At 74.9% G+C, this 40,632-nt stretch carries 41 protein-coding genes, 2 tRNA genes, 1 other RNA gene and 1 pseudogene (1 of these 45 only partly in view); 22 read left to right on the top strand and 23 right to left on the bottom strand.

Going from position 1 to position 40,632, the window contains the following annotated elements; translation table 11 throughout:
- Positions 1-42 precede the first annotated feature (42 nt).
- On the bottom strand, positions 43-504 hold the full coding sequence (locus IEX99_RS07355; protein WP_188899355.1) for an IS630 transposase-related protein: 462 nt from the start codon (positions 502-504) through the stop codon (positions 43-45).
- Between the two features lie 387 nt (positions 505-891).
- Between IEX99_RS07355 and IEX99_RS07350 the strand changes: the two genes are divergently transcribed.
- Complete coding sequence (locus tag IEX99_RS07350; RefSeq protein WP_188899354.1) at positions 892-1,167, top strand: MarR family winged helix-turn-helix transcriptional regulator; 276 nt, start codon at positions 892-894, stop codon at positions 1,165-1,167.
- 24 nt (positions 1,168-1,191) lie between these two features.
- Here the strand turns inward: IEX99_RS07350 and IEX99_RS07345 are convergent, their stop codons facing one another.
- Entirely contained in the window at positions 1,192-1,449 is a 258-nt protein-coding gene (locus IEX99_RS07345) for a hypothetical protein (protein ID WP_188899353.1), read from the bottom strand.
- A 282-nt stretch (positions 1,450-1,731) separates the two neighbouring features.
- Here IEX99_RS07345 and IEX99_RS07340 point away from each other — a divergent pair, with 282 nt between their 5' ends.
- From IEX99_RS07340 to sugE, 11 genes are all read left to right on the top strand, one after another.
- Entirely contained in the window at positions 1,732-2,259 is a 528-nt protein-coding gene (locus IEX99_RS07340) for a DUF192 domain-containing protein (protein ID WP_188899352.1), read from the top strand.
- A gap of 92 nt (positions 2,260-2,351) precedes the next feature.
- Positions 2,352-2,425 (top strand) — tRNA-Pro (locus tag IEX99_RS07335).
- A 486-nt stretch (positions 2,426-2,911) separates the two neighbouring features.
- Positions 2,912-3,481, top strand: coding sequence for an elongation factor P (efp, locus tag IEX99_RS07330; protein WP_188899351.1), 570 nt, complete (start codon positions 2,912-2,914; stop codon positions 3,479-3,481).
- Positions 3,482-3,749: 268 nt separating this feature from the next.
- Positions 3,750-4,637 (top strand): inositol monophosphatase family protein, encoded by an 888-nt coding sequence (locus IEX99_RS07325; protein WP_188899350.1) that lies wholly within the window; start codon positions 3,750-3,752, stop codon positions 4,635-4,637.
- A gap of 64 nt (positions 4,638-4,701) precedes the next feature.
- Complete coding sequence (locus IEX99_RS07320; RefSeq protein ID WP_188899349.1) at positions 4,702-5,577, top strand: hypothetical protein; 876 nt, start codon at positions 4,702-4,704, stop codon at positions 5,575-5,577.
- The gene (locus IEX99_RS07315; RefSeq protein WP_188899348.1) at positions 5,574-6,716 is read left to right on the top strand and encodes an FUSC family protein; all 1,143 of its coding nucleotides are present in this window, start codon (positions 5,574-5,576) and stop codon (positions 6,714-6,716) included. The genes IEX99_RS07320 and IEX99_RS07315 overlap by 4 nt, the downstream gene beginning before the upstream one ends.
- Before the next feature lie 146 nt (positions 6,717-6,862).
- Entirely contained in the window at positions 6,863-8,734 is a 1,872-nt protein-coding gene (locus IEX99_RS07310) for a peptidoglycan -binding protein (RefSeq protein WP_229677857.1), read from the top strand.
- Positions 8,731-9,414 (top strand): uracil phosphoribosyltransferase, encoded by a 684-nt coding sequence (upp, locus tag IEX99_RS07305; RefSeq protein WP_188899347.1) that lies wholly within the window; start codon positions 8,731-8,733, stop codon positions 9,412-9,414. Before IEX99_RS07310 ends, upp begins: the two co-directional genes overlap by 4 nt.
- A gap of 70 nt (positions 9,415-9,484) precedes the next feature.
- Positions 9,485-10,021 (top strand): winged helix-turn-helix transcriptional regulator, encoded by a 537-nt coding sequence (locus tag IEX99_RS07300; protein ID WP_188899346.1) that lies wholly within the window; start codon positions 9,485-9,487, stop codon positions 10,019-10,021.
- The gene (locus IEX99_RS07295; RefSeq protein ID WP_229677856.1) at positions 10,008-11,447 is read left to right on the top strand and encodes an MATE family efflux transporter; all 1,440 of its coding nucleotides are present in this window, start codon (positions 10,008-10,010) and stop codon (positions 11,445-11,447) included. The genes IEX99_RS07300 and IEX99_RS07295 overlap by 14 nt, the downstream gene beginning before the upstream one ends.
- Before the next feature lie 165 nt (positions 11,448-11,612).
- Positions 11,613-11,933, top strand: coding sequence for a quaternary ammonium compound efflux SMR transporter SugE (gene sugE, locus IEX99_RS07290; RefSeq protein WP_188899345.1), 321 nt, complete (start codon positions 11,613-11,615; stop codon positions 11,931-11,933).
- 23 nt (positions 11,934-11,956) lie between these two features.
- Here sugE and IEX99_RS07285 read toward each other — a convergent pair whose 3' ends face one another.
- A complete protein-coding gene (locus IEX99_RS07285; protein ID WP_188899344.1) occupies positions 11,957-12,289 on the bottom strand; it encodes a DUF1491 family protein in 333 nt (110 codons plus the stop codon).
- A 151-nt stretch (positions 12,290-12,440) separates the two neighbouring features.
- Here IEX99_RS07285 and IEX99_RS07280 point away from each other — a divergent pair, with 151 nt between their 5' ends.
- Positions 12,441-12,635 (top strand): hypothetical protein, encoded by a 195-nt coding sequence (locus IEX99_RS07280; protein ID WP_188899343.1) that lies wholly within the window; start codon positions 12,441-12,443, stop codon positions 12,633-12,635.
- A gap of 816 nt (positions 12,636-13,451) precedes the next feature.
- Here the strand turns inward: IEX99_RS07280 and IEX99_RS07275 are convergent.
- The 11 genes from IEX99_RS07275 to IEX99_RS07225 form a co-directional block, all read right to left on the bottom strand.
- On the bottom strand, positions 13,452-16,130 hold the full coding sequence (locus IEX99_RS07275; RefSeq protein WP_188899342.1) for a VCBS domain-containing protein: 2,679 nt from the start codon (positions 16,128-16,130) through the stop codon (positions 13,452-13,454).
- Positions 16,131-16,410: 280 nt separating this feature from the next.
- The gene (gene ruvB, locus IEX99_RS07270) at positions 16,411-17,472 is read right to left on the bottom strand and encodes a Holliday junction branch migration DNA helicase RuvB (RefSeq protein WP_188899341.1); all 1,062 of its coding nucleotides are present in this window, start codon (positions 17,470-17,472) and stop codon (positions 16,411-16,413) included.
- Complete coding sequence (gene ruvA, locus IEX99_RS07265) at positions 17,469-18,095, bottom strand: Holliday junction branch migration protein RuvA (RefSeq protein ID WP_188899340.1); 627 nt, start codon at positions 18,093-18,095, stop codon at positions 17,469-17,471. Before ruvA ends, ruvB begins: the two co-directional genes overlap by 4 nt.
- Positions 18,092-18,625: a crossover junction endodeoxyribonuclease RuvC gene (ruvC, locus tag IEX99_RS07260; RefSeq protein ID WP_188899339.1), complete on the bottom strand. Its 534-nt coding sequence runs from the start codon at positions 18,623-18,625 to the stop codon at positions 18,092-18,094. Before ruvC ends, ruvA begins: the two co-directional genes overlap by 4 nt.
- A 14-nt stretch (positions 18,626-18,639) precedes the next feature.
- The gene (locus IEX99_RS07255; RefSeq protein ID WP_188899338.1) at positions 18,640-19,398 is read right to left on the bottom strand and encodes a YebC/PmpR family DNA-binding transcriptional regulator; all 759 of its coding nucleotides are present in this window, start codon (positions 19,396-19,398) and stop codon (positions 18,640-18,642) included.
- A 149-nt stretch (positions 19,399-19,547) separates the two neighbouring features.
- Positions 19,548-19,940, bottom strand: a complete 393-nt coding sequence (locus IEX99_RS07250; protein ID WP_188899337.1) for a hypothetical protein — start codon at positions 19,938-19,940, stop codon at positions 19,548-19,550.
- Positions 19,941-21,225: 1,285 nt separating this feature from the next.
- On the bottom strand, positions 21,226-22,047 hold the full coding sequence (locus IEX99_RS07245; protein WP_188899336.1) for a TIGR00282 family metallophosphoesterase: 822 nt from the start codon (positions 22,045-22,047) through the stop codon (positions 21,226-21,228).
- Positions 22,044-22,649 carry a 5-formyltetrahydrofolate cyclo-ligase gene (locus IEX99_RS07240; RefSeq protein ID WP_188899335.1) on the bottom strand — a complete coding sequence of 202 codons (606 nt, stop codon included), beginning with the start codon at positions 22,647-22,649 and terminating at the stop codon, positions 22,044-22,046. Before IEX99_RS07240 ends, IEX99_RS07245 begins: the two co-directional genes overlap by 4 nt.
- 64 nt (positions 22,650-22,713) lie before the next feature.
- Positions 22,714-22,870: non-coding RNA, 6S RNA (gene ssrS, locus IEX99_RS07235), on the bottom strand.
- A 9-nt stretch (positions 22,871-22,879) separates the two neighbouring features.
- Entirely contained in the window at positions 22,880-23,212 is a 333-nt protein-coding gene (locus IEX99_RS07230) for a cell division protein ZapA (RefSeq protein WP_308421474.1), read from the bottom strand.
- Complete coding sequence (locus IEX99_RS07225) at positions 23,209-23,547, bottom strand: hypothetical protein (RefSeq protein WP_188899333.1); 339 nt, start codon at positions 23,545-23,547, stop codon at positions 23,209-23,211. The genes IEX99_RS07230 and IEX99_RS07225 overlap by 4 nt, the downstream gene beginning before the upstream one ends.
- Before the next feature lie 140 nt (positions 23,548-23,687).
- Between IEX99_RS07225 and IEX99_RS07220 the strand changes: the two genes are divergently transcribed.
- From IEX99_RS07220 to thiE, 3 genes are all read left to right on the top strand, one after another.
- Positions 23,688-24,173 (top strand): hypothetical protein, encoded by a 486-nt coding sequence (locus IEX99_RS07220; RefSeq protein ID WP_188899332.1) that lies wholly within the window; start codon positions 23,688-23,690, stop codon positions 24,171-24,173.
- A gap of 188 nt (positions 24,174-24,361) precedes the next feature.
- The gene (locus IEX99_RS07215) at positions 24,362-25,288 is read left to right on the top strand and encodes a class I fructose-bisphosphate aldolase (RefSeq protein ID WP_188899331.1); all 927 of its coding nucleotides are present in this window, start codon (positions 24,362-24,364) and stop codon (positions 25,286-25,288) included.
- 62 nt (positions 25,289-25,350) lie between these two features.
- A complete protein-coding gene (gene thiE / locus IEX99_RS07210) occupies positions 25,351-26,007 on the top strand; it encodes a thiamine phosphate synthase (protein ID WP_188899330.1) in 657 nt (218 codons plus the stop codon).
- 495 nt (positions 26,008-26,502) lie between these two features.
- On the opposite strand, the pseudogene IEX99_RS22810 reads toward thiE, so the two are convergent.
- The 9 genes and pseudogenes from IEX99_RS22810 to IEX99_RS07165 all read right to left on the bottom strand — a co-directional run.
- Positions 26,503-26,697 (bottom strand): annotated as a pseudogene (locus IEX99_RS22810) (dihydrodipicolinate synthase family protein); the annotation flags it as partial.
- Positions 26,698-27,129: 432 nt separating this feature from the next.
- Positions 27,130-27,206, bottom strand: a tRNA-Arg gene (locus tag IEX99_RS07200).
- A 57-nt stretch (positions 27,207-27,263) separates the two neighbouring features.
- A complete protein-coding gene (glpD, locus tag IEX99_RS07195) occupies positions 27,264-28,799 on the bottom strand; it encodes a glycerol-3-phosphate dehydrogenase (protein ID WP_188899329.1) in 1,536 nt (511 codons plus the stop codon).
- A gap of 3 nt (positions 28,800-28,802) precedes the next feature.
- Positions 28,803-29,600, bottom strand: coding sequence for a phosphonate ABC transporter, permease protein PhnE (gene phnE, locus IEX99_RS07190; protein ID WP_188899328.1), 798 nt, complete (start codon positions 29,598-29,600; stop codon positions 28,803-28,805).
- Positions 29,601-29,668: 68 nt separating this feature from the next.
- Positions 29,669-30,475, bottom strand: a complete 807-nt coding sequence (gene phnE / locus IEX99_RS07185; protein ID WP_188899327.1) for a phosphonate ABC transporter, permease protein PhnE — start codon at positions 30,473-30,475, stop codon at positions 29,669-29,671.
- Positions 30,472-31,251: a phosphonate ABC transporter ATP-binding protein gene (phnC, locus tag IEX99_RS07180; RefSeq protein WP_188899326.1), complete on the bottom strand. Its 780-nt coding sequence runs from the start codon at positions 31,249-31,251 to the stop codon at positions 30,472-30,474. The genes phnE (IEX99_RS07185) and phnC overlap by 4 nt, the downstream gene beginning before the upstream one ends.
- A gap of 5 nt (positions 31,252-31,256) precedes the next feature.
- On the bottom strand, positions 31,257-32,321 hold the full coding sequence (phnD, locus tag IEX99_RS07175; protein ID WP_188899325.1) for a phosphate/phosphite/phosphonate ABC transporter substrate-binding protein: 1,065 nt from the start codon (positions 32,319-32,321) through the stop codon (positions 31,257-31,259).
- Positions 32,318-33,169, bottom strand: a complete 852-nt coding sequence (locus IEX99_RS07170) for an HAD-IIB family hydrolase (RefSeq protein WP_229677855.1) — start codon at positions 33,167-33,169, stop codon at positions 32,318-32,320. The genes phnD and IEX99_RS07170 overlap by 4 nt, the downstream gene beginning before the upstream one ends.
- A 51-nt stretch (positions 33,170-33,220) precedes the next feature.
- The gene (locus IEX99_RS07165) at positions 33,221-34,030 is read right to left on the bottom strand and encodes a DeoR/GlpR family DNA-binding transcription regulator (protein WP_188899324.1); all 810 of its coding nucleotides are present in this window, start codon (positions 34,028-34,030) and stop codon (positions 33,221-33,223) included.
- Positions 34,031-34,112: 82 nt separating this feature from the next.
- Here IEX99_RS07165 and IEX99_RS07160 point away from each other — a divergent pair, with 82 nt between their 5' ends.
- The 6 genes from IEX99_RS07160 to IEX99_RS07135 form a co-directional block, all read left to right on the top strand.
- Complete coding sequence (locus IEX99_RS07160; RefSeq protein ID WP_188899323.1) at positions 34,113-34,658, top strand: GNAT family N-acetyltransferase; 546 nt, start codon at positions 34,113-34,115, stop codon at positions 34,656-34,658.
- 11 nt (positions 34,659-34,669) lie between these two features.
- Positions 34,670-35,938 carry an MFS transporter gene (locus tag IEX99_RS07155; RefSeq protein WP_188899322.1) on the top strand — a complete coding sequence of 423 codons (1,269 nt, stop codon included), beginning with the start codon at positions 34,670-34,672 and terminating at the stop codon, positions 35,936-35,938.
- Positions 35,939-35,940: 2 nt separating this feature from the next.
- On the top strand, positions 35,941-37,656 hold the full coding sequence (locus tag IEX99_RS07150; RefSeq protein ID WP_188899321.1) for a cation:proton antiporter domain-containing protein: 1,716 nt from the start codon (positions 35,941-35,943) through the stop codon (positions 37,654-37,656).
- Positions 37,657-37,743: 87 nt separating this feature from the next.
- Complete coding sequence (fahA, locus tag IEX99_RS07145) at positions 37,744-39,090, top strand: fumarylacetoacetase (RefSeq protein ID WP_188899320.1); 1,347 nt, start codon at positions 37,744-37,746, stop codon at positions 39,088-39,090.
- A gap of 24 nt (positions 39,091-39,114) precedes the next feature.
- Positions 39,115-39,903, top strand: a complete 789-nt coding sequence (locus IEX99_RS07140) for a cyclase family protein (RefSeq protein WP_188899319.1) — start codon at positions 39,115-39,117, stop codon at positions 39,901-39,903.
- Positions 39,904-39,910: 7 nt separating this feature from the next.
- Positions 39,911-40,632: the 5' portion of a tripartite tricarboxylate transporter substrate binding protein gene (locus IEX99_RS07135; RefSeq protein WP_188899318.1), read on the top strand. Its footprint extends 244 nt past the window's final position; the window shows 722 of its 966 coding nt (coding positions 1-722); the start codon lies at positions 39,911-39,913; the stop codon falls past the right edge of the window.

Genomic DNA, 40,632 nt, shown 5'->3' with positions numbered 1-40,632 from the left:
CTCCACCAGGGGCTTCGCTACGCGCCCCGGGCTCTGACCCTCCTACACCACCACACGGGACGCCACCCGAGCCGGTCGGGATCGACCTGATCCATGACCTCCGCCCGCCAGGTTGCCCGTGCGGCGGCGACATCGGGCCGTTCCTGCTCGCTCGCGTGCAGGTTTTTTCTTGCGCCGCAGGCCAGCACGCCGCAGCGCCCGGCACAGCACGGCCGGGCTGAACCGCCGTCCCACCCGCTCGGCCAGCATCGCGGCGTACTCGGCCAGCGTGGCGTCCGGCCGCTCGGCCACCAGGGCGGTCAGCTCCTCCGGCCCCGCACCACCAAGCGCGGCGCGCCCGCCGCGGCGGCGCAGCGGGGCGCGGCGGCCCGCGCCGGCCTGCCGCAGCCAGCCGTTCACCGTGCCAACCGCCACCCCAAACCGCTCGGCCAGCACGCGCTGGCTGCCCTCGCGCCGCTCATGCGCCGCCAGCACGCGCTCCCGCAGATCGACCGACAACGCCATGGCTTCGGACCCTCCAAAGCCAGCCCAACGCGGACCCGAACCGGCCGTTCAACTCACCAAGCAATCCGCTCTAGACCCTCCGGACCAGATCCGCATCTGAAGCGAGTCATTGCCATCAGAACCAACTTATGGTTGTATTTGAGGTGCCCCCTGCTGCGCCAGAGCGAGTCCGCCCCCCCGATGTCCCCCTCGTCCGATCCGTCCCGAAGGATTCCGATCGGCGGCCGCCAGACCGGCCTGCCGCTCCTGTGGAACGCTCCCGCCGCCGACCGCCGGCGGCGTCTGCCAGGACCCAAGGGAAGGTCCCGTGCCTCCCGGACCGGCGGCGCCGCGCCGCCGGGAGCGGGTGCGACCCTCGATCCCCTGCGGCTGCTGGTGCGGGCCCTCGTGCCGGGAGTCGGTCGCGACCTGACGCTGCGCCAGCTCGCCGTTCTGCTTGTCGTCCATGACGGAGAGGAGCCGCGCACCTGCTGCGCCCTGGCCGACATGCTGGCGATCCCGCGGCCGGCTATGACCCGGGCGCTCGACCGCCTGACGGCGCTCGACCTCGTGCGCCGCGTGAGCGACCCGGCGTGCCGGCGCAATGTTCTGGTGAGCCCGACGCCGGGGGGCTGGGCCTTCCTCGGCATGCTCCGCGACCGCCTGGTCGGGGACCCGGCCTGAGCGCCGCGCTTCGCGAGCCCGCCCTCAGCCGAACATCCCGGAGAGGGCGAGCCGCAGGCGGCTCCACATGCTCGGCAGGGCCTCCGCCCGCGTCGAAGCGAGCACATCTGGCCCCATCAGCGCAACCGCGCAGAGCGCCGCGGTGGTGGCGATGAGGGCCGTGGCGAACAGGGCGCGCGCCGCCTTTTCGCCGAACAGGAGCAGGCGCAGGGTGGCGTCGGTGCGGTGCCGTGCTTGCGCCTCCGAGCGGTTTTTCGCGACCGTCCAATCCTTGTGCCGCATCTTCGACCTCGTCCCGAACCGTCCCGACCGCTGCGCGTGAATGCCCGCGCGCCTCCGGCCATGGCGAGCGGGCCGCGCGGCATCGGGCCGCATCCCTTTCGCCCCGCACAAGAATGAGATCGTCGAAACGTTTTGCGCGTGAATACACAAGAACGAGAGCGGGCGGGCCGGTAGCGTCTCGCGCGCCGAGGCACGACCGTGCGGCGCCTGGCGCGACCGGGGCCTTCGCTCGCCTGCCGGCGGGCGGGACGGCGCCATGCCCCCGCGCTATAGATCGGACCCATGCCGCCGATCCGCCTCCGCCGCCGAGACCTCCTTGCCCTTGTCCATGGCCTGTTCCTTGCGGGTTTCGGCCCGCTTCCGCCGGTGCCGCGGGCCGCCCGCGCCCAGCCCGGCATCAGCGAGCCGCAGCCGCGCCTGCCACAGGAGACGCTGGTGATCGTCAGCCGCGACGGCGCGCGGCGTCACGCCTTCCGCGTGGAGATGGCGGTGGAACCCTATCAGCAGATGGTGGGGCTGATGTTCCGCGACCACGTCGCGCCCGACGAAGGCATGCTGTTCGATTGGGGCACCCCGCGCGAATCGAGCATGTGGATGCGCAACACTCTGATCCCGCTCGACATGCTGTTCATCGCCGCGGACGGGCGCATCCACCGCATCGCCGAGCGGACGGTGCCGCACAGCCTCGCGCCGATCCCGAGCGGCGGGCCGGTGCGGGCGACCCTGGAGCTTGCCGGCGGCACCGCCGAGCGGCTCGGCATTCGGGTCGGCGACCGGGTGCTGCACCGCATCTTCGGCACGGCGCCCTGACGCTCCTCTTCGTCAGGTCTGGCCGCGCCTGGCCGGGTCGGACGGCGAGGGTTGCCGGTGTCCCCTCCTGCCCATAGTTTGCGCTGCGCGTGCGGGGCGTGGCGCAGCCTGGTAGCGCGCCTGTTTTGGGTACAGGAGGCCGTGGGTTCGAATCCCGCCGCCCCGATCCCCGAGGCCATTGCCGGATCGCCGGAAGGGACATCCCGAGGCGATCGCCACCTTCCTCCCCATGGAAGCGCCGACCTGCCTCGCGACCCCTGGTCCGCAGCGCGCCCGGCATCGTCTCCGCGACGGGCCGCCGCACCGCCGAGGCCGGCCGGGCGGCGCACGATGCATTCGACGAGGGAGGGCCGGGCGATTCCGTCATCGCCCGGTCGTGCGCCGGCATCGCGTCGAGGCAATGCCGCGCCTTCCAGTCGGCGCCGTCCCTGCCAAGCCATGCCGGGTGGGCTGCACCGCCTCGGCGATCCAGGGCGGTCCGGCGCCGAGGAAGGCCGATGAAAGCGGCCCTCAGCCGCGAGGCCGGCGCCCGTTGCCCTGTTGCTCCCGCCCGTGTAGTTCCCCGCCCGACGCCGGCTCCCACCGCCCGCCCAGGCATGCGCGGGCGGTTCGGCATTGCTCCTTTCCACCACCCGATCCGGACGCGACTCCCATGGCGAAGATGCAGGCCAACCAGATGCGCCCTGGCATGGTCATCGAGTTCGAAGGCCAGCGCTACACCATCCTCAAGCAGAACATCATGATCCCCGGCAAGGGCGCGGCCGTGATCCAGGTGGAGATGCGCAACATCAAGACCGGCGCGAAGAAGGACCAGCGCTGGCGCACCTCCGACACCGTCGAGCGGCTGACGACCGAGGACAAGGAGTACGTCTACTCCTACACCGACGGGGACAACCTCGTCCTGATGGACCCCGAGACCTACGAGCAGATCTCCGTGCCGAAGGAGATCCTCGGCGACCGCCTGCCCTTCCTGCAGGAGAACATGACCGTCAGCCTCCGCCTGATCGAGGGCGAGCCGGTCTCGATGGAACTGCCCGAGACGGTGACGCTGACGGTGACCGAGGCCGATCCGGTGGTGAAGGGGCAGACCGCCGCCTCCTCCTACAAGCCCGCCGTGCTCGAGAACGGGGTGCGGACCATGGTGCCGCCCTTCATCACGGCCGGGGAGCGGATCGTGGTGCGGACCACGGACGGTTCCTACGTGGAGCGGGCGAAGGGCTGACGCGTGGCGCCGGACCGGCCGGGCGAGGCCCGGCGGGGAGGCGCGCGGCGGGGTGGATGGACGGGCGGAGGGGGCGCCTCGGACGCCTCGGGTGCCCCTCCGCCCCTCCATCCGTCCGGCCGCCGTCCGGTCCGCGATGCGCGCGGCGGGCCGGGGGTGGCGAGGACGTGGCGTCGTCGTGCGGCGCCGGCGGCGCCGACGAACCGGTGTTCCCTCGCGCGTTCAGGCCCGAGTCATGCCCCCGCCCTCTCCCCGCATGTCGCCTGCGATGCAGGTGCTCACCACCGCCGTCCGCAAGGCCGGGCGACGGCTGCTGCGCGACTTCGGGGAGGTCGAGCAGCTCCAGGTGAGCGTGAAGGGGCCGTCGGACTTCGTCTCGCAGGCGGACCTGCGGGCGGAGGAGACGCTCCGGGCGGAGCTCTCGCGGGCGCGGCCGGACTTCGCCTTCCTCATGGAGGAGAGCGGGGAGGGGGGCGAGGCGGAGTGGCGTTGGCGGTGGGTCGTCGACCCGCTCGACGGCACCACGAACTTCCTGCACGGCATCCCGCATTGGGCGGTGAGCGTGGGGGTCGAGCGGCGGGTCGGCGCCCGGGGCGGCGCGGCGTCGGAGATCGTGGCGGGGGTGGTGTACAGCCCGGTGGCGGACGAGATGTTCTGGGCCGAGCAGGGGAAGGGGGCGTTCCTCAACGAGCGCAGGCTGCGGGTGTCGGCGCGGCGGGACATCCGGGAGGCGGTGTTCGCGACGGGGATCCCGTTCGCGGGGGCACCCCGCAAGGCGGAGTTCAGCCACACCCTGGCGCGGCTGATGCCGCAGGTGGCGGGCATCCGCCGGTTCGGGTCGGCGGCGCTCGACCTCGCGTGGGTGGCGGCAGGGCGCTACGACGGGTACTGGGAGCTGAACCTCAAGCCGTGGGACATCGCGGCGGGGATCGTGCTGGTGCGCGAGGCGGGGGGATTCGTGACCGACCCGGAGGGCGGGGATCCCTACGCGAACGGGAACGTGGTGGCGGGGAACCCGGCGCTGCAGCCGCGGCTGCGCGAGGCGGTGGCCGAGGGGATCGCGGCGGCCGCGGGGCGCGGCGGGACGGTGCCGGCGGCGGCCTCGGCTGGCGTCCGGGAGGGCGCGGCGGAGGGGGACGGACGCCCGAGGCCATGAGCGGCGGGCCGCGCCGCCAGTGATCCGGGGCGCGCATGGACGCGAGGCCGCAGGCTGGCCTAGGGTGGACCGCGTGATCCGGCGGCGGGAATCGGGGCTTCGCCTGGCGCCGCGCCCCGGCGGCGCGGCGATGGCGGGGTGCGGACGCGGCGGCGCGGCGCGGGCGGCCGCGCTGCGGCTGGCGGCGGCCGTGGCGATGGCGGCCGCGGCGGGGAGCCTGGCGGCGTCAGGTGCGGCGATGCCGGGCGGAGACGGCGACGCCGGGGCGCCGGCGGCGGAGTTCGGGCCCGATGGCCTGCCGCTGCCGGGGAGGCCGCCGGCGGCGCCGCCCATGCCCTCGCCGCTGATCGAGCTGCTGCGCGCCCCGCCGACCGCTGGCGGGACGATGGAGGAGGAGCAGGGGACGCTGCGGACGGCGGCCCTGCTGCCGGAGCCGCCACCGGCGCCGCCGCCTCCGGTGGCGCTGGAGGCGCCGGTGGCGGCGCGGCGCGGCGGTGCGGCAGAGGCCTCCGCCGCCGATCCGCTCGCCGGGGTGGAGAGCGGGCCCGGAGGCGGGTATCGCCTGCGGGTCACGGCCGGGGCACCGGACGGTGCCGACGCCGCGGCGGCGCTCGATCCCGAGACGGCGCGGGCGGCCGAGTCGATCGGGCGGCGGCTCGCAGCGGCGGCGAAGGAGGGTGGCGGCCGGGTGACGGTGCTCGCCCAGGTGGCCGCGCCGCCGGGGATGGAGGTCTCGGCGCAGCGGCGGCTTGCGCTGGCGCGGGCGCTGGCGGTCAAGGGGGCGCTGGTGGCGGGCGGCGTGGACCCGACCCGGATCGACCTGCGGCCGCTCGGGCGCACGGAGGAGGGGGTGGATGCGGTGGACATCCTGCCGCCCGCGGACGGGCCGCCGGGAGGCCCGCGGCGCGACGCGGCGGGCGCAGGGGCGGTGACGCGATGACCTCGCCGGCCCGCTACCTCTGGCAGATGGCCGCCTTCCTCGGGCCGGTCGCGCTGCTCGCGGCGGTGCTGAGCCCCGAGCTCGCGCACGCCTTCGCCACCAACCCGATCCTCAACACCGTCATCGTCCTGGTGCTGCTGTTCGGGATCTTCTGGACCGTGCGGCAGGTGCTGGCGCTGCGGCGCGAGGTGGCGTGGCTCGAGGCCTACATCCAGCCGCTGCCGGGGGCGCCGGAGCTGGCGCCGCCGCGGCTGCTCGCGCCGATGGCGCACATGCTGGCGGCGCGGCGGAGCGACCGGCTGACGCTCTCGGCACTGGCGACGCGGACCATGCTGGACGGGATCCGGTCGCGGCTCGACGAACAGCGCGAGGTGTCGCGCTACATGACCGGGCTGCTGATCTTCCTTGGGCTGCTCGGGACCTTCTGGGGGCTGCTGCTGACGATCGGGTCGGTGGCGGAGGTGATCCAGGGGATGTCGGTCGGGTCGGGGGACCTGAACCAGCTCTTCAACCAGCTCAAGTCGGGGCTGGCGCAGCCGCTGCGCGGCATGGGGACGGCGTTCTCGGCCTCCATGCTCGGACTCGCCGGGGCGCTGGTGCTCGGGTTCCTCGACCTGACGGCGGGGCAGGCGCAGAACCGCTTCTACAACGAGCTGGAGGAGTGGCTCGCGGGGGTGACGCGGCTGTCCTCGGGCGTGCTCGGCGCGGAGGGCGAGGGCGGCTCGGTGCCCGCCTACGTGCAGGCGCTGCTGGAGCAGACGGCGGAGAACCTCGAGGGCCTGCAGCGCATCCTGGCGCGGGGGGAGGAGGCGCGCGGGGCGACCTCGCACGCGCTGACGACGCTGACCGAGCGACTCTCCGTGCTGACCGACCAGATGCGGGCGAACCAGCAGATCATGGTGCGGCTGGCGGAGGCGCAGACCGGGCTGGCGCCGACGCTGCAGCGGCTCGCGGAGGCGCAGGCGCAGGGCGCGATGGACGAGGCGACGCGCGGGCACATCCGCAACCTCGAGCTCTACATGGCGCGGCTGCTCGAGGAGGTGTCGCAGGGGCGCATCCAGGCGACCGAGGAGCTGCGCAGCGAGATCAAGCTGGTGGCGCGGACCATCGCGGCGCTGGCGGAGGAGCAGCCGCGGTGAGCGCCGCGGCGGCGCGCGCGGGAGGGGCCTGCCCTCCGGTGCCCTTCCGCCGGGCGCAAACCCGGCCCCGGGTCGGGTTGACCGGCCGCGGGAGGCGGGGATTGCGGGGCGGCGGCGCCCCCCCGCCCGTCCCGGCCTAGCCCGCCATGGCCGAGATCGGCGGCGGCCGGCGCGCCCGCGGCGGACTCAACGCCTGGCCCGGCTACGTGGATGCGCTGTCCACGCTGCTGCTGGTCGTCATCTTCGTGCTGATGGTCTTCGTGCTGGCGCAGGGGTTCCTCTCCGTCGCGCTGTCCTCGCGCGACCAGGCGCTCGACCGGCTGCACCGGCAGGTGGCGGAGCTCGGCGAGATGCTCGCGCTCGAGCGCGGGCAGACGGAGGAGCTGCGCAGCAGCCTCGGCCGCACCACCGAGGAGCTGCGCGCGGCGGCGGCGGCGCGCGAGGCGCTGGCCCGCCAGCTCGCCGGGCTGCGCGAGGAGCGCGACCGGCTCGGCGCGGAGCGCGACTCGGCGCGCGCCGAGCGGGACCGGCTGGCGGCGCGGCTCGCCGACCTCGACCTCGCCGCGCGCGGGGCGTCGGAGCGGGTGGCGACGCTGGAGCAGCGCCTCGCCGAGGCGCTCGCGCGGGCCGAGGCGGCGGGCGGCGACGCCGCGCGCACGGTGCGCGACCTGAACGAGGCGCGCCGCGGCCTGGCGCTGGAGCGCGAGGCGCGCGAGGCGACGGAACGCGAGCGCGCGGTGCTCGGGGAGCAGCTCGCGGCGACGCGCGCGCAGCTCGCCGAGGCGCGGGCGGCGCTGGAGGCGACGCGGCGCGACCTCGCGGCGATGCGGCGCGAGGCCGAGGCGCTGGACCGCCAGGTGCGCGTCGAGCGCGAGACGGTCGAGGCGCGGCTGTCCGACATCGCCCGGCTGAGCCAGCAGGTGCAGGCGCTCGCCGCCCTGCGCGACGAGCTGGAGCGCCAGGCGCAGGAGGCGATGGCGCGCGCCGAGGAGGAGGCGCGCCGCCGCCGCGCGGCGGAGGCCCTGGCGATGCGGGCCGGCGAGCAGGCGAGCGAAGCGGAGCGGCGCCGTCGCGAGGCCGAGGCCGCCGCAGCGCGGGCGGGCAGCCTCGCCGCGGAAGCGGAGCGGCTGCGGCGCCTGGCCGCGGGCGAGGCGGCGGAGGCCACGGCCCGGGCGGAGGAGGCCGAGCGCCGGCGCCTCGCCGCGGAGATGAGGCAGGCCGAGGCGTTGCGCCTCGCCTCGGCGGAGGAGGAGCGCCGGCGCTCGGCCGAGACGCGGGCCGAGGAGGCGGCGCGCCGCGCGGCCGAGGCGGCCGCGCGCGCCGAGGCCGACGCCCGCGCGCGCGAGGCGGCGCAGGCGCGGGCGGCCGAGCAGACGCGACTCGCCGACAGCGCGCGGGCGCAGCTCGCGCTGCTGAACCGCCAGATCGAGGCGCTGCGTGCGGAGCTGGCGCGCGTCAACGCCGCGCTCGCGGCGTCGGAGGCGGCGGAGGCCGAGAAGGACGTGCAGATCGCCAATCTCGGCGCGCGGCTGAACGCGGCGCTGGCAGCGCGGGTCGAGGAGCTGCAGCAGTACCGGTCCGACTTCTTCGGGCGGCTGCGCCGCATCCTCGGCGACCGGCCGGAGGTGCGGGTGGTGGGCGACCGCTTCGTCTTCCAGTCCGAGGTGCTGTTTCCGCCCGGCTCGGCCGATCTGAGCGCGGCGGGCGAGCGCAGCGTGCGCGACCTCGCGCGCGTGCTGCTCGACATCGCGCGGCAGATCCCGCCGGACATCGCGTGGATCCTGCGCGTGGACGGGCACGCCGACCGCACGCCGATCCGCACCGCGCGGTTCGCGAGCAACTGGGAGCTTTCCGCGGCGCGGGCGATCGCCGTGGCGCAGCTGCTGATCCAAGAAGGGCTGCCGCCCAACCGGGTGGCGGCGACGGCGTTCGGCGACACCCAGCCGCTCGATCCGGGCGACACGCCGGAGGCCTATGCGCGCAACCGCCGCATCGAGCTCCGGCTAACCGACCGATGAGCGGCGGGGCGGGGGCGGCGGGGGGGCCGCCGAATCTGCGCGTGGTGCGGCACGCGCTGCTGAGCGACCGGCTGGCGCGGCTGCGCGACGCGGCGACGCCGAGCGGCGCCTTCCGCCGGCTGCTCGGCGAGGTCGGCGCGATCCTCGCGGTGGAGGCGACGCGCGCGCTGGACGAGGCGGAGACGGCGGTGGCGACGCCGCTCGCCACCATGCGGCACCGCGTGCTCGCCGCGCCGGAGCCCTGCCTGGTGCCGGTGCTGCGGGCCGGGCTCGGGCTGCTGGAGGGGGTGCGGCGGCTGATGCCGGAGGCGCCGGTGGGGCACATCGGCCTGTTGCGCGACGAGGCGACGCTGCGGCCGAGGGAGTACCTGGTGCGGCTGCCGCGCGATCTGGGGCGCCGGGGGGCGCTGCTGCTGGACCCGATGCTGGCGACCGGGGGCAGCGCCGTCGCGGCGGTGGCGCGGCTGAAGGAGGCGGGGGCGCCCTGGGTGCGGATGCTCTGCGTGGTGGCGGCGCCGGAGGGGGTGGCGCGGCTCGGCGCGGCGCATCCGGAGGTGGAAGTGTTCGCGGCGGCGCTGGACGAGCGGCTCGACGCGCGGGGATTCATCGTGCCGGGGCTTGGGGACGCGGGGGACCGCTGCTTCGGAACGGGGGCGGAGGGTAGGCGGCAAGGGGCGTGACCGGGTTCTGGCTTGCGATCCGCAAGCTTCTTTGCTTGCATGATGCAAGTCATGGGGCGGAGGGCCTGCCGTGGTCCGGACCGACTTCACCCGCATGCGCTGCCCGGTGGCCCGGTCCATGGCCGTGCTCGGCGAGCGATGGGCGATCCTCGTGCTGCGCGAGGCCTTCTACGGGGCGCGGCGCTTCGAGGAGTTCGAGCGGCATCTCGGCGTCGCGCCGAACATCCTGAGCGCGCGGCTGCGCAGCCTGGTGGAGCACGGACTGCTTGAGCGCGTGCCGCTGGGCGCGGGGGCGGCGGGCGAAGCGGCGGGACGGGGGCGGCACGAGTACCGGTTGACGGAGAAGGGGCGCGACTTCTTCCCGGCCTATCTCGCCCTCAAGCGCTGGAGCGACCGGTGGATGGCCGACCCTGCGGGACCGGCGGCGGTGCTGGTGGAGCGCGCGAGCGGGGCGGAGGTGGTGGCGCCGGTGGCGCGCCGCGCCGACGGGGCGCCGCTCGGGCCGGAGGATGTTCGGGTGCTGCCGGGGCCGGGGGCCTCGCCGGCGATGCGGCGCCGCTTCCTGCTCGCCGCCGGGATCGGGGAGGGGGAGGATGACGGCCGCTGACGGCGGCGGGGCAGGGGGGGCCGGGGCGGCGCTGGCGGCCGCGGCCGAGGCGCCGCCGGCGCCGATGCCGCTGCGCGCGATCCTGCGCCGGATCCTGGCGCTGGCCGCGCCGACGAGCGCGAACGCGGCGCTGCAGGCGGCGGCGCAGGTGGCGGAGACCTGGCTCGCGGCGCGGCAGGGGACGGCGGCGCTCGCGGGGTGGGCGGTGGCGCTGCCCTTCGCGCTGCTGATGCAGCAGATGTCGGTGGGCGCGATGGGCGGCGGCGTGGTGTCGGCGATCGCGCGCTCGCTCGGGGCGGGGCGGCGGGACGAGGCCTCGGCGCTGGTGCTGCATGCGCTGCTGATCGCGCTCGGGGCAGGGATGGTGTTCGCGGTGGCGCTCGGCGGGTTCCCGCGGGCGGTGCTCGGCGCCGTGGCCGGGGCGGAGGCGGCCGAGGCGGGGGCGGCCTATGTCGTCTGGCTGTTCGCGACGGGGGCGGTGCCGGCGTGGGTGGCGAACACGCTGGCCTCGGTGTTGCGCGGCGGGGGGCGGCATGCGCTGGCGGCGCGGGTGCTGGGAGTGGTGTGGGTGGCGCTGCCGCCGCTCTCCTGGGTGCTGATGGAGCCGCTCGGGATGGGGCTCGCGGGGGCGGGGGCGGCGTTCGCGGCGCTGTTCTGGGCGGCGTCGGCGGTGATGGCGGTGGTGGTGCTGCGCGGCGGGGCGGGCTTCGTGCCATCACTGCGCGTGCGGCCGCGGGCGGCGTTGTTCCGGCGGATCCTGGCGGTCGGTCTGGTGGCCTCGATGCTGGCGGCGGTGGCGAACCTGACGACGGTGCTGGTGACGGCGCAGGTGGCGGTGCACGGGGCGGCGGCGGTGGCGGCCTACGGGATCGCGGCGCGGCTGGAGTTCCTGATGATCCCGCTTGCCTTCGGGATCGGTTCGGCGCTGACGGCGCTGGTGGGGGGCGCGGTCGGGGCGGGGGACTGGGCGACGGCGCGGCGGATCGCCTGGACGGGCGGACTGGTGGCGCTGGCGGTGGCGGGGGCGGTGGGGGTCGCGGTGGGGGCGATGCCGCGGGGTTTCGCGGGGTTCTTCACGAGCGACCCGGCCGTGGTGGAGGTGGCGACGCGGGCGCTCGCGGTTATCGGGCCGGCCTACGGCGGGTTCGGGATGGGGATGGCGCTGTATTTTGCCTCGCTCGGGGCGGCGCGGGTGCGGTGGCTGGCAGTGGCCGGCCTGTCGCGGCTGGCGCTGGCGGTGGGCGGAGGGTGGGCGCTGGCCTACGGGGCAGGGATGGGGCTGGAGGGGCACTTCCTCGGCGTGGCGCTCGGGATCACGGCGTACGGGCTGGTGATCGCGGCGTCGGTGCGGCCGGGGGTGTGGCCGGGGCGGGGCCAGGCGGTGGTCGCGGCGGAGGCCGGGCGCCCGTCGCCGCGGCGACGGTGAGGCCGGGCGCTGCCGGCGTCGACGGCCAGGGGATGAGCCGCCGCGACGCCGCCGCCTTGCGGTGGCGTCCGCCGAGCCTACCTGCGCGGTGGGGCGAGGACGGCCTCGCTCGTTTCGGCGACATCGGTGGGGACGGCCCTGCCATGGACCTTGCGGAGGTCTGTGATGGCCTGGGTCGTTCTGGTTCTCGCGGGACTGCTGGAGATCGGCTGGGCGGTCGGGCTGAAATGGACGGTCGGGTTCACGCGCCCGATCCCGACCGTGTTCACCCTGGCCTGCATGGCGGGCAGCGTCGGCCTGCTGGGCCTCGCGCTGAAGGCGCTGCCGCTGGGGACCGCCTACGCGGTGTGGACCGGCATCGGAACGCTCGGGACGGCCGTCCTCGGCATCGCGCTGTTCGGGGAGGCGGCGAGCGCGGCGCGGCTGGCCTGCATCGGCCTGATCGTCGCGGGCATCGTCGGCCTCAAGCTCGTGACGCCGTCCTGAGGCGACCGGGGAGGGAAGCGCGCCTAGAGGAGGCGACCCTCGAAGGGGGGCTTGAGGTCGGGGGCGTCGAATTCGAGGACCCAGAGGTCGGGGTCGCGCCTGACCTGGCGCTCGACGTAGGCGTCGGCGGCGGCCTGGTCCACGGGGCCGTTGCCGGTGGCGCGGAGCCAGGCGGGCCGGCCCTCGGCGTCGCGGATCTGGCTGAGGACGACGAGGCCCTCGCGGCCGCGGAGGACGCAGAGGACGCCGCCGCTGTCGGGGTCGCCCTTGCGCAGCACGGCGGCGGAGCGCCCGGCCATGTCGGACAGGCGCAGCGCCATCGAGACCCAGATGCCGGCTTTCACGCGTGCGTCCATGAGGGCGCATGGTGGCGGCTGCGCGCCGGAGCGCAAGCCGGGCCGCGCGGCGCTCTTGCGGAGCGGCTGCCGGGGCGTCACACAGCGCGCGATTCCTGGGGGCCGGGCGATGATGGGCGGCAAGAACGGCGGCGGGACCGATCCGCGGCGGATGAGCGAGGGCCAGCGCGCCTACGAGGCGCGCCGGGCGGCGAAGGCGGGGATGAGCCTCGAGAAGTGGCTCGCCGAGAAGGAGAAGCGGACGCGGGAGGAGATCGCGGCCGCCACGAGGGCGGAGGCGGTGAAGCCGGCGAAGAAGCCGGGGTTCTTCGCGCGGCTGCTGGAGCGGGCGCAGAAGCCGTTGTGACGATGGTCCGCCGGAAGGCGACCGTCTGCAGGGCGCCGCCTGGACGGACCGGCAGATGAGATTCCCAAGCGGCTGCGGACGTGATTGCGTGATCCGTGGACGTCTGGCGGACGAGGAGTGGTCCTTCTTCGAACTCTTCGCGGTGTCGGCCAGTCCGCTCGGCGGCAGGCCGGCCCGCGACCTCCGGCGGGTGCTGGAGGCCATCTTATGGATCGCGCGGCACTGGCGCGCCGTGGCGCGATCTGCCGGCCGAACCTGGGAACCGGAAGCTGGTGTTCCGCCAGTTCCGGCGCTGGACCGCCGCCGGTCGGTGGGAGGTGAGGCAGGAGGCCTTGGCCGATGGCGGCGGCGAGGCCGACCTGCTGCAGAGGATCGGCAGCACTATCGCCGGGGCGCGCCACTGCGCCGCCGGCGGGTTCAGGGCACTTCGCGCGATGGCCTCACGAGCAAGCTCCATATCCTGGCCAGCGCGCCGGTCTCGGTCTGCCCATCACCCTGCACGTGAGCTCCGCGCAGGAGGCCGACTGCTCGAACCATGACGCGCTGATGCAGGCGCGTGCCAGCGACCCCGCATCCTGATCCGCCAGAACCCGCGCGAGCGCAGCGCGGTACCGGAGATTCCGACCGAGCGGAACCGCCACCTCCGGCACAGCGTCAGCCGCTCCCGCCTCGCGCTGCGCAGCCGCCCCGAGCGCCTCATCAACCGCCTGAGGAACAGCCGCCGCATCGCCACGCGCTGCGACCAGACCGCCGACAGTTCCCCGGTTTCGTCACCCTTGTCTCCATCCGACTGTGGATCAGGTTTGCCCACACGACCTAGATGATGGAGACCGCGGTCAGGGTCGCGGTGAAGCCCTTCAGGATCAGCTGATCGCCCGCCTCCCAGGCGCTCGAGGTGAGGAAGGTGGAGTTCACCCCCTCGAACAGCCCGGTGCTGATGCTGAGCTGGCCCAGCGCCACGTCGAGATCGAGCTGATCGGCGATGTTCGGACCGTTGAAGGGGTTGAAGTCGGTGATGACGTCGGTGCCGTAACCCCTAGCGAAGACGAAGACGTCGTTGCCGCTGCCGCCGGTCAGCCGGTCGTTGCCGAGGCCGCCGTCGAGCCGGTCGTTGCCGCCGCTGCCGAACAGCCAGTCGCTCTGCAGCCCGCCGGCCAGGCTGACGCTGCCGCTGAGCGTGTCGGCGCCCGAGTTCCCGTCAATCCACGACGCCTGGTAGGGAACCTGGCCGGCGAGGCTGATGCTCTCGTTGCCGGAGGAGGTGGCGAGGATCACCACGCTCACCGTGCCGGTCGCGCTCGCCCCCCCGGCATCCTGGACCGTGTACTGGAAGCTGGCGGTGCCGGCCGTGCCCGGCGTGGTGATGTTGACGGTGCCGTTGACCGAGTCGAGGGTGACGCCGATCCCGCCCGTCGCGCCGCCGACGCCGGTGAGGGTCAGGCCGTTCGGCGTCTCAAGGTCGCTGTCGTTGGCGAGGAAGACCGCGAAGGGGAGCTTCGCGGTGGCGGAGCCGGTCAGGCCGGTGGAGAGGATGATCTTGTCGCTGCCGGCGGTCGGCGCGGTGTTGCTGACCGGCTCGTCCGCGCCGTGGATGGTGATGGTGACGGCCTGCGCGGTGCCGTCGGCGGAGTGGAAGGTGAAGCTGTCGCTCGCCGTCTGCCCGCTGTTCAGCCCCTGCACGGCGGCGTTGGCGACGCGGTAGGTCCACTGCCCGTCCGCCGTTATGCTGAACTGGCCGTAGGTGCCCGACGCGTTGCTCACCGCCTGGAAGAAGGCCTCGTTGTAGTCGGCGTCGCTCACCGTCAGGGTGCCGCTCGCCACCAGGTAGCCGTCGCCGTCGACGTTGCTGTCCTCGGTCACCGCGCCGGTCGTGGTGCCGCCGATCACCGCCGCGTCGTTGGCGCCCTCGATGGTGATGGTGATCGTCGCGGTGTCCGACCCGCCCGCCTCGCCGCCGCCCGCCAGCCGGTCGGTCGCCTCGACCGTGTAGGTCAGGGTCAGGGTCGTGCCGGCGTTGAGGAAGTCGAACTTCCCGCTGCCGTCGAAGCTCCAGCCGACCGTCGAGCCGGCCGGGCCGTCCGCCGCGATGCCGCTCGTCTGCGCCAGGGTGAACAGCGCCTTGAGCCCCGCCGCGTCGAGCCCCTTGGCCGCGAGCAGGCCGCCGAGCGTGTCGCCGCCGGCGAGCGCGAGCGTGCTCGTCGCCGCGACGCCGCTCACCGCGAGGTCCACCGTGTCGCTGGTGTCCGGGTCCTTCACCACCAGGCTGCCCGCGGCCGCGAGCGGCGAGTCGTCCTCGCCCACCGTGGCGGCGGCGACGGTCGCGCTCAGCTCCGGCGCGTCGTTGACGCCGGCGATGGTGATGCTGACCGGCACTTGCAGCGTGCTGCCGTGCCCGTCGGCGATGGTGACGGTGAAGCTCTCGGTGCGGGTCTCGCCGGCGGCGAGGTACTGCACCAGCGCGTTGTCCACCGCGTAGCTCCAGCCGACCGCGCCGCCCGTGCCCTGGTCGGGCTCGGTCAGGGTGCCGAGGGTGAGCGTGCCGAGGTTGCCCGTCCCCGCGACGCCCGCCGTGTGCGTGTCGTGCCAGTCCTTGTCGGCGAAGGCGATGCTGCCCGAGGCGGTCAGCGTCGCCGCCGCGTCCTCGGTCACCGCCCCCGTCGCCGTCGTCGCCCCCGCCTCCAGCACCACCGGGTCGTTGCTGCCGGCGATCGTCACCGTGACCGTGTGCTCCCCGGTCGCGCCGTGCTCGTCGGTGCCCCGCACCGTGTAGGCGAGCGTCAGCGTCTCGCCGACGCCGAGGAAGTCGAACGCCTCCGTCCCCGAGTCGAAGCTCCAGGCGACCGTCTCCTCCTGCGCCGAGGCATCGGTCAGCACCGTCGCCGGCGCGACGGAGAAGAAGCCGCGCAGATCGTCCGTGTCGAGCCCGCCGGCGAAGCCGCTCACCGCCAGCCCGCTCACCTCCACCGCGACGCTGTCGCTCTTGTCGAGGTCGCGCACCGTCAGCGTCCCGCTGCCGCTGAGGCCGTTGTCCCCCTCGGTCAGCGCCAGCGCGTCCGCATCGCCGGCGCGCACCAGCACCTCCGGCGCGTCGTTGGCGCCGGAGAAGCTGATCCAGACCCGCGCCGTGCTGAGCACGCCGTCGGCCATGCGGATGGTGTAGTCGAACCAGTCGGCGTTCTCCCACACCTCGCCCTCGCCGAGCGCCTGCACCGCGTCGGCCAGCGCGCTGCCCGCGGGATCGTAGCTGATGGTGCCGTCGCTGGCATCGTAGGTGACGAGAGCGCCGTTGGCCGTGACGAGCGTGAAAAGCTGCGTCCGCGGATCGCTGCCGTCGCTCAGCCCGTAGAAGGTCTTGGCGTTGCCGCCGAGATCGTTGGCCAGCAGGTCGCTGACCAGGATCTCGCCGCTGCCGTCCTCGGCCAGCGTGACCGCGTCGTCCCTCGCCTGCGGGGTCTGCAGGACCGTCTTGAGCTTGAACCTGGTCGCGTTCGCCATGGAACCTCCGCCTGGCTGGCCGCGCCCGCCGCTGCCGCGGCACCGTCGCCACGTCGCGAGGCGGCCGAGCCTCGAAACGCTTTTGCACCGTACCGTTCCGTGTTTGGAGAAGCGCGCGAACTGTAGCGAAAATTTTACCGTTAAATTTTCTACTTTTGATTTCAATCTCCTCAGAGTGGCGCGGCGGCGGCGCGGGCATCGCGCGTCAGACCAATCAACGGTTGCCGATGACCCCGTCCCTTTCGCGTCGTCCCGCTCGCCGCGGCGCCCTCGGCGCCGCCTACTTCCCCGCTGCGTCGGGTGTCGCCAGCAGATCCATCTGCACCGCCGTCGCCCCCGCCGGCGGCGTCAACCCGAGGTGCCGCCACCCCGGCTCCCCGAGCACCCGCCCCCGCGGCGTGCGCAGCACGAGCCCCTCCTGGATCAGGTAGGGCTCCACCACCTCCTCCAGCGTGTCCCGGCTCTCCGCGAGCGAGGCCGCGAGCGTCTCCACCCCGACCGGTCCGCCGCCGTGGTGCTCGGCGATGCGCCGCAGGTAGCGCCGGTCCAGCGCGTCGAGCCCGAGGTGGTCCACCTCCATCCGCAGCAGCGCCGAATCCGCCAGCGCCCGGTCCGCCGCCACTCCCGCCACCAGCGCGAAGTCCCGCACCCGCCGCAGCAGCCGCCCCGCCACCCGCGGCGTCCCGCGCGAGCGCCGCGCGATCTCCATCGCCCCGTCCTCGGAAAGCGCGAAGCCGAGCTTCTGCGCCCCGCGCCGGACGATCGCGTAGAGCTCCTCCACCGCGTAGAACTGCAGCCGGAGCGGGATGCCGAACCGGTCGCGCAGCGGCTGCGTCAGGAGCCCCGAGCGCGTCGTCGCCCCGATCAGCGTGAAGGGCGGCAGGTCGATGCGCACCGTCCGCGCCGCCGGCCCCTCGCCGATGATGAGGTCGAGCTTGAAGTCCTCCATCGCCGGGTAGAGGGTCTCCTCGATCGCCGGCATCAGGCGGTGGATCTCGTCGATGAACAGCACGTCGCGCGGCTGCAGGTTGGTCAGGATCGCCGCGAGATCCCCCGCCCGCTGCAGGATCGGCCCGCTCGTTGCGCGGAACCCCACCCCCAGCTCCCTCGCCACGATCTGCGCCAGCGTCGTCTTGCCGAGCCCCGGCGGCCCCGAGAACAGCGCGTGGTCCATCGCCTCGCCGCGCGCCTTCGCCGCCTCGATGAACACCTTGAGGTTCTCGCGCAGCGCCCGCTGCCCGATGAAGTCGTCGAGGCTCTGCGGCCGCAGCGCCCCCTCGCCCTGGTCCTCCTCCAGCCTCTCGCCGCTGGTCACGCGCGCCTCGGGATCGCGTTCGCTCATCGGCTCGACAGCTCCTTCAGGCTGTCGCGGATCACGCTGGCGAGCGGCGCGTCGTCACCGAGCCGCCCGACCACCCGCGCCACCGCCGCCGCCGCCTCCGGCCGCTTCCAGCCGAGGTTGAGCAGCGCCGAGACGGCGTCGGCGGCCACCCCGGCGCCCGGCCCGCCGTCGCCCGGCACGGCGACGGCGCCCTGCCCGTCGTCCGGCCGCATCCGGCCGGTGGCCCATTTCTGCATCGCGGGCTCGTCCACGATGCGGTTCGCCGTGGTCGCCCCGATCCCCTTGATGTCGCCGATCCGCTTGCGGTCCTTCGCCGCGATGGCGCGCGCGAGGTCCGGCACGCCGAGGCCGGAGAGCACGATGAGGGCCTTCTGCGGCCCGACCGTCTTCACCTCGATGAGGTTGCGGAACGCCTCGCGCTCCTCCTCGGTGGCGAAGCCGTAGAGGACGATGGCGTCCTGCCGCACATGCGTCTCGACCAGCACCTGCACGGTCCCGTTCGCCGACTGCAGCCGCCCCAGCGTCTTCTGCGAGCAGGACACCAGGTACCCCACCCCGCCCACGTCGAGGATGCATCCCCCCTCGACCACGCCGTCGAGCTTCCCCGTGAGCTTGCCGATCATGCCCGGACGAGGCCCTTCGCCCAGGCGAGGCGCGTTGCCCGGTGGTGCGCGTGGCAGATCGAGACGGCGAGCGCGTCCGCCGCGTCGGCGCGCGACAGCCGCGCGTTCGGCAGCAGCCGCCGCACCATCATCTGCACCTGCTCCTTGGTCGCGGCGCCGGTGCCGACCACGCTCTGCTTCACCAGCATCGCGCCGTACTCGCGCACCGGGATGCCGACCAGCGCCGGCGCCAGCATCACCACGCCGCGCGCCTGGCCGAGCTTGAGCGCCGATCCGGGGTTGCGGTTCACGTAGGTCTCCTCGACCGCCGCCTCGTCCGGCCGCCACTCCTCGAGCAGCGCGGTCAGGCCGCGATGGAGCTGCATCAGCCGCTCCGCCAGCGGCAGCCTGTCGTCGGTGGACACCACCCCGTCGCCGAGATGGCGCAGCCGGTTCCCCGCCGCCTCGATCACCCCCCAGCCGGTATGGCGCAGCCCGGGATCGAGCCCGATGACCCGAACGACGGCACCGGCGGCCCCCGCGCCGCTCACCCGCCCCCGCGCGCCTAGGCCGCCGAGGAGAGCCGCTGCATCACGGCCTCCGGCACCTCGTAGTTCGCATGGACCTGCTGCACGTCGTCGTGCTCCTCCAGCGCGTCGAGCAGCTTGATCACCGCCGCGGCCTGCTCCTCGCCGAGCGAGACGGTGGTGGTCGGCCTCCATTCCAGCCGGGCGCTCCCCGCCGGCCCGAACCGCGCTTCCAGCGAGTCGCGGACGGCGAAGAGGTCCTCGGGCGATGTTCTTACTTCGTGCTCATCGGGACCGCTGTCAACATCGGCCGCCCCGGCCTCGATCGCCGCCTCCAGCATGGCGTCGGCGGAGGCCATGGAGGCCGGATAGCGGATCACGCCGAGCCGCTCGAACTGGAACGCGACCGAGTTGGTCTCGCCGAGCGCGCCGCCGTTCTTGGCGAAGATCGCGCGCAGGTCGCCCGCGGTGCGGTTGCGGTTGTCGGTCAGCGCCTCGACGATGACGGCGACGCCGCCGGGCCCGTAGCCCTCGTAGCGGACCTCCTGGTAGTCCTCGCCGGGGCCGCCCTGGCTGCCGCCGCGCCGGATCGCGCGCTCGACCGTGTCGCGCGGCATGTTCGCCGCGCGCGCCGCGTGCACGGCGGCGCGCAGGCGCGGGTTCGCCGCCGGGTCCGGCAGGCCCTGCCTGGCCGCCACGGTGATCTCGCGGATGAGCTTGGCGAAGGCGCGCGCGCGCTTGGCGTCCTGCGCGCCCTTGCGGTGCATGATGTTCTTGAATTGCGAATGGCCGGCCATCGCCGCCCTGTCCTCCGAAAACCCGCGACGGAAGGGATATGGGTTTGCCTCGGCTTATAACGGCGCCCCCTGCCCCGCGCCAACGAGGCCGCGGGCGCCGCAGCCGGCGTCCGCGCCGCGGCAACGGGGCGGGCCGCCGGCGCACCGGCTCAGGCGGCCGAGGCGCGGTCGCGCTGCACCCGGTAGGGGCTCGGGTCGAGCATCCGGGCGCCCTCCGGATTGGTCCCGGAGAACTCGTAGAGCGGCCCTTCCCAGGCGCCGAAGTCGATCGGCTGGGATCCGTCGGGCCAATAGGTGTAACGCTGGGTGTCGCGGGCGGCGATCACGCGCGCCCCGCTCCACAGCGCGAGCTCGCCGCAGAAGCGCCTGCCGTCCCCCCAGGTGCCGCGGTTGGCCTCGTAGGTGTCGGCCGGGGCGCAGGCGAAGAGCACGATCAGCTCCACCAGCCCCTTCCAGGACGCGGTGAGGCCGACGTTGAACAGGTTGAGCCCCTCGCGGCCGAGCTGCAGGCCGAAGCCGCCATGCGCGGCCGGCACGCACATGCCGCTGCCAAGGTCCCAGTTGGCCTCGAAGCCGTGGCAGAGGACGTGCAGGCGGGCAAGCCTGCGCCTCTCGCGCGCGCCGGGCCACGGTGTCCACGATGTGGCGGACTCCGGTGCCGGTGTTCACCTGCATCACGAACGAGTACCAGGCCGGCGTGGCGCCGGTCAGCCGCCGGTCGTGGATGATCATGGAGGCCATGGGCCGTCCCCCGATGTCCTGCCTGAGGTTGGAACGTTCCCGCATTCCCGGTGCGCGGACAACGGCAATCGGCGCGCCCGGCCCGCCTCCGCCCGCCGGCCGGCCCCGGCACGCCGCACCCTCCCCCCGCAGCCGCCGCACCGGCGCGGCCTGACGCTGCGCGCCATTGCTGCGCGAGCCCGGTCCAGGCGACCGCGCCGCGACGCCGCCCGGCGCTCCGCGCCGTCCCACCGCCCTGCGGCGCCGCCGGGCGCAGCCAGGCGTGCGCTCGGCCTCGCACGCGCGGATCCCGGCGTCGGAGCGGCCCGGAGCAGGCGCCCCGCATACTCCGCCACAGCGTCGGCGGTGCGCGCCATCCCCGCCTCCGCCTGGCGCCAGACCTGCTGCCAGGACAGCCACGCACCGCCCGCCATCACGCGCGGCGGCAGCACCACGGTCGCGGGCAGCGGCAGATGCCGTGTCCCATGCCGACCGCGGCCCCCGCGACCAAAGATCAACCCCGCCTCACCAGCGACTCGCCCCGAACGATGATGCGCGCAATGGCCGGCGGGCCGCGCCCGCCGCCAGGTGGACCGTTCCGGCTTCCTCGAAGGTCCCCAGAGCCGTTTTCTCTCGGCTGCTCGCCGCAACGGCTCTCGCTCGTTGTTTATCGAGCCGATCCACGATCCCGGCTGTTTCCGACCGTCCGCGATCGGCGCTACCGCGGGCCGTCCCGACGATTTTCCCGGGGAGTCCGCGCCGCCTCGCCGGGCATGGCCGCGGCCCCCGCACCCCTGGCCGGCGTCCGGCCGCGGCCGGGCACGCCGAGGAACCGCCGCGCTCCGCTCACCTCGCGCCGCTCCGCGGCGCGCGCCAGCGCGTCGCAGGAGGCCCCGGCGAAGCTCAGCCCGCAGGCGGCACCGCCAAGGACGGAACGCCCGAGCACATCGCCCGCCGTGGCATCCTGCGGCATGGACGCCTCCCGCATCCGCTTGGCCCGGCGGACGCGCGGCCCGCCGGCGCCGCCGCCGATCCGTCCTATCCCGAAGCCAGATTGACGCCGACCCCCCGCCCGGCGCGGTGACGTTCGTGTGAGGGTGCGGCGGATCACCACTCCGGCATCGCCGGCGCGAGCCGCCCGCCCACCCGCACCGGCGCGATCCGCCGCGCGAGCCCGGTCGCGTCGTCGGTCTCGACGAACACGCCGCACACCGTCGCCTCGCCCTCCGCCGGCGCCAGCCGCTCGCCCGGCAGCCTGCGCCAGAAGCGAAGCGTCGCCGCGACCTTGTGCATGCCGATGACGCTGTCGTAGTCGCCGCACATGCCGGCGTCGGTGGCGAAGGCGGTCCCGCCCGGCAGCACCTGGTGGTCGGCGCTCGGCACATGGGTGTGGGTGCCGACGACGAGGCTCGCCTGCCCGTCGAAGCTGTGCGCCATCGCCGCCTTCTCGCTCGACGCCTCGGCGTGGATGTCGATCACCACCGCCTGCACGGTGCCGTGCGCGCCCAGTCGGTGCTTCGCGAGCTCCGCCTGCACGGCGCGGAACGGGTCGTCGAGCGGCTCCATGAACAGCCGCCCCATCGCCTGCATCACCAGCGCGCGGCGCCCGCCCCGCACCTCCACGACCGCCGCCCCGCGCCCCGGCGTCCCGGGCGGGTAGTTCAGCGGCCGCAGCAGCCGCGGCTCCGTCTCGATGTAGGGGATGATCTCCTTGCGGTCCCAGGCGTGGTTGCCGAGGGTCAGCACGTCCACCCCCGCCGCGAACAGGGCCCGCGCCATGTCCGGCCCGAGCCCGAAGCCGTGGCTCGCGTTCTCCGCGTTCACCACCGCGAGGTCCACCTGCAGCCGCTCGCGCAGTACCGGCAGCGCCTCGGCCACCGCCTCGCGGCCGCTGCGCCCGACGATGTCGCCGAGGAACAGGATCCTCAACCCGGTCCGTCCCCGCCGCAGACCACCACGCCCTCCTCCGTCGCCACGCGCGCGAGCCGCGCATCCTCCGGCCCCGCAGGCACCTTCGCCACCTCCTGGGCCGCATAGGCGCAGCCGAGCGCCACCGCCCCGGGCAGCGCCGCGAGCGTCCGGTCGTAATACCCGCCCCCGTAGCCGAGCCGCCGCCCTGCCCGGTCGAAGGCGAGCAGCGGCACCAGCAGGAAGTCCGGCCGCACGACCTCCCCCGCCTCCGGCTCCCGCGTGCCGAGCGGCCCGCGACCGAGCGGTTCCCCCCATCGCCAGCGCCGGAACAACAGCGGCAGCCCGCGCCGCGGCGTCACCGGCAGCGCGAGCGCATGCCCGCGCGCCTCGAGCGCCTTCAGCAGCAGCCTGACATCGATCTCCGGCCCCATCGGCCAGAAGCCGGCGACCAGCGCCCCCCGCGGCGGCGGCGCCTCCTCCAGCACCAATGCGGCGAAGCGCTCGGCGAACCGCGGATTGGCTGCCGCCGCCTGCGCCGCGGCGAGCCGCCGCGCCAGCGCCTCGCGCCGCGCCCGTGCCTTCCGCTCGGCGAGCGGCACGTCGCACCCGGCCCCGGACATCCTCGCCTCGGACTGGACGAACGCCCCGCCCGGCGCTTCGGCGCCGGGCGGCGGATCGGAACGGTGCGGAGCCGCCGTGGCCGTTGGCGTCTCAACCCTCCCAAGGCCTGTTTGCACAGGTGGGCGCCAGATACCCGGACCACGGCCCGGGCAGAGCCAGCTCCCAGGAGGTCGCTTACTGGCCCCGGGGATGAATTGCCTGACGCGCCGGGCAGCCCCGCCCGCGGAAGCTAGGGAGCCTCGAGCGCCGCCGCAATGCCCTCGATGCGCTCGGCCAGCCGGTTCAGCCACTCCGCGAGCCGCGGGTCCGCCGCCGTCCTCTCGGCCGTCGCGGCCACGGGCCGTCCCGCCTTCAGCGCCTCCAGCTCCTCGCGCAGGTCGGAGGTCTCGTCGGCCAGTTGCAGCGCGGCGAGCAGCAGCATCCGCGCTTCGCCGAACTGCATCCCCATCGCCCGCAGAGCGCCGACCCGCCGGTCCACTTCGGAGGCCATGCGCTGCAGGTGCTCCTCCTGCCCGTCCTGGCAGGCGACCGGATGGCTGTACCCGCCGACACGGATCGTCACCTGTCCCACGCCTGGCCCCCTTCACGCTCCGTAGCCGCGCCGGCGGCGTCTTCGGCCTCCTCGCCGAGCGCCGCGCGCAGCTTGAGGATCGTCGCATCGAGCCGCTCGGCCAGGGCGGCGAGCTCCGCCCGGCCCGCCCCGGCAGCGACCGCCGCCCCGCCGCCCTGGGCCGGCGCGGCCGCCCCGCCTGTCGCCTCGGCCCGCGCCGCCGCGATCGCGCCCCGCGCCGCCGCCGCGGCACGCCCCAGGCGCTCCACCGCCGCCTCCAGCCGCGCCGCCGCCGCGGCGACGGGATCCTTCGCGCTCTCGCTCATCTGCCCCCAGTCGGTCGGCACCGCCGCCCATCCGCCGCCTCCCGCACGTGGCGGGCGCAACGAAGGCATCGCGCCCGCCCATCCGCACCCGCGCCAGGGCAAGCCGGCAGGCCGGGCACGGCGCTGGACGGCGCGGCCGCCGCCGTGCTGGAAGCCTTTGCATGCAGGGAGCGGCGGGTCAACCAGCCGGGCCCGGCGGCGCGGGCGGCGGCACCCTGCCGCCCACTTCCCCCCTGCCGCCCGCGGTCGTCGTGCACGCCGCCGCGCAGGCCGAGGCCGCGCTCGCGGCGGCGGGCCCGCGCGGCGTGCTCCTGCTCTCCGCCCGCGGCGCCGGCGCGTTCATGGGCCCGGCGGTGTTCCTGCGCATGGTCGCACGCGCCGCCGCCCTGCATCCCGGCGTGCCGCACTGCGCCGCGCTCGACTGCGCCGACGCGCCCGGCTTCGCCCTCGCCGCGCTGCGCGCCGGCGTCCCGCTGGTGCTGCTCGACCGTGCCTCTCCCGCCTGGCCCGCCGTCGCCGCCGCCGCGGCCGAGGCCGGCGCCGTGCTGCTCGCGAAGCGCCCGCCGGCGCTCGACCTCGGCCCGGTCGACCTGCGCCGTCCCGGCGGGCTCGCGCTGCTCGCCCGCTGGCTCGCCGCGGCGCGCTGATCGGCGCGGGAACGCGGCCGTCGCCGCGCGGCCGCGCCAAGCTCGCGCGAAGGTTCACGCGAGGCCCGCCGCTGCACGGTGACAGCCGGGCTGGGCTCGGCTAAACGCCGGCGCCGGAACGCTCGTGATCGAATCCGCCTCGCGCCGCGGCGCCGCCGGGCGAGGGCAGCCAGCAAGGGATCCGCGCCATGCAGCTCACGCCGAAGGTCAAGGAGATCCTCTCCTGGTACGAGAGCGACAACCCCGGCACCAAGGCCAACCTCGCCCGCATCCTGATGCAGGGGAAGCTCGGCGGCACCGGCCGCATGGTGATCCTGCCGGTGGACCAGGGCTTCGAGCACGGCCCGGCGCGCAGCTTCGCGCCCAACCCCGCGGCCTATGACCCGCACTACCACTTCCAGCTCGCGATCGAGGCCGGCCTCAACGCCTACGCCGCCCCGCTCGGCATGATCGAGGCCGGCGCCGCGACCTACGCCGGCTGCGTCCCGACCATCCTGAAGGTCAACAGCGCCAACTCGCTCTCCACCAGCAAGGACCAGGCGGTGACGGGCAGCGTCGCCGACGCGCTCCGCCTCGGCTGCTCGGCGATCGGCTTCACCATCTACCCGGGCTCCGAGGACCAGTACGCCATGATGGAGGAGCTGCGCGAGCTGGCCGAGGAGGCGAAGGCCGCCGGCCTCGCCGTCGTCGTCTGGAGCTACCCGCGCGGCGGCTTCCTCGACAAGACGGCCGAGACGGCGCTCGACATCTGCGCCTACGCCGCGCACATGGCGGCGCTGCTGGGCGCGCACATCATCAAGGTGAAGCCGCCGACCGCCGCGATCTCGCTCGAGGCGGCGAAGAAGACCTACGAGAAGCACCCGGTCGAGGTGAACGACCCCGTCGCGCGCATTCGCCACGTCGTCCAGGCCTGCTTCAACGGCCGCCGCCTCGTCGTCTTCTCCGGCGGCGAGGCGAAGGAGACCGGCGGCATCCTCGAGGAGGTGAAGGCGATCCACGCCGGCGGCGGCAACGGCTCGATCATCGGCCGCAACACCTTCCAGCGCCCGAAGGCGGAGGCGCTGAAGCTGCTCGACGACATCATCGCGATCTACCGCTCGCCGCCGGCCCGCTGAGCGCCTCCCCGCCCTCCCCCGCGCCCGCGGGGGAGGGCGGAGGCGGAGACGAAATCGTGCGCATGACGACCAGCGACGAGGCCCGCTGCCGCCTCTACCTGATCACCCCGCCCGCCTTCGAGCCCGACGCGCTCGCCGGCGAGCTCGCCCGCGCGCTCGACGCCGGCGACGTCGCCGCGCTGCAGATCCGCCTCAAGGGCGCCTCCGACGACGCGATCCGCCGCGCCACCGACGCGCTGCGCCCGATCGCGCAGGAGCGCGGCGTCGCCGTGATCATGAACGACCGCGCCGACCTCGCCGTCGAGCTCGGCTGCGACGGCGCGCATCTCGGCCAGGAGGACGGCGACCACGCCGCCGCGCGCAGGCTGCTCGGCCCCGACCGCACGCTCGGCATCACCTGCCACGCCTCGCGCGACCTCGCGATGCGCGCCGGCGAGATCGGCGCCGACTACGTCGCCTTCGGCGCCTTCTTCCCGACCGGCACGAAGGAAATCGTGCACCTCGCCGACCCGGAGATCCTCGCCTGGTGGTCGGAGCTGTTCGAGCTGCCCTGCGTCGCGATCGGCGGCATCACCCCGGCGAACTGCGCGCCCCTCGTGCGCGCCGGCGCCGACTTCCTCGCCGTCGTCGGCGCGGTCTGGAACCACCCGGAGGGCCCGGCCGCCGGCGTCCGGGCGATGGACGCCGCGATCGCGCGCGCGCTGCGCGAGGAGGCGTAGGGTTCGGATCCGGCAGCCGGTGTTCAGCCGAACATGCAGCTGCGCGCCTGTTCCGGAAGGCCCGTCGCCGCCTGGCCGCGGACCTCGGCTCCCATCGGAATCACGGATCCACCGGCACGGCCCTGCGGCACCCGGACGGTTCGGTTCCGTCGGCGCTGGGGCCGCTCTGCGAAACAGCCTCGCCGCTGATGCCGTGGTCCCTGCTTCACGGCGGCGCGAAAGTCGGGCCCGAGCTCCTCTCACGCCGCTCCGCGTCCGATCTTGCGCTCGATCCGGGCAGCGAGCCCGTCGCTCGCGGGCGTCATCGGCAGCTGCACCTGGCGTAGCCCGCAGCTTGGCACGCCGGAGCCAGTGCTTGATCGGCGCCGGGCTCGGCTCGGCGAACAGCAAGCGGCAGGTCACAGACCGGGCGCCAGGCCGCCAGCGCGCCCGCCGCATCGCCCGCCCGCACCAAGTCCCCCGCCGTCCAGACCCTCGCGTCCTGGCATGCGCGGAGACGACGATACCGCCCTCGGCGCTCTGGGTGAGCGTGGAGTGGAAGAAGGCGTCCTTACCCGTGAGCGCGGCGAAGCCCGCCGGCTTGCGGCGCAGCAGCTCGAAGGATTGCACCATGCCGGCCGAGCAGCGCTTCACGCCCAAGACGTTCGGCCGCGCGGCGAGTTCGAGCATCGCCGCGTTGCCGAGATTCACCCCCCGTCCGTTAGGGGAGGCGGTATCGGCGATGCTGGCCGAGATGCCGATCGCCGTGGTGCTGGCCACTGCCGAGGTGGGGGGCGACGCGCGGAGGCCGAGCAGCTGGCAAACCTGGCGCTGCCCTACGTGGGAACGGAGATGGCCGAGCCGTTGCGGGCCGCCGGCGCGCCCGAGCCCGTGTTGCCGGCCCCGGCGGCGTGGCCGGCGGAGGTGAACTGGCCCGGCCTCTACGGGCCGGACGGGAAGAGCCAGATCGCGGGGCGATGTGCGCGACGGCTGATCTGGCGGAGAGGGGCGAGGGATAGCGCCGTCCGGCCGGTGGCAGAGGCGACCGATCCGGCCTAGTTGCTACCTATCTGCTACCGAGGCTCTTTTCGGCTTGGGCGGGGTTGCCGCTAACTTCTTGAAGCCGCTAACTTCTTGAAATTCTGGCGGACCCGGCGCGATTCGAACGCACGACCTTTGCCTTCGGAGGGCAACGCTCTATCCAGCTGAGCTACGGGTCCGTCGCCCACTTACTAGCCGGCCAGCCGATCGGACGGAAGCCCCACCGGCGGCGGTTTCTACACGCCTGCCGGCTCCGCCTTCCCCGCCACAGCCGCCTGGGACGCCTCGCCGAACCAAGCTGCCACCGCCGCCCGTGCCGCCGGCGCGAGGTGGAGACCGAGCTTGCTCCGCCGCCACAGCACGTCCTCGGCGCGGCGCGCCCATTCCTCGCGGCGCAGCCAGTCGAGCTCGCGCTCGGTCAGGCCGGCGCCGAAATCCCGGCCCAGCGCTGCCATCCCCGACGCCCCGGCGAGCAGCGCGTCCATCTCCGTCCCGTAGGCGCGGCAGAGCCGGCGCAGCGTCTCCGGTGGCAACCAGGGGTAGCGCCGCACCTGCGCAGCCTCGAATCCGGACAGCCCTGCGGCACCCAGGTCGCCGCCCGGCAGCGGCGCCGTCGCCGTCCATGGACGCGCCGCGGAAAAGCCGAGCGGCGGGGCGAGCTTCGCCAGCGCCTCCTCCGACAGGCGGCGGTAGGTGGTGAGCTTGCCGCCATAGACGTTCAGCAGGGGCGGCCCGTTCTCGCCGCCCCGGTCCAGCGACAGCACATAGTCGCGCGTCACCGCCGAAGGGTCGCGCGCCCCGTCGTCGTAGAGCGGCCGCACGCCGGCGTAGCTCCAGACCACCTCCGCCGGGTCTATCTGGCGGCGGAACTGGCGCGAAACCGCGGCGCAGAGATAGGCGGCCTCCTCCGCCGAGCAGGCCGCCGCGCCGGGATCGCCCTCGTGCGGCACGTCCGTGGTGCCGACCAGGGAGAAGCGCCCCTCGTAGGGGATCACGAAGACCACGCGGCCGTCGTCGTTCTGCAGGATGTAGGCCTGCTCGCCCTCGTAGAGCGCGGGCAGCACGATGTGGCTGCCGCGCACCAGGCGCAGCGTGCAGCGGGCGGGCGCGCCCGCCGCCTCGAGCACGCGCAGCGCCCAGGGGCCGCCGGCGTTGGCGATGGCGCGGGCGCGGACGGTGCGCTCCGCGCCGTCCGCGGCGCGCAGTCGGCAGGTCCAGGCGCCCGCTTCGGGCGTCGCGCCGAGGAACGCGGTGCGGACCGCGATCTCGGCCCCGCGCCGGGCGGCGTCCTTCGCGTTCAGCACCACCAGGCGCGCGTCGTCGACCCAGCAGTCGGAATAGGCGAAGGCGGCGGTGATCTCGGGCTTCAGAGGCGCGCCGTAGGGGTGGGTGCGGGTGGCGATCGCCTCCGCGCCCGGCAGGCTGACGCGCCGCGCGAGGTGGTCGTAGAGGAACAGCCCAGCGCGGATCATCCAGCGCGGGCGCATCTCCGGCCGGTGCGGCAGCACGAAGCGCATCGGCCGGGCGACGTGCGGCGCGATGCGAAGCATCACCTCGCGTTCCGCCAGGGCCTCGCGCACCAGCCGGAACTCCCAGTGCTCCAGGTAGCGCAGCCCGCCGTGGATCAGCTTGGAGGAGGCGGAAGAGGTGGCGCCGCCGAGGTCGCCCTTCTCCACCAGGAGGACGGAGAGGCCTCGGCCCGCCGCGTCGCGCGCGATGCCGCAGCCGTTGATGCCGCCGCCGACGACGAGGAGGTCGAAGGCGTCGCGCATGGGTCAGATCAGGCGCGCCCGGATGCGGTTGACGAGGACCTCGGCGACGAGGACGACGGCGAGGATCGCGAGCAGCACGGTGGCCACGCGGTCCCACTGGAAGAAATCAATGGCGTCGTTCAGCACCACTCCGATGCCGCCCGCGCCGACCAGGCCGAGGACGGCGCTCTCGCGCACGTTGATGTCCCAGCGGAACAGGGCGATGCCCCAGAAGGCGGGCTGCACTTGCGGCCAGACCGCCTTGAGCATGGTGGCGCCCCAGCCGGCGCCGGCGGCGCGCAGCGCCTCGACCGGGCCGGGCGAGGCCTCCTCCAGCGCCTCGGCGAGCAGCTTGCCGACGAAGCCGATCGAGCGGAAGGCGATGGCGAAGACGCCCGCGGCGGCGCCGGGGCCGAAGACGGCGACGAAGATCAGCGCCCAGACCAGCGAGTTCACCGAGCGCGAGGCGACGAGGACGAGCTGCGCCAGCCAGTTGAGCGGCCCGATCCGGCAGACGTTGCGCGCCGCGAGCAGCGCCACCGGCACCGCGAGGCCGAAGGCGAGGATGGTGCCGAGGGTCGCGATGTGCAGCGTCTCGACCAGGGCGGTGTGGACCGCGGGGTAGTAGTGGGCGAGGTCCGGCGGCCACATGCGGACCAGCAGGTCGGCCATCTGCGCCGGTGCGTCGGCGAGGAACTCCGGGATGATGTCGATGCTGCGCACCGCCCAGGCGACGGCAGCGACGACGCCGAGCCAGACCAGCCAGCGCGCGAGGCGCTGGCGCGGCGTGAAGCGCGACCACTCGCGGGCGAGCGGACGCATCGGGTCCGCGGCGGCGCGGGCAGGCCGGGCGGCTTCCGTCGGGGTGGCGGCGGTCGTCGTCGCGCCGGTCATCGCAGCGCCGCCCGCACCCGGCCGGAGACCAGCTCGGCCAGGAAGATCATGGCGATGATGGCGATCAGGATGGCGCTGACGAAGTCGTAGTCGAAGCGCTTGAAGGCCGCGAACAGCGTCCCGCCGATGCCGCCCGCGCCGACGATGCCGACGAGGGTGGAGTTCCGCAGGTTGGAATCGAGCTGGTAGAGGCAGAAGCCGACGAAGCGCGAGGCGACCTGCGGCAGCACGGCGTAGACCAGCACCGCCAGGGTGCCCGCCCCGGCGGCGCGCACCGCCTCCACCGGCTTCATCGAGATCTCCTCGAGCGCCTCGGCGAACAGCTTGGCGATGAAGCCGATCGAGGCGACGACCAGCGCCGCCACGCCCGCCAGCGCGCCGAAGCCGATCGCCTTGACGAACAGGATCGCCACGATGACGTAGTGCAGCGACCGGCAGAGCGCGATGAGGCCGCGCACCGGCGCGTTGATCCACCAGGGCGCCAGGTTGCGCGCGGCGAGCACGCCGAGCGGCAGCGACAGGGCGATGCCGATGGCGGAGGCGAGGATCGCGATCTGCAGGCTTTCCAGCAGGCCCTCGACCAGCAACTCCCAGCGCGCGAAGTTCGGCGGGAGCATGCGGGCGATGAACCGCCCCGCCTCGCCGAAGCCGACCGCGAGCCGCTCCCAGCTCAGCCCGAGCTGCGGGACCGCGTAGACGGTGTAGGCGATCAGCGCGAGGGCGCCGAGCCGGAAGCCCCAGCTCGGCGCGAAGGGGCGGCGAGGGGGCGAAGGGGGGCGGGCGAGGCCCGCGGCGCCGCTCACAGCCAGTCCTCCCCGCCGTAGATCGCCCGCAGGTGCGCGGTCTCCAGCGCCTCCGGCGGGCCGTCGAAGACGATCGCGCCCTGCGACATGCCGACGATGCGGCGGGCGAAGCGCCTGGCGAGCTCCACGTTGTGGATGTTGAGCACCACCGGCACGCCCGCCTCCCCGGTCAGGCGGGCGAGGAGTTCCAGCACCTCGACGGCGGTCTTGGGGTCGAGGGAGGAGGTCGGCTCGTCGGCCAGCAGCAGTTCCGGCCGCTGCATCAGCGCCCGCGCGATGCCAACGCGCTGGCGCTGGCCGCCGGAGAGCGCGTCCGCCCGCCGCGTCGCGTAGTCCGGCAGGCCGACCGCATCGAGCAGGGCGAAGGCGCGCGCGATGTCCTCGGCCGGGTAGCGCCGCAGCCAGGCGCGCCAGAGCGGCACGTAGCCGAGCCGGCCGCAGAGCAGGTTCTCCATCACGGAGAGCCGCTCGACCAGGTTGTACTCCTGGAACACCATGCCGATGCGCCGGCGGGCGAGGCGCAGCGCCTTTCCGGAGAGGCGCGTCAGCTCCTCGCCGCGCAGCCGGATCTCGCCCCGTGTCGGCTCGACCAGGCGGTTGATGCAGCGGAGGAGGGTGGACTTGCCGGTGCCGGAGGGGCCGATCACCGCGGTGATCCCCTCCGCGCCGATTTCGAGGTCGATGCCGCGCAGCACCGGCGTGCCGGGCACGTATTCCTTGACCAGCCCGCGGATCTCGAGCGGCGGGCGACCCCCGGCGCCGGGCGGCGCGGCCATCGCGGTCACTGCTGCTGTTGCTGCTGTTGCTGCTGACGGCGCTGCTGCGCGCGCCGCGCGGCGGCCTCCTCCTCGCGCCGCGCCTCGGCGTCGAAATTGGCGCGGGTGTAGGGGGCGTTGACGGCGTCGGCCACCTGGCGCACCGGCTCCCAGTCCTTCAGGTAGGTGGCCGGCCAGAAGCGGTCGTTGCCGCCGAGGTCGCGCGCCATCTGCGGCGGGAAGCGGAAGTCGAAGAAGCACTGGCGGATGCGCTGCGCGAGTTCCGGCCTGAGGTCGTGCGCCAGGGCGAAGCTGGAGGTCGGGAACGGCGCGCTCTCCCAGATGACGCGGAAGTTCCCGCGCTGCACCTGCCCGCGCTGGACCATGCGGTTGAACACGTCGGAGGCGACCGGCGCCGCGTCGTAGTCCCCGGCGTTGACGCCCATCACCGAGCGGTCGTGGCCGCCCGAGTAGATCACGCGGTAGTCCTGGTCCGGCACCAGTCCCTGCTGCGGGAAGAAGGCGCGCGGCGCCAGGTTGCCGGAGTTCGAGGTGGCCGAGGTATGCGCGACGCGCCTCCCCTTGAGGTCGGCGAGCGTCCGGAACGGGCTGTCGGCGCGCACCAGGACGGCGACGCGGTAGCTCTCGTAGCCCTCCGGGTTGCCCTTCACCGCGAACGGCACCGCGCCGGCGAGGTTCACGGCGAACGCCGTCGGCCCGGTCGAGAAGCCGGCGATGTGCAGCCGCCCGCTGCGCATCGCCTCCACCTGCGCGGAGTTCGAGGTCACCTGGAAATAGACCACCCGCCGGCCGGTGCACTGCGACAGGAACTCGGTGAAGGGCCGCCACTGGTTGGCGTAGAGCGCGGGGTCCTCGACCGGCGTGTAGGCGAAGACGAGGGTCGAGGGATCGCGCAGCCGCGCGGGGTCGCGCGGGGGGTCGGCGACCAGGTCGCGGTCCTCGTCGCAATAGGCGTCGTCCAGCGCGCCGCGGTGCGTGCACTGGTCGGCCGCGCCCTGCGCCCGCGCCGCGCCGCCCGCGGCGAGCAGCGCCGCCGCGAAGGCCGCGCCGGCCAAGATGGTTCGGATCATTCCCGGATCTCCTCCCGAGAGCTGCGGGCCGCCAGCACGGCCTCGGCGAATTCCACGAAGCCCGCGCCGGCGGCGGCGCGGGTAACATAGGCTGGGCGCGCCTCCATGAGAGCCAGGAACGGCGCGACGTTGGCGACGCCGACGGAGAGCGGCACGCGAGCGAAGAGCGGCGCGTCGTTCGGCGAATCGCCGACATAGGCGACCTCGCCGAGCACCTCGCGCAGCGGCCGCCAGAGCGCGGCGAACAGCGCCTCCAGCCCGGCCCACTTGTCCCAGGCGCCGAACCAGGCGTTGACATGGATCGAGCTGATCTTCGCCACCGCCCCCCCAGCGCGGAACACCGCGGCGGCGCGCTCCGCGGCCTCGATCGGCAGCGGCGAGGGCACGTCCTCGCGGAAGTCCAGCGCGACGTCCGCGACACGAAAGGGCTGGTCGGCGGCGAGCGCGGTGCCCGGGACCGCCGCCATCGCGCGCTCGGCGAGCGCCATCAGCCGGGCCCGGTCGCGGTCGCCGCCCGCCTGCCACCGCCGCATCCGGCGCGCCGCGGGGTCGTAGGCGTACCAGAGCGCGCCGTTCTCCCCGACCACCGCCGCGACCGGCCAGAGGCGCGCGATCATGTCGCACCATCCCGCCGGCCGGCCCGTCACCGGCACGACGGCCACGCCGGCGGCCGCCAGCCGCTCGATCGCCGCGTAGGCGTCGGCGGTCAGGCGCCCGGCCGTGGTGAGGGTGTCGTCGATGTCGGTGAGCACCCAGCGCAGCGCGCCGAGCCTGGCCGCGGGCGCGGCGGAGAGGGGCGGGAGACCGCCTTCTCCGGCGACGGGCAGGGTAGGCGCGGCCTGGGACACTGTCGGCACTCCGAGGTTATGTGTGGAACCTACCTCATTATTTGTGGGACCTCAAACATTCTCCGCCGGCTCTCCCGCGATCGTCACCCGCACCCCCGCCCGTTCGAGCGCCCTGCCGAGTTCCGCCGGCGGCGCGCGGTCGGTCACCAGGTCGGTGAGGGCGGCGAGGGGGCAGACGCGCTCCAGGTGGGGGGCGTCGAACTTGCCGCCGTCCACCAGCAGCACCCGCCGCGCGGCGCGGGCGAGCATGGCGCGCTTGACCCAGCAGGCCCGGCGCTCGACGTCGGTCGGGCCCTCGGCGGTCAGGCCCGAGGCGCCGATCAGGCAGAGGTCGGCGTTGAACCGGCGCAGGAACTCGTCCGTGTCGGGGCCATAGACCGCCCGCTCGGCCGCGTAGAGCTCCCCCGGGCAGAGCAGCACGCGCACGCCGCCGTCCGGCCGCGCCGCGAAGGCCTGCGCCACGGCCAGGCTGTTGGTCAGCACCGTCGCCGCCGTGCCGCGGGCGGCGAGCGCCCGGGCGAAGTGCGCCGTGGTCGAACCGGCGTCCACCATCAGCACGGCGCCCGGCTCGACCAGCGCCGCGGCGGCCGCCCCGATGCGCGCGCGCTCGGCCACCGCCATGCGCTCGCGCTCGCCGATCTCGGGCTGGACCCCGGCATGGGGGAGGGAGGCGCCGCCATAGGTCCGCCGCACCATGCCCAGGCGGGAAAGCTCCTCCACGTCGCGCCGCACCGTCTCCGCCGAGACGCCGAACTCGGCGGCCAGGGCGGAGATGCGGACGGTCGGGTCGGTGGCGAGGGCGGCGAGGATGCGGCGGTGGCGCTGTTCCTTGCGGGGCGCGCCGTCGGTGCGGGGCGGCATGGCGCAGGCATCGTCCTCGCCCGGACCGTCCGCCGCAAGCGTCCGACTTGAGCGGGACGGCGGCTGCCGCTTTCCTCTCCCCATGCAAGACGCGCCCCCCGCTGTCCGTGACAGCCGCGACGCCGACCTCCCCGCCATCGCTGCGATCTACGGGCACTGGGTCGCGCACGGCCTGGCAAGCTTCGAGCTGGAGCCGCCGGGCGTGGAGGAGATGGCGCGGCGCCGCCGCGCGCTGCTCGATGCCGGCTATCCCTACCTGGTCGCCGAGGCGGCGGGCGGGGCGGTGCTGGGCTACGCCCATGCCGGCCCCTACCGGTCGCGCCCGGCCTACCGCTTCGCGGTCGAGAACTCCGTCTACGTCGCGCCGGAGGCCGCGCGCCGCGGCGTCGGCCGCCTTCTCCTGCCGGCGTTGATCGCGCGCTGCGAGCAGGCCGGCTTCCGGCAGATGGTCGCGGTGATCGGCGATTCCGGCAACGCCGCCTCCATCGGCCTGCACGCGCGCTGCGGCTTCGTCCATGCCGGGCTGCTGCCGGCGGTCGGCTGGAAGCACGGGCGCTGGGTGGACAGCGTGCTGATGACGCGCGCGCTCGGCGAGGGCAGCGCCACGCCGCCGCCTTCCGGGCGGTGAACCCGGCCGCCATGCCGCAGGGCGACCCGACGGCGCCGCGCGCCGAGACCTCGGCCGCGCAGGGCCCCGATACGCCGGATGCGAGGCCGCATGCCGCGCTCTGGCCGGGGGTCGCTCCCTCCGGCCGCGCGGCCGCCGACCGCGCCTCGCGCGACGCTGCGGTCATGCTCGGGCTGACCCTGCCGGGGGACACGCTCCTCTACCTGCTGCTGCCGCTGCACGCGGCGGCGTTCGGGGTGTCGCTGGCCGAGGCCGGGCTGCTACTCGCCGCCAACCGCCTGGTCCGCATCATCGGCTACGGCTGGGTGGCGCGCTTCTACACGCGGCGCGGGCCGCGCGCCTCCTGCATCCTCGCGGTGCTCGGCGCGGCGGCGGCGGCGGGGTTCTACGCCTTCTCGCACGGCGTCTGGTGGCTGCTCGTCGGGCGGCTCCTCTGGGGTCTCGCCTTCGCCGCGATGAACATCGCGACCCAGGCCCTGGCGACGGCGCTGGCGGAGGGTGCCGCCCGGCGCTCCGGCACTTCGCGCGCGATCATCAGCACGGGGCCGATGCTCGGCCTGCTCGCCGGCGCCGTGCTGGCGGAGCTGCAGGGGCCGCGGGTGGTCTTCATGGCGCTCGCCGCCGTCTCGCTGCTCGCCCTGCCGCTCGCCCGGCGCCTGCCTGACGGACCGGGCGAGGCGCTCCGCCCGGCGGGGCTGCGCTTCGGCCTGCCGGCGCGGCTCGACGTGTGGTCCTTCGTGCAGGGCATGGCGCTCGACGGGGTGTTCATCCTCGGGCTCTCGGTCCTGGCGGCGGCGGCGCTGCCGCACGGGGCGGCGCTCGCCGCCGGGGCGGCGCTGGCGTCGCGCTACGCCTCGGAGATCTTGCTGGCGCCGCCCGCCGGACGTCTGGCGGAGCGATTTGGGGCGCTGCCGGTGCTGGTCGCGGTCTCGATGGTGTCGGCGGCGGGGATCGCGCTGGTGGGACTGGGCGCGCTCTGGATCGGCGCGGTCGCGGTGGTCGGGCTGCGCGGGCTGCTGCAGCCGCTGCCGGCGCCGGTCGCGGCGGCGGCGAACCCGGGGCCGGCGCGGGTCCCGGCGCTGGCCCGGATGGCGACCTGGCGCGACATGGGGGCGGGGGTCGGGCCGCTGGTCGCCGGCATGCTCCTGCCCCTCGTTCCGCCCGCCCTGCTCTACGGCGGGACCGCGCTCGCGCTCGCGCTGGCCTCGCTCGCCCTGCTGCCGCGCTTTGGCGGAGCGGGGCGGCAGGCGCGCGGCGGGGCCGGCCGCTACACGCCCTGACGATGTCCCACGCGCTCCTCGCCACCCTCGTCGTCGCCCTCGTCCTGGCCTTCGCGTTCGGGTGGGCGGCGCGGGCGCTGCTGCGCCTGCCGCCGCTGTTCGGATACCTCCTCGCCGGCGTCGCGGTCGGGCCGCACACGCCGGGCTTCGTCGCCGATCCGGCCTTCACCGGCGCCATGGCCGAGGTCGGCGTCGCGCTGCTGCTGTTCGGCGTCGGCCTGCACTTCCAGCTGCGCGACCTGATCGCGGTCTGGCGCGTGGCGCTGCCGGGGGCGGTGGCGCAGGTGGCGCTCGGCACCACCATCGGCACGGCGGTGGGGCACCTCGCCCTCGGCCTCGCCGCGGGGCCGGCGGCGGTGTTCGGCCTCGCCCTCGCCATCGCCTCGACGGCGGTGGCGACGCGCCTCCTCGAGGAGCAGGGGGCGCTCGCGGGCGGCGCCGGCCACATCGCCTTCGGCTGGCTGGTGGTGCAGGACGTGCTGGTCGTGCTCGCCCTCGTGCTGGTGCCGGCCGTGGCGGGCACGGAAGGAGAGGGGCTCGGCGCCGCGTTGCTGCGGACGGCGCTGGAGCTGCTCGCCTTCGCGGCGGTGGTGATCTTCCTTGGCCGCCGCGGCCTGCCCTGGGCGCTGTCGCGCGTCGCCCGCGGCGGCTCGCGCGAGCTGTTCACCCTGGCCGTCGTGGTCGCCGCGCTCGGCACCGCCTTCGCGGCCTCCGAGCTGTTCCACGTCTCCTTCGCGCTCGGCGCCTTCTTCGCCGGGGTGCTGCTCGGCGAGAGCGACCTCGGCCACCAGGCGGCGGCGGAGACGGTGCCGCTGCAGCGGATCTTCGCCGCGCTGTTCTTCGTCAGCGTCGGCATGCTGGTGGACCCGCGCGACATCGCCTCCGCGCCCGTCGCCTCGCTCGCGGCGCTGCTCGCGGTGCTGCTCGGCACCGGCGGCGCAACCTTCGGTCTGCTTCTGCTGCTGCGCGTGCCGGCGGGCATGGCGGCGACGGTGGCGGCGGCGCTCGCGCAGATCGGCGAGTTCTCCTTCGTGCTGGTGCAGTTCGCCATCGCCCGCGGCATCCTGCCGCAGGAGGCCGGCGGCCCGGTGCTCGCTGCCGCCTTCGGCGCGATCCTGCTGACGCCGCTCTCGCGCCGCCTGGCGCGGGGGACCGCGGCGCGGCTCCTCGGGGTGCCGGGCCTCCGGCGCTGGCAGGAACGGGGTGCCGGCCGCCCCTTGCCGCCCCTGCCGGAGGGCATCGCCGGCCACGCCATCCTGGTCGGCCACGGCCGGGTCGGGCGCACCGTCGCCGCGGCGCTGCGCCGCCACGGCCTGCCCTACGTCGTCATCGAGCAGGACCGCGTGGCGGCCGAGCACCTGCGCGCGCAGGGCGTGCCGGCCGTGTGGGGCGACGCGACGCGGCCGGAGGTGATGGCCGCGGCGCGGCCGGAACGCGCGCGGCTGGTGATCCTCGCCCTGCCGGACGCTGCGGACGCGCGCGCGGCTCTCGCCCTGGTGCGGGCCGCCAACCCGGAGATCGTCGTCGCGGCGCGGGCGCATGACGACGGCGAGATGCGCTTCCTCGCCGGCGAGGGCGGCGCCGGGCTCGTGCTGATGGGCGAGCGCGAGATCGCGCTCGGCATCGCGGACTTCGCGTTGCGGCGCCTCGGCGTGGATGCCGAAACCGCGATGGCCACCGTGGACAGGCTGCGCGCGGAGATGCCGGGCGCGGCCTGACCGCCCCGGCCGGCACGCGGTTGGCGCCCGGCGCCCGGCGGTCTAGAGAATCGGCGCGGGCGACGCGGCACGGAAAGCGGAGGGAACATGGCCAGGCTGAACGCGACGCACGATCCCGCGCTGCGCAGTTGGGTCGAGAGCGCCAACGCGCCCGGCGCCGAATTCCCGATCCAGAACCTGCCGCTCGGCGTGTTCCGCCGGCGCGGCGAGGCGGCGGCGCGGGCGCGCGGCGGCGTCGCGATCGGCGATCGCATCCTCGATCTCGCGGCGGCGGTCGGGGCCGGATTGTTCGCCGGCGGGGCGGCGGAGGAGGCCGCGCGCGCGGCCGCGGGGCCGGCGCTGAACCCGCTGATGGCGATGGGCAATGCCGCCGCCTCGGCGCTGCGCGCGCGGGTTTCGGCGCTGCTCGCCGCCGGCGCGCCGGAGCGCGCGCGGGTGGAGCCGCTGCTCGTGCCGATGGCGGAGGCGGAGATGCTGCCGCCGGCGGCGATCGGCGCCTTCACCGACTTCCTCACCTCCACCTACCACACGGAGCGCGGCGGCCGCCGCACCCGCCCCGACAGCCCGCTGCCGCCGAACTTCAAGCACCTGCCCGTGGCCTACAACAGCCGCGCGAGCTCGGTGCGCGTCAGCGGCGAGGCGGTCCGCCGGCCGAACGGCCAGCGCCAGCGCCCGGACGGCACGGTGCATTTCGGCCCCTGCGAGGCGCTCGACTTCGAGCTCGAGCTCGGCCTGTTCGTCGGGCCGGGCAACCCGCTCGGCGAGCCGGTGCACATGGACTTCGCGCCGGACCACATGTTCGGCTACTGCCTGCTCAACGACTGGTCGGCGCGCGACATCCAGCGCTGGGAGAGCCATCCGCTCGGCCCGTTCCTGAGCAAGAGCTTCGCGACCTCGATCTCGCCCTGGGTGGTGACGGGGGAGGCGCTGGAACCCTTCCGCGCGCCCGCCTTCCCGCGCGCGGCCGGCGACCCCGAGCCGCTGCCCTACCTGCGGAGCGAGGCGGACCGGCGCGAGGGGCTGATGGACATCCGCATGGAGGCGTTCCTCCTCACGCCGCGCATGCGCGAGCGCGGCGAGGCGCCGGCGCGGGTGACGGCGACGCGCTTCGCCAACATGTACTGGACCTTCGCGCAGATGCTGACGCACCACATGTCGAACGGCTGCAACCTGCGGCCCGGCGACCTGCTGGGCAGCGGCACCGCCTCCGGCCCGACCGACGAGAGCCGCGCCTGCATGGCCGAGCTGACCGAGGCCGGCACGCAGCCGCTGGCCCTGCCGAACGGCGAGACGCGGCGCTGGCTCGAGGACGGCGACGAGGTGATCTTCCGCGCCCGCGCCGAGCGCGACGGGTTCGTGCCCATCGGCTTCGGCGAGTGCCGCGGCCGCATCGCGCCCGCGCCGGCCTGGCCGCGCGGCCGCGACGACGTCTGAGCGCCAGGGAGGGAACGGAGCACCATGCCGCGCCGGATCATCGACATCTCGGTCCCGCTCAAGGCCGGGATCAGGAGCGACCCGCCGGGGAGCGAGCCGCAGATCACCTACCTCGACCACCACGCCACGGCGCAGCGCATGGCGGACTACATGGGCGTGCGCGTGGACCAGCTGCCGGAGGGCGAATACGCGGCGGTCGAGCGGGTCAACATCAGCACCCACAACGGCACGCATCTCGACGCGCCCTACCACTACTTCTCGCGCATGAACGAGCGGCTGAAGCCGGGCGGCGAGCCGTCCTGGCGCATCGACGAGGTCCCGCTCGAATGGTGCTTCCAGCCGGGGGTGAAGCTCGACTTCCGCCACCTGCCGGACGGCTACGTGGCGACGCCGGGCGACGTCGAGGCGGAGCTGAAGCGCATCGGGCACGAGCTGCGCCCGCTGGAGATCGTGCTGGTGAACACGCGCGCGGGCAGCCGCTACGGCGAGGACGACTACGTGGACTCCGGCTGCGGCATGGGCAGGGCGGCGACGCTGTGGCTGCTCGAGCGCGGCATCCGCGTGGTCGGCACCGACGGCTGGTCCTGGGACGCGCCCTTCTCCTTCACCCGCCGGCGCGTGGCGGAGACCGGCGACGCCTCGCTGATCTGGGAGGGCCATCGCGCCGGGCGCGAGATCGGCTACAGCCACATCGAGAAGCTGCACAACCTGGAGGTCCTGCCCGCCGACGGCTTCATGGTCTGCTGCTTCCCGGTGAAGGTGCACCGCGCCTCGGCCGGCTGGTGCCGGGCCGTCGCGATCATCGAGGAGTGAGCGCCAGATGATGCGCCGTCTTCGCGCGCTGCTCGGCGCGGCGCTGGCGCTCGCCGCGAGCGGGCCGGCCGCCGCGCAGTCCTGGCCCGGCGCGCGCCCGATCGAGGTGATCGTCCCCTTCGCGCCCGGGGGCGGCGTGGACGCGGTCGGCCGTGCCGTCGCGGAGGCGTTGGGCGAGGCGCTGGGCGGCGCCCGCGTCGTCGTGGTGAACCGCGACGGCGCCGCGGGCACGATCGGCTTCGCCGCCCTCGCCGCGGCGCAGCCGGACGGCCATACGCTGGGCTTCGGCCCGACCACGCCGATCACCGGCGCGCGCCACCTCATGCGCGGTCTGCGCTACGAGGTCGGTTCCTTCGACTACATCTGCCAGATCTTCGAGAACCAGTTCTCGATCGCGGTCTCGCCGAGATCGCGCGTCCGGAACGCGGAAGAGCTGTTCGCGGCGGCGCGCTCGGCACGCGATCCGCTGGCCTACGGCCATGCGGGCGTCGGCAGCGTGCCGCACCTCGCGATGGAGCACCTCGCCGCGGCGCTGGGGCTGCGCGTCTCGCAGGTGACCTATCGCGGCGACGGGCAGATGCTGCCCGCGCTGCTGCGCGGCGACATCGAGTTCGGCGTGCCGGCGGTGTCCTCGATCCGCGGGCGCGAGTTCCGGCCGCTTGCGGTCTTCGCGGACCGGCGCCACCCGGCCTTTCCCGAGGTGCCGACGGTACGCGAGCTCGGCCTGAC

It is taken from the genome of Caldovatus sediminis (assembly GCF_014644455.1).
In the GTDB taxonomy this organism is placed as follows: Bacteria; Pseudomonadota; Alphaproteobacteria; order Acetobacterales; family Acetobacteraceae; genus Caldovatus; species Caldovatus sediminis.
This window is presented reverse-complemented; position numbering and strand designations above follow the sequence as displayed.

What these genes read in the sequence shown, in the direction of transcription:
- phnC (WP_188899326.1), bottom strand. Translation starts at nt 31,251, where the DNA reads ATGGCCGCGCCGCCCGGCGCCGGGGGTCGCCCGCCGCTCGAGATCCGC.
- IEX99_RS07310 (WP_229677857.1), top strand. Translation starts at nt 6,863, where the DNA reads ATGGCCGAGATCGGCGGCGGCCGGCGCGCCCGCGGCGGACTCAACGCC.
- IEX99_RS07325 (WP_188899350.1), top strand. Translation starts at nt 3,750, where the DNA reads ATGCAGGTGCTCACCACCGCCGTCCGCAAGGCCGGGCGACGGCTGCTG.
- IEX99_RS07150 (WP_188899321.1), top strand. Translation starts at nt 35,941, where the DNA reads ATGTCCCACGCGCTCCTCGCCACCCTCGTCGTCGCCCTCGTCCTGGCC.
- ruvB (WP_188899341.1), bottom strand. Translation starts at nt 17,472, where the DNA reads ATGAGCGAACGCGATCCCGAGGCGCGCGTGACCAGCGGCGAGAGGCTG.
- IEX99_RS07340 (WP_188899352.1), top strand. Translation starts at nt 1,732, where the DNA reads ATGCCGCCGATCCGCCTCCGCCGCCGAGACCTCCTTGCCCTTGTCCAT.
- IEX99_RS07250 (WP_188899337.1), bottom strand. Translation starts at nt 19,940, where the DNA reads ATGTGCGTGCCGGCCGCGCATGGCGGCTTCGGCCTGCAGCTCGGCCGC.
- IEX99_RS07140 (WP_188899319.1), top strand. Translation starts at nt 39,115, where the DNA reads ATGCCGCGCCGGATCATCGACATCTCGGTCCCGCTCAAGGCCGGGATC.
- IEX99_RS07220 (WP_188899332.1), top strand. Translation starts at nt 23,688, where the DNA reads ATGCAGGGAGCGGCGGGTCAACCAGCCGGGCCCGGCGGCGCGGGCGGC.
- IEX99_RS07280 (WP_188899343.1), top strand. Translation starts at nt 12,441, where the DNA reads ATGAGCGAGGGCCAGCGCGCCTACGAGGCGCGCCGGGCGGCGAAGGCG.
- efp (WP_188899351.1), top strand. Translation starts at nt 2,912, where the DNA reads ATGGCGAAGATGCAGGCCAACCAGATGCGCCCTGGCATGGTCATCGAG.
- IEX99_RS07355 (WP_188899355.1), bottom strand. Translation starts at nt 504, where the DNA reads ATGGCGTTGTCGGTCGATCTGCGGGAGCGCGTGCTGGCGGCGCATGAG.
- IEX99_RS07275 (WP_188899342.1), bottom strand. Translation starts at nt 16,130, where the DNA reads ATGGCGAACGCGACCAGGTTCAAGCTCAAGACGGTCCTGCAGACCCCG.
- IEX99_RS07255 (WP_188899338.1), bottom strand. Translation starts at nt 19,398, where the DNA reads ATGGCCGGCCATTCGCAATTCAAGAACATCATGCACCGCAAGGGCGCG.
- IEX99_RS07155 (WP_188899322.1), top strand. Translation starts at nt 34,670, where the DNA reads ATGCCGCAGGGCGACCCGACGGCGCCGCGCGCCGAGACCTCGGCCGCG.
- phnE (WP_188899328.1), bottom strand. Translation starts at nt 29,600, where the DNA reads ATGCGTCCGCTCGCCCGCGAGTGGTCGCGCTTCACGCCGCGCCAGCGC.
- IEX99_RS07315 (WP_188899348.1), top strand. Translation starts at nt 5,574, where the DNA reads ATGACCTCGCCGGCCCGCTACCTCTGGCAGATGGCCGCCTTCCTCGGG.
- IEX99_RS07295 (WP_229677856.1), top strand. Translation starts at nt 10,008, where the DNA reads ATGACGGCCGCTGACGGCGGCGGGGCAGGGGGGGCCGGGGCGGCGCTG.
- IEX99_RS07215 (WP_188899331.1), top strand. Translation starts at nt 24,362, where the DNA reads ATGCAGCTCACGCCGAAGGTCAAGGAGATCCTCTCCTGGTACGAGAGC.
- upp (WP_188899347.1), top strand. Translation starts at nt 8,731, where the DNA reads ATGAGCGGCGGGGCGGGGGCGGCGGGGGGGCCGCCGAATCTGCGCGTG.
- glpD (WP_188899329.1), bottom strand. Translation starts at nt 28,799, where the DNA reads ATGCGCGACGCCTTCGACCTCCTCGTCGTCGGCGGCGGCATCAACGGC.
- fahA (WP_188899320.1), top strand. Translation starts at nt 37,744, where the DNA reads ATGGCCAGGCTGAACGCGACGCACGATCCCGCGCTGCGCAGTTGGGTC.
- phnD (WP_188899325.1), bottom strand. Translation starts at nt 32,321, where the DNA reads ATGATCCGAACCATCTTGGCCGGCGCGGCCTTCGCGGCGGCGCTGCTC.
- sugE (WP_188899345.1), top strand. Translation starts at nt 11,613, where the DNA reads ATGGCCTGGGTCGTTCTGGTTCTCGCGGGACTGCTGGAGATCGGCTGG.
- IEX99_RS07345 (WP_188899353.1), bottom strand. Translation starts at nt 1,449, where the DNA reads ATGCGGCACAAGGATTGGACGGTCGCGAAAAACCGCTCGGAGGCGCAA.
- IEX99_RS07285 (WP_188899344.1), bottom strand. Translation starts at nt 12,289, where the DNA reads ATGGACGCACGCGTGAAAGCCGGCATCTGGGTCTCGATGGCGCTGCGC.
- ruvA (WP_188899340.1), bottom strand. Translation starts at nt 18,095, where the DNA reads ATGATCGGCAAGCTCACGGGGAAGCTCGACGGCGTGGTCGAGGGGGGA.
- IEX99_RS07160 (WP_188899323.1), top strand. Translation starts at nt 34,113, where the DNA reads ATGCAAGACGCGCCCCCCGCTGTCCGTGACAGCCGCGACGCCGACCTC.
- IEX99_RS07165 (WP_188899324.1), bottom strand. Translation starts at nt 34,030, where the DNA reads ATGCCGCCCCGCACCGACGGCGCGCCCCGCAAGGAACAGCGCCACCGC.
- IEX99_RS07240 (WP_188899335.1), bottom strand. Translation starts at nt 22,649, where the DNA reads ATGTCCGGGGCCGGGTGCGACGTGCCGCTCGCCGAGCGGAAGGCACGG.
- thiE (WP_188899330.1), top strand. Translation starts at nt 25,351, where the DNA reads ATGACGACCAGCGACGAGGCCCGCTGCCGCCTCTACCTGATCACCCCG.